This is a genomic window from Streptomyces sp. NPDC053673, assembly GCF_055585225.1.
Genome location: NZ_JBVJKN010000014.1, coordinates 154,038 through 211,708, shown reverse-complemented (window position 1 = coordinate 211,708; position 57,671 = coordinate 154,038). Strand labels below are relative to the sequence as shown.

The 57,671-nt window shown below is 71.5% G+C and carries 45 protein-coding genes and 1 other RNA gene (1 of these 46 only partly in view); 34 read left to right on the top strand and 12 right to left on the bottom strand.

What is annotated here, in order from left to right; all coding sequences use genetic code 11:
* A protein-coding gene (locus ACZ6ZQ_RS21485; RefSeq protein ID WP_469770095.1) for an NAD-glutamate dehydrogenase crosses the window boundary here: on the top strand, positions 1-559 show its end. Its footprint begins 4,418 nt before the window's first position; the window shows 559 of its 4,977 coding nt (coding positions 4,419-4,977); its start codon lies off the left edge, out of view; it ends in the stop codon at positions 557-559.
* 142 nt (positions 560-701) lie between these two features.
* Here the strand turns inward: ACZ6ZQ_RS21485 and ACZ6ZQ_RS21480 are convergent, their stop codons facing one another.
* From ACZ6ZQ_RS21480 to ACZ6ZQ_RS21470, 3 genes are all read right to left on the bottom strand, one after another.
* On the bottom strand, positions 702-1,955 hold the full coding sequence (locus ACZ6ZQ_RS21480; protein WP_469770094.1) for a glycosyltransferase 87 family protein: 1,254 nt from the start codon (positions 1,953-1,955) through the stop codon (positions 702-704).
* A gap of 67 nt (positions 1,956-2,022) precedes the next feature.
* Positions 2,023-2,802: an ABC transporter ATP-binding protein gene (locus ACZ6ZQ_RS21475; protein ID WP_469770109.1), complete on the bottom strand. Its 780-nt coding sequence runs from the start codon at positions 2,800-2,802 to the stop codon at positions 2,023-2,025.
* Positions 2,803-2,812: 10 nt separating this feature from the next.
* A complete protein-coding gene (locus tag ACZ6ZQ_RS21470; protein ID WP_469770108.1) occupies positions 2,813-3,718 on the bottom strand; it encodes an ABC transporter permease in 906 nt (301 codons plus the stop codon).
* Positions 3,719-3,867: 149 nt separating this feature from the next.
* On the opposite strand from ACZ6ZQ_RS21470, the gene ACZ6ZQ_RS21465 reads away from it, so the two are divergent.
* On the top strand, positions 3,868-4,476 hold the full coding sequence (locus ACZ6ZQ_RS21465) for a TetR/AcrR family transcriptional regulator (protein WP_469770093.1): 609 nt from the start codon (positions 3,868-3,870) through the stop codon (positions 4,474-4,476).
* A 147-nt stretch (positions 4,477-4,623) separates the two neighbouring features.
* Positions 4,624-6,090, top strand: a complete 1,467-nt coding sequence (locus ACZ6ZQ_RS21460) for a glycosyltransferase family 2 protein (protein WP_469770092.1) — start codon at positions 4,624-4,626, stop codon at positions 6,088-6,090.
* A 140-nt stretch (positions 6,091-6,230) separates the two neighbouring features.
* On the opposite strand, the gene ACZ6ZQ_RS21455 is transcribed toward ACZ6ZQ_RS21460, so the two are convergent.
* The 5 genes from ACZ6ZQ_RS21455 to ACZ6ZQ_RS21435 form a co-directional block, all read right to left on the bottom strand.
* Positions 6,231-7,181, bottom strand: a complete 951-nt coding sequence (locus tag ACZ6ZQ_RS21455; RefSeq protein WP_469770091.1) for a class I SAM-dependent methyltransferase — start codon at positions 7,179-7,181, stop codon at positions 6,231-6,233.
* 302 nt (positions 7,182-7,483) lie between these two features.
* Positions 7,484-8,362, bottom strand: coding sequence for a carbohydrate ABC transporter permease (locus tag ACZ6ZQ_RS21450; protein WP_469770090.1), 879 nt, complete (start codon positions 8,360-8,362; stop codon positions 7,484-7,486).
* Positions 8,359-9,717 (bottom strand): carbohydrate ABC transporter permease, encoded by a 1,359-nt coding sequence (locus ACZ6ZQ_RS21445; RefSeq protein WP_469770089.1) that lies wholly within the window; start codon positions 9,715-9,717, stop codon positions 8,359-8,361. The genes ACZ6ZQ_RS21450 and ACZ6ZQ_RS21445 overlap by 4 nt, the downstream gene beginning before the upstream one ends.
* A 7-nt stretch (positions 9,718-9,724) precedes the next feature.
* Positions 9,725-11,137, bottom strand: a complete 1,413-nt coding sequence (locus ACZ6ZQ_RS21440) for an ABC transporter substrate-binding protein (protein ID WP_469770088.1) — start codon at positions 11,135-11,137, stop codon at positions 9,725-9,727.
* A 231-nt stretch (positions 11,138-11,368) separates the two neighbouring features.
* A complete protein-coding gene (locus ACZ6ZQ_RS21435) occupies positions 11,369-15,289 on the bottom strand; it encodes an FHA domain-containing protein (protein ID WP_469770087.1) in 3,921 nt (1,306 codons plus the stop codon).
* Positions 15,290-15,707: 418 nt separating this feature from the next.
* Here ACZ6ZQ_RS21435 and ACZ6ZQ_RS21430 point away from each other — a divergent pair, with 418 nt between their 5' ends.
* From ACZ6ZQ_RS21430 to ACZ6ZQ_RS21415, 4 genes are all read left to right on the top strand, one after another.
* Entirely contained in the window at positions 15,708-17,396 is a 1,689-nt protein-coding gene (locus ACZ6ZQ_RS21430) for a serine/threonine-protein kinase (protein WP_469770086.1), read from the top strand.
* 157 nt (positions 17,397-17,553) lie between these two features.
* The gene (locus ACZ6ZQ_RS21425) at positions 17,554-18,798 is read left to right on the top strand and encodes a serine/threonine-protein kinase (RefSeq protein WP_469770085.1); all 1,245 of its coding nucleotides are present in this window, start codon (positions 17,554-17,556) and stop codon (positions 18,796-18,798) included.
* Positions 18,799-19,035: 237 nt separating this feature from the next.
* A complete protein-coding gene (gene prfB, locus ACZ6ZQ_RS21420) occupies positions 19,036-20,142 on the top strand; it encodes a peptide chain release factor 2 (RefSeq protein ID WP_469770084.1) in 1,107 nt (368 codons plus the stop codon).
* Positions 20,143-20,524: 382 nt separating this feature from the next.
* Positions 20,525-21,391, top strand: a complete 867-nt coding sequence (locus ACZ6ZQ_RS21415) for a hypothetical protein (protein ID WP_469770083.1) — start codon at positions 20,525-20,527, stop codon at positions 21,389-21,391.
* 106 nt (positions 21,392-21,497) lie between these two features.
* Here ACZ6ZQ_RS21415 and ACZ6ZQ_RS21410 read toward each other — a convergent pair whose 3' ends face one another.
* Entirely contained in the window at positions 21,498-21,689 is a 192-nt protein-coding gene (locus ACZ6ZQ_RS21410; RefSeq protein ID WP_469770082.1) for a hypothetical protein, read from the bottom strand.
* Between the two features lie 293 nt (positions 21,690-21,982).
* Between ACZ6ZQ_RS21410 and ftsE the strand changes: the two genes are divergently transcribed.
* The 5 genes from ftsE (at position 21,983) to ssrA (ending at position 25,839) form a co-directional block, all read left to right on the top strand.
* The gene (gene ftsE, locus ACZ6ZQ_RS21405; RefSeq protein WP_242337182.1) at positions 21,983-22,672 is read left to right on the top strand and encodes a cell division ATP-binding protein FtsE; all 690 of its coding nucleotides are present in this window, start codon (positions 21,983-21,985) and stop codon (positions 22,670-22,672) included.
* A gap of 18 nt (positions 22,673-22,690) precedes the next feature.
* Positions 22,691-23,617 (top strand): permease-like cell division protein FtsX, encoded by a 927-nt coding sequence (gene ftsX / locus ACZ6ZQ_RS21400; protein ID WP_469770081.1) that lies wholly within the window; start codon positions 22,691-22,693, stop codon positions 23,615-23,617.
* A gap of 67 nt (positions 23,618-23,684) precedes the next feature.
* Positions 23,685-24,863 carry a S41 family peptidase gene (locus ACZ6ZQ_RS21395; RefSeq protein WP_469770080.1) on the top strand — a complete coding sequence of 393 codons (1,179 nt, stop codon included), beginning with the start codon at positions 23,685-23,687 and terminating at the stop codon, positions 24,861-24,863.
* 18 nt (positions 24,864-24,881) lie between these two features.
* Complete coding sequence (gene smpB / locus ACZ6ZQ_RS21390; RefSeq protein WP_469770079.1) at positions 24,882-25,361, top strand: SsrA-binding protein SmpB; 480 nt, start codon at positions 24,882-24,884, stop codon at positions 25,359-25,361.
* 108 nt (positions 25,362-25,469) lie between these two features.
* Positions 25,470-25,839: a transfer-messenger RNA gene (ssrA, locus tag ACZ6ZQ_RS21385) on the top strand.
* A 104-nt stretch (positions 25,840-25,943) separates the two neighbouring features.
* Here ssrA and ACZ6ZQ_RS21380 read toward each other — a convergent pair.
* Entirely contained in the window at positions 25,944-27,164 is a 1,221-nt protein-coding gene (locus ACZ6ZQ_RS21380; protein ID WP_469770107.1) for an MFS transporter, read from the bottom strand.
* Between the two features lie 114 nt (positions 27,165-27,278).
* Here ACZ6ZQ_RS21380 and ACZ6ZQ_RS21375 point away from each other — a divergent pair, with 114 nt between their 5' ends.
* The 13 genes from ACZ6ZQ_RS21375 (at position 27,279) to ACZ6ZQ_RS21315 (ending at position 43,027) form a co-directional block, all read left to right on the top strand.
* Complete coding sequence (locus ACZ6ZQ_RS21375; RefSeq protein ID WP_469770106.1) at positions 27,279-28,262, top strand: LysR family transcriptional regulator; 984 nt, start codon at positions 27,279-27,281, stop codon at positions 28,260-28,262.
* Between the two features lie 297 nt (positions 28,263-28,559).
* The gene (locus ACZ6ZQ_RS21370; protein ID WP_469770078.1) at positions 28,560-29,117 is read left to right on the top strand and encodes a hypothetical protein; all 558 of its coding nucleotides are present in this window, start codon (positions 28,560-28,562) and stop codon (positions 29,115-29,117) included.
* A gap of 72 nt (positions 29,118-29,189) precedes the next feature.
* Positions 29,190-31,313, top strand: a complete 2,124-nt coding sequence (locus ACZ6ZQ_RS21365; RefSeq protein ID WP_469770105.1) for a bifunctional polysaccharide deacetylase/glycosyltransferase family 2 protein — start codon at positions 29,190-29,192, stop codon at positions 31,311-31,313.
* Positions 31,310-32,515 carry an acyltransferase family protein gene (locus tag ACZ6ZQ_RS21360; RefSeq protein WP_469770077.1) on the top strand — a complete coding sequence of 402 codons (1,206 nt, stop codon included), beginning with the start codon at positions 31,310-31,312 and terminating at the stop codon, positions 32,513-32,515. Before ACZ6ZQ_RS21365 ends, ACZ6ZQ_RS21360 begins: the two co-directional genes overlap by 4 nt.
* Before the next feature lie 107 nt (positions 32,516-32,622).
* Positions 32,623-33,975 carry a nitrate/nitrite transporter gene (locus ACZ6ZQ_RS21355; protein WP_469770076.1) on the top strand — a complete coding sequence of 451 codons (1,353 nt, stop codon included), beginning with the start codon at positions 32,623-32,625 and terminating at the stop codon, positions 33,973-33,975.
* Positions 33,976-34,050: 75 nt separating this feature from the next.
* Entirely contained in the window at positions 34,051-35,205 is a 1,155-nt protein-coding gene (locus ACZ6ZQ_RS21350) for a uroporphyrinogen-III synthase (RefSeq protein ID WP_469770075.1), read from the top strand.
* 144 nt (positions 35,206-35,349) lie between these two features.
* Positions 35,350-35,877, top strand: coding sequence for a GNAT family N-acetyltransferase (locus tag ACZ6ZQ_RS21345; protein ID WP_469770074.1), 528 nt, complete (start codon positions 35,350-35,352; stop codon positions 35,875-35,877).
* A gap of 39 nt (positions 35,878-35,916) precedes the next feature.
* Positions 35,917-36,513, top strand: coding sequence for a CGNR zinc finger domain-containing protein (locus tag ACZ6ZQ_RS21340; RefSeq protein WP_469770073.1), 597 nt, complete (start codon positions 35,917-35,919; stop codon positions 36,511-36,513).
* A 117-nt stretch (positions 36,514-36,630) separates the two neighbouring features.
* On the top strand, positions 36,631-37,272 hold the full coding sequence (locus tag ACZ6ZQ_RS21335; protein WP_453664053.1) for a sigma-70 family RNA polymerase sigma factor: 642 nt from the start codon (positions 36,631-36,633) through the stop codon (positions 37,270-37,272).
* Positions 37,269-38,123 (top strand): anti-sigma factor family protein, encoded by an 855-nt coding sequence (locus ACZ6ZQ_RS21330; protein WP_469770072.1) that lies wholly within the window; start codon positions 37,269-37,271, stop codon positions 38,121-38,123. Before ACZ6ZQ_RS21335 ends, ACZ6ZQ_RS21330 begins: the two co-directional genes overlap by 4 nt.
* An 87-nt stretch (positions 38,124-38,210) precedes the next feature.
* Positions 38,211-40,586, top strand: a complete 2,376-nt coding sequence (locus tag ACZ6ZQ_RS21325; RefSeq protein WP_469770071.1) for a HelD family protein — start codon at positions 38,211-38,213, stop codon at positions 40,584-40,586.
* A gap of 384 nt (positions 40,587-40,970) precedes the next feature.
* Entirely contained in the window at positions 40,971-42,404 is a 1,434-nt protein-coding gene (locus ACZ6ZQ_RS21320) for an NAD-dependent malic enzyme (RefSeq protein ID WP_469770070.1), read from the top strand.
* Between the two features lie 341 nt (positions 42,405-42,745).
* Positions 42,746-43,027 carry an HU family DNA-binding protein gene (locus tag ACZ6ZQ_RS21315; RefSeq protein WP_003954777.1) on the top strand — a complete coding sequence of 94 codons (282 nt, stop codon included), beginning with the start codon at positions 42,746-42,748 and terminating at the stop codon, positions 43,025-43,027.
* A gap of 414 nt (positions 43,028-43,441) precedes the next feature.
* Here the strand turns inward: ACZ6ZQ_RS21315 and murA are convergent, their stop codons facing one another.
* Positions 43,442-44,782 carry a UDP-N-acetylglucosamine 1-carboxyvinyltransferase gene (murA, locus tag ACZ6ZQ_RS21310; protein WP_453668886.1) on the bottom strand — a complete coding sequence of 447 codons (1,341 nt, stop codon included), beginning with the start codon at positions 44,780-44,782 and terminating at the stop codon, positions 43,442-43,444.
* 291 nt (positions 44,783-45,073) lie between these two features.
* Here murA and ACZ6ZQ_RS21305 point away from each other — a divergent pair, with 291 nt between their 5' ends.
* The 9 genes from ACZ6ZQ_RS21305 to ACZ6ZQ_RS21265 all read left to right on the top strand — a co-directional run bounded on the left by ACZ6ZQ_RS21305 (position 45,074) and on the right by ACZ6ZQ_RS21265 (position 56,474).
* Positions 45,074-45,634 (top strand): YqgE/AlgH family protein, encoded by a 561-nt coding sequence (locus ACZ6ZQ_RS21305; RefSeq protein ID WP_469770069.1) that lies wholly within the window; start codon positions 45,074-45,076, stop codon positions 45,632-45,634.
* Positions 45,635-45,691: 57 nt separating this feature from the next.
* Entirely contained in the window at positions 45,692-45,976 is a 285-nt protein-coding gene (locus ACZ6ZQ_RS21300) for a DUF3039 domain-containing protein (protein WP_030010729.1), read from the top strand.
* Positions 45,977-46,191: 215 nt separating this feature from the next.
* Positions 46,192-47,496: an extracellular solute-binding protein gene (locus ACZ6ZQ_RS21295; protein WP_469770068.1), complete on the top strand. Its 1,305-nt coding sequence runs from the start codon at positions 46,192-46,194 to the stop codon at positions 47,494-47,496.
* Between the two features lie 360 nt (positions 47,497-47,856).
* A complete protein-coding gene (locus ACZ6ZQ_RS21290) occupies positions 47,857-48,708 on the top strand; it encodes a carbohydrate ABC transporter permease (RefSeq protein ID WP_469770067.1) in 852 nt (283 codons plus the stop codon).
* Positions 48,705-49,556, top strand: coding sequence for a carbohydrate ABC transporter permease (locus tag ACZ6ZQ_RS21285; protein WP_469770066.1), 852 nt, complete (start codon positions 48,705-48,707; stop codon positions 49,554-49,556). Before ACZ6ZQ_RS21290 ends, ACZ6ZQ_RS21285 begins: the two co-directional genes overlap by 4 nt.
* Before the next feature lie 4 nt (positions 49,557-49,560).
* Entirely contained in the window at positions 49,561-51,438 is a 1,878-nt protein-coding gene (locus tag ACZ6ZQ_RS21280) for a beta-N-acetylhexosaminidase (protein ID WP_469770065.1), read from the top strand.
* Positions 51,439-51,724: 286 nt separating this feature from the next.
* Positions 51,725-52,603, top strand: a complete 879-nt coding sequence (locus ACZ6ZQ_RS21275) for an FAD binding domain-containing protein (protein ID WP_453665372.1) — start codon at positions 51,725-51,727, stop codon at positions 52,601-52,603.
* The gene (locus ACZ6ZQ_RS21270; protein WP_469770064.1) at positions 52,600-54,141 is read left to right on the top strand and encodes a 2Fe-2S iron-sulfur cluster-binding protein; all 1,542 of its coding nucleotides are present in this window, start codon (positions 52,600-52,602) and stop codon (positions 54,139-54,141) included. Before ACZ6ZQ_RS21275 ends, ACZ6ZQ_RS21270 begins: the two co-directional genes overlap by 4 nt.
* Positions 54,138-56,474, top strand: a complete 2,337-nt coding sequence (locus ACZ6ZQ_RS21265; protein ID WP_469770063.1) for a xanthine dehydrogenase family protein molybdopterin-binding subunit — start codon at positions 54,138-54,140, stop codon at positions 56,472-56,474. The genes ACZ6ZQ_RS21270 and ACZ6ZQ_RS21265 overlap by 4 nt, the downstream gene beginning before the upstream one ends.
* A 50-nt stretch (positions 56,475-56,524) precedes the next feature.
* Here ACZ6ZQ_RS21265 and ACZ6ZQ_RS21260 read toward each other — a convergent pair.
* Positions 56,525-57,671 (bottom strand): PQQ-binding-like beta-propeller repeat protein (locus ACZ6ZQ_RS21260; protein ID WP_469770062.1); only part of this gene is annotated, 1,147 nt, incomplete at its 5' end.

Below are 57,671 nucleotides of genomic sequence, written 5' to 3'. Positions count from 1 at the left end.
CGACTTCTTCGCCTCGGGCGTCGAGCAGGTGTGGGCCGAGCTGCCGAAGATGCTCCGCGGCGCCGACCTGGAGTGGTACCAGGGGCTGCTGGAGGAGTTCACGGCCGCGGGGGTCCCGGAGGACCTGGCCATGCGGGTCGCCGGATTCTCGTCCGCCTTCCCGACGCTCGACATCGTGGCCATCGCGGACCGTACGGGCAAGGACTCGCTGGCCGTCGCCGAGATCTACTACGACCTGGCCGACCGGCTGCGGATCACCGAGCTGATGGACCGGATCATCGAGCTGCCGCGGGCCGACCGCTGGCAGTCCATGGCCCGTGCCTCCATCCGCGAGGACCTGTACGCCGCGCACGCCGCGCTCACCGCGGATGTGCTCTCCGTGGGCAACGGTTCCTCGACGCCGGAGCACCGCTTCAAGGCGTGGGAGGACAAGAACGCGGCGATCCTGGGCCGGGCGCGGACGACGCTGGAGGAGATCCAGGGCTCGGACACGTTCGACCTGGCGAACCTGTCGGTCGCTATGCGGACGATGCGCCAACTGCTGCGTACGCACAGCTGACGCTGACGCTCTGATGTGAGTCAGGGGCGCGCACCATCACGGTGCGCGCCCCTTTCGCGTGCCTTCTCTTGTGTGCGCCTTCTCCTTCGGGCCTTCCTTCTCATGCTTTCCTTCTCATGCCTTCTTTCTCGTGCCCTTCCTCTCATGGCTCCTCTCCCGGGCTTCGTGCCGTCGCGGCCCACAGCCGACGGGCCGAGAGCACGGCCGCGGCGAGGAGCAGGCCGTTCCGTACGAGCACGAGCGCGCAGCCGAGGGGGGTGGCCCCGATGACGTCCTCGTACAGCACCGGATACCCGAGTGAGCTGAGCGCGGTCGCCGGCAGGAGCAGCAGGGCGACCGGGCGCTGGGTGGTGTGCCGGGAGGTGAGGCAGACCGCGGCCAGGCCGAGCAGCCAGATCAGATACTGCGGGCTGATGACCCGGCTGGTGACGGTGAAGAGGAGGACGGCGCAGAGCGCGGCGTCGAACGGCGTGGCCTCCGACCGGTGGCCGCGCCCTGCCCGTACCCGCCACAGCAGCAGCCAGCAGAAGGCGGCGGCGGTCAGCAGGAGGGAGAGACGGGCCACGCTCGTCACATACGGGCCGGTGAACTCGAAGGCCCCGTAGCGGTACACGACCCGTCCGCCGCTGCCGAACAGCCGGGCCAGTGCCAGCGCGGTGCCGCCCAGCGACTCGATCTGGACGCCACGGCCGCCCTGTTGCCGCAGAAAGCCAAGGGGGTGGGAGAAGCCGACGGCGAGGACGGCGAGGAGTGCGACGGCGGCGGTGGCCGCCGAGGCCCAGGCCGCGCGGGTGGTACGGCCCCGGGGGGTGCCCAGCAGTGTCAGCGCCGGCCACACCTTGACCAGAGCGCCGAGTCCGGCGAGCGCCCCGCCGAGCCGCGGGCGGCGGTGCATGGCGAGGAGTGCGAGTACGGCCAGGGCGGTGACCTGGACGTCGTAGCGGGCGAGCGGGATGTGCAGCAGGAGGGGCAGCCCGCACGTCCACATCCAGGCTCCGGTACCACGGGCTCCGCCGGCCTTGGCGAGAGCCAGGGTGACGGCCGCGTCGGCGAGCAGTGTCAGCGCCACGAAGGCCTGGAAGTAGCTCAGCCAGGGGAGGAGGGCGGGGGCGAGGATCACCGCCCCGGCGCCCGGCGGGTACTGCCATGTCGGATCGCCCAGGGGGAACGTGCCCCGGCCGAGTTCCTCGTACCAGCGGGTGTAGAGGACGTGCACCTCGCGGGAGACGCCTCCGAAGCCGAGGTCGTCCCGCAGCAGCAGGGCGAGCATCCCGAGCCGGCTCGCGGTCCAGACGGCGCCGAGGGCGAGACGAGCGGGCAGCGATGAGGAAGGGGAGGAGAAGGCGGGAGCGGGGGACGGAGAGGGCTCGGGCGCGGCGGCCCGCTGGGTCGTCATCGACCCGCACCCTAGTCCGTTCTGTTCAGCTCCATGTGGATCCATGCAGATCCATGTGGAGTTGTGGCTATTTCTTCTTGGTGAAGGCCTCGTACGCCGCGACGACCTCCTTCGCCGGACCGTCCATCCGCAGCGTGCCGGACTCCAGCCAGAGCGCGCGGTCGCAGGTCGTCGTGATCGCCGAATTGCTGTGGCTGACCAGGAAGACCGTGCCGGCCTCCTCACGCAGCTCGGCGATCCGCTCCTGGCTGCGCCGCTGGAACTTGGCGTCGCCCGTCGCCAGCGCCTCGTCGATGAGCAGCACGTCATGGCTCTTGGCCGCGGCGATGGAGAACCGGAGCCGGGCGCCCATGCCGGACGAGTACGTCCGCATCGGCAGGGTGATGAAGTCGCCCTTGTCGTTGATCCCGGAGAAGTCGACGATCTCCTGGTAGCGCTGGCGGATCTCGTCACGGGACATACCCATCGCGAGCCCGCCGAGGACGACGTTGCGCTCACCGGTCAGATCGCCCATGAGCGCCGCGTTCACGCCCAGCAGCGAGGGCTGGCCGTGGGTGTAGATCCGGCCCTTGGCCGTCGGGAGCAGCCCCGCGATCGCCTTCAGCAGGGTGGACTTGCCCGAACCGTTGGAGCCGATCAGGCCGATCGCCTCGCCCTTGTACGCGGCGAAGCTGACGCCCTTGACGGCGTGCACCTCGCGGCCGCCGCTCCTGCCGGGCTTGCGGGAGATGATCCGGCTGAGCGCGGCGGTGGCGCTGCCGCGGCCGGTCCTTCCGCCGTTGACCTTGTAGGTGATGTGGACGCCGTCGACGACGACGGTCGGGGTCCTGCTCGCTGCGTCGTTCATGGTTGCTGTCTCAGCCACGGCCGTACTGCTCCTCCGCCTTCCAGAAGTACAGGAATCCGCCCACTCCGAAGAGCACGGCCCAGCCGAGGGCGACCGCCCACACATGCGGCGGCAGCTGGGCGGAGGTGTAGCTGTCGATGAGCGCGAAGCGCATCAGGTCGATGTAGACGGCGATCGGATTGCACTGCAGGGCCAGGATCACCGCGTGCGGCGGGTGCCGGTGCGCGAGCACCGCCGGGATGCTCCACATCACGCCCGACGCGTACATCCAGGTGCGCAGCAGGAAGGGCATCAGCTGGGCGATGTCGGGGGTGCGCGCGGCGAGCCGGGCGACGACCATCGAGATGCCGGTGCTGAAGACGGCCTGGAGCAGCAGTGCCGGGACGGCGAGCAGCCAGGAGGCCTGCGGGAACTTCCCGAAGCACATGAGGATCACGACCAGCGCACCCATGGAGAACATCAGCTGCTGGAGCTGCTGGAGGGCGAGACCGATCGGGAGTGCGGCGCGGGGGAAGTGCAGGGCCCGTACGAGCCCGATGTTGCCCGAGATGGCGCGGGTGCCGGCGGTGATCGAGTTGGCCGTGAAGGTCCAGACGAAGACGCCGGTGACGAGGAACGGTACGAAGTCCTGCACATTGCGGGCGGTGTCGAGCAGCTCGCCGAAGATGAAGTAGTAGACCGCGGCGTTGAGCAGCGGGGTCATCAGCTGCCAGACCTGCCCGAGCTTCGCCTGGCTGTACTGGGCCGTGAGGCGGGCCGTGGCGAACGCGGTGATGAAGTGCCTGCGCGCCCACAGCTGCCTGATGTACGCGCCGAGCGTCGGGCGGGCCCCGCTCACGGTCAGTCCGTGCCGGGCGGCGAGCTCGCCGAGGCTTTCCGCGGGGGGTGCGAGCCGGGTCGACGGCACGCTGCTCATGCTGCTGCTCACGCTGGTCACTCGCTCGCTCTCGCCGGGTGCAGGGGAAGCGCTGGCGATGGGACGGACCCGTATCGTCGCTACGGCAAGGGTAGGGCGGATCTACGTCGAAACGCAATCGTCTCGTCGTGATGGGTATGCTCCTGGGCATGACCACGGACCCGGGAACCCCACGACGCGCCCCCGCGGGAGCCGCAGTGCTCCGGGAGGACGTGACCGAAGCGATCCGCGCAGCCGTCTTCGAGGAACTGGCGGCGGTCGGCTTCGCCCGGATGTCGATCGAGGGCATCGCGCGCCGGGCGGGCGTCGGCAAGACCGCGGTCTACCGGCGATGGAAGTCCAAGCTGTCACTCGTCCTCGACCTGGTCTCGGCCTTCGCCGCGCAGGGGCTGCCCGCACCGTCGACCGGTTCGCTGTACGGGGACGTCCGCGCTCTCCTCGAAGTGGCCTCGCACGCCCTGCGCCACCCCGTGGCCTCCCAGGTGATCCCCGACCTCCTGGTCGAGGCCGCCCGCCATCCGGAGATCTCCGACGCCATCAAGGCCGCCCTGCTCGACCCCCATCAGGGTGTCGCGGCGCTGGTGGTACGCGACGCGGTCGCCCGCGGGGAGCTGCCGGGGACGGCCGACCCGGACCGCGCTCTCGACCTCATCGTCGGCCCGCTGTACTGGCGGCTGGTGGTCGTCCGCAGCGACCTGCCCAAGGGCTACCTGGACGACCTGGCCGCCTCGGCGGTGGCGGCGATGACACGGAGCTGACCCGCACGTGCTGACGGTCCCTCACGGGGCCGGCGCGCTGGGCCGAGCGGGTGAACGGGCGCCGCCGGTGCGTAGCCCGCGCCGACAGGGGGTCGTTGCTGTCTCGGGCGGGCGGACGGCGCGCCCGAGGCGAGCGGAGGGCACCTCATGAGCTCACCGGCCACGGCGTACGTCCCTGATGTCCCCGACGTCACCGTCGTCGTCACGGTCCGCGAGGAGGTGCCGTGCCTCGCCCGGTGCCTCGACTCGCTCGCCGGGCAGACCATCGGCGAGGACCGCATCGAAGTGATCGCCGTCGCCGTCGGCGAAGCGTCCCCCGACAGAGGCCGGGTGGCGGAGCTGGAACGGTTCTCCGCGCGCCACCCCGGCCTGTGCACCCTGCTCCGTCCCGGCACCGCCAACCAGGCCGTCGAACAAGCCCGCGGCCGGTATCTGTTCTTCCTCGAAGCCGGCGACTTCCTCGGCCGCGAGGCGCTGGAGCGGCTCGTCGACGCGGCCGACATCCACGGCTCCGACGTCGTCCACGCCAAGATCGCGGCCGCGTCCCGGTCCCTGCTCACCCGCACCGAGCCGGACCTGCCGCTGGACCATCCCGGGCTGCCCTGGGAACTGTCCCCCACCAAGCTGTTCCGCCGGGACCCGCTCCAGCGGCACGGGCTGCGATTCTGCGAGGACGTCCCCGAAGCCCTCGCCGGGCAGGCCTTCACCCTCGAAGCACTCTTCCGGGCCGGCCGCGTCTCCGTACGGGCCGACTACGACTACTGCTTCGCCGCGACCGACCCGAACCCGGCGGCCCCCGGGATCGAGGACCTGCTGCGCGGGACGGCCGCGGCGATGGCCGTGACCGCCCGCTTCACCGGGCCCGGTCCGGTCCGCGACGGCTTCCACCACCGCCACTTCGCCGAGGAGGCGGCCGCCATGACCGGCCCCGGCCTCCTGGCCGCGCCGGAACCGGTGCGGCGGCAGGTGTTCGCCGGGCTGCGCCGCCTGGTCACCGACCACCTCAGCGAGGCCGTGCTCGCCCGGCTGCGGCCAGGACTGCGGCTGCGCCTGTCCTACGTACGCGCAGGCGACCTGCCAGGGCTCCTCTCCGTCATCCGGTACGAGGCCGCCCACGGCGTACCGCCCCTGCGCACCGACCTGGTCTCCGCCGCCTGGCGGCGGACCGGCCCCGGTCGCCACACCCTCGTCGTCAGCGCCCGCAGCCCGCTGCCCGGCCTTGCCGCTCTCGACGCGACGCCGGTCAGACTCACCGGCCCGGTCGGACATACCGGCCCGGAGAGCTGCCGCATCGAGCTGCGGCCCGCCGCGGACGGGGCCGGTACGGAGATCGAGGTACGGATCCCCGCCGAGGCCTTCCCGCCCGGCCGTACCAGGGTCGGTCTGCGCACCGCCCTCCTCGGCACCGAGCACCCCGCCACCGTGGTGGCCGGCGCCCCGCCCCACCGGGCCCACGGGCTGCGCGGACTGCGCCCGTACCGGCTGAACGTGGCCGCCGACGGGACCCGCGAACTCGTCGTCGCCGTCGCCCCGGTCGGCCTGCGCCGCCCGCCCCCGGCCAGGAGCCAGGGCGAGGGCCCAGGCCCAGGGCCGGGGCCAAGCCTTGGGCCCTAGGGAGTGTCTTCAAAGTAGCGTCGTCCGCCCGAAGGGCGGGCCCGGCGGCGTCTGGTGCTGGGGGCACCTCCCGTGCCCGAAGGGCTACGGGGGAGGGCGTGCCGGGCGTCGCGCGCCAGGCGGGATTTGTCAGACACGGCCTAGCGGAGCGCACGCACCAGAGCCCGGGTCAGCAGCGGTGGCAGCAGGTCACGTACGAGCCGGCGGGTGCGCGGGGCGCGCCGCCGCCGTGTCGCGGGGGTGGCGCGCTGCTCCCGGGCCCCGGCCGCGGGCGTCCCGGCCCGATGGCGGGAATCCGGATGCGCCGGTGCCTTCGCCTTCCTGCCGTCGATCCGGATCAGCGGCGCCCCCGCCACCTCCTCCACCCCGTGCCACAGGTCCGTCCGCTTCTCCAGCCAGCCGAGCAGCGCCTCCCGCACCTCCTCCGGGTCGCCCCACGTCCCGTACAGCTTGGTGCCGGTGATGCAGACCGGCCGCAGCCGCACGGTGGCGACCGCTCCCCAGACGGCGGCCGCGACACCCGGGCAGTGCTCGGCCCGGAAGTCGTCGAAGACCACGATGCCCCTCGGGGTGAGTAGCTCCTGGGCGGCCTCGATGTCGCCGTGGACGTGCTCGTACAGATGCGAGGCGTCGATGTGGACGAAGCGGCAGCTGCCCGCCCCGACCCGGGAGGAGATCACCGACGTCGGGGCCTGGACGAGAGTCGGCAGCTCGTCGTGGAAGGAGAGGTAGTTGGTCTCGAAGGCCCGACGGGTGAGCGTCGCGTACGACCGGTTCATCTCGGCGCTGTTGGACACGTCGGGGGCGGGCGAGTCCCAGAGGTCGCAGACCGTGAACTCCTCGCCGTGCCGCAGGTACTGGCCGAGGAAGATCGCGCTCTTTCCCATGTACGCGCCGAGTTCGAGCAGATCACCCTCGTGGCCGTGGTCGCGCTGGTAGGTCAGGAACCAGTCGAAGAGCAGCTGGTCTACCGGACGGAACCAGCCCTTGACGTCGTCGAGCCGGGCGGGCCTGGGAAGTTCGTCCCCGAGAGGCGCGGCGGCGCCTGCGGCATCTGCGGGGGACTGCACCTGTGCACTCGTCCTTGACATGGGTGTCTTCTCTCTCGGGACTCAGCGATGGACGTGGTCCTGACGGACGGCCGGCGCGGCTCCGGCGCGGGGCGGGAGTCGACCAGGGCCTAAGGCCATGCACCCGGTCGTAGTGGTCGCACATGTCGGGACGATTGCGGGCGGGTGAGGAGCGGATGTTGCCCGTGAGGCGCTCCCGGGAGTGCCGCACGCACGATCGAGCACGACGACCGTGTGTGCGGACATCGGCGGCGGACAGGCCGGAACGCAGACGCGCGGCGGCGTCCCGTTGACGCCGCCGCGCGCTGTGTTGTGCGGGCTCGTTACTTGACCGCGCCCGCCATCACCCCGGACACGAACTGCCGCTGGAACGCGAAGAACACGGCGAGCGGGATCACCATGGACACGAAGGCGCCCGGTGCCAGGACGTCGATGTTGTTGCCGAACTGCCGTACCTGCTGCTGCAGCGCGACCGTGATCGGCGGGGACTCCGAGTCCGCGAAGATCAGCGCGACCAGCATGTCGTTCCAGACCCAGAGGAACTGGAAGATGCCGAGGGAGGCGATCGCGGGACCGCCGAGCGGCATCACGACACGCGTGAACAGCCGTACCTCGCCCGCCCCGTCGAGCCGGGCGGCCTCCAGCAGCTCTCTCGGGATCTCCGCGAAGAAGTTCCTCAGGAGGAAGATCGCGAAGGGCAGGCCGAAGGCGACATGGAAGATCACGACGCCGACGGTCGTCTCGAAGATCCCGATCGCGCCGAACAGCTTGGACACCGGAACGAGCGCGACCTGTACGGGGACGACGAGCAGCCCGACGACGACCAGGAACCACCAGTCGCGGCCGGGGAACTCCATCCACGCGAAGGCGTATCCGGCGAGTGAGCCGATCACGACGACCAGGACCGTCGAGGGGACGGTGATCAGGACCGTGGAGAGGAGCGAGTGCGTGATGGTTTCGTTCTGCAGCAGCCGGGAGTAGTTCTCGGCGGTGAGCTGCGCGGGTGCGGTGAGGGCATCCCACCATCCGCTCGCGTTGATGTCGGCGGGCGAGCGCAGCGAGGAGAGCAGCAGTCCGATCGTGGGCATCAGCCAGAACAGGCCGACCAGCACGAGGAAGACCCGCATCACACCGCCACCGGTGCGGGCGGCGATGCGGGCGGCGAGCGACGGCTTCGCCTTGACGGTGCTGTCGGTGCTCATCGGCGCGTCTCCCTTCGCATCCGGCGGATGTTGAACAGCATCACCGGGATCACCAGCAGCAGGAGCAGTACGGCGATGGCGCTGCCCACGCCCAGGTCCGCGTCCGTGCCGAACGAGGAGCGGTAGAGCTGGAGCGCCAGTACGTTCGCGTCGTCCTGCGCCGAACCGGGCGCGATGATGAACACCAGGTCGAAGATCTTCAGGACGTTGATCATCAGCGTGACGAGCACGACCGCGAGCACCGGCGCGAGCAGCGGAACAGTGACCTTCCGGAAGACCTGCCACTCGTTGGCCCCGTCCACCCGTGCCGCTTCGAGGAGTTCGCGCGGCACAGCCGCCAGGCCCGCCGCGATCAGCACCATCGCGAAGCCCGCCCACATCCACACGTACGAGCCGATGATGGCCGGGGTCACCAGCGACGGGCCCAGCCAGTCGACTCCGTTGTACGGCTCGCGGAAGTTGCTCCCGGGGAGCCGCAGGAAGGCGCCGTCGGCTTTCTCGGGCAGGGAGAACGTACCGTCGGCGGCCGCGGTGGTCGTGGCGACGACCTTGCCGTCCCTGACCGCCTCGATCTTGATGCCCTTGAGGCCCAGCTCCTCGACGTCGATGGCGTTGGGCTTTCCGCCGCCGCCCCGGGTGAAGTCGAGCCAGGCGGTGCCGGTGACCTTGCCGGGATCCGTCACCGGGGCCTTCGCCGGCTTCGCGTCGTCCGGCATCTTCGCGGGCGCGACCCCGACGAGCGGGAGCTGGACGACGGTGCCCGACGTGACCGGCTCCTTGGTGATGAATGCCCCGCCGCCCGCCGCCTCCAGCGGATGGACGGGAAGAGGACGCGCCCGGGTGAAGCCCGCCGATTCGGAGAACGTGTCGTGCACGCCCACCCAGACCGCGTTGGCGACCCCGCGCTCCGGGTCCTGCTCGTACACCAGCCGGAAGATGATGCCCGCCGCGAGCATCGAGATCGCCATCGGCATGAAGACGATCAGCTTGAACGCCGTGCCCCAGCGAACCCGCTCGGTGAGCACGGCGAAGATCAGCCCGAGCGCCGTCGCGACGGTCGGCGCGACGACCACCCAGATCGCGTTGTTCTTGACCGCGGTCAGGATGGTGTCGTCGGAGAAGATCTCCACGTAATTGCCGAAACCGGCGAAACCGCTGCCGGACTGGTCGAAGAAGGACCGGTGGAGCGAGTACCCGATCGGGTAGACCACGAGCGCGCCGAGCAGCACCAGCGCGGGCAACAGGAAGCCGGCCGCGACGAGGCGGCGGGTGCCGGTCACACTCTTGCGTACGCCCCTGGCGGCGGCGGGCCCGGTGCCCTCCGCCGCTCCTGGAGAGGCCTTGGGGGGCGTCATCGCGGCGTCAGCTCTTGTACGCCTTGGCCGCGTCGGCCTCCAGCCGCTGCTGGGTGCCGGCGACGTCCTTCGGGTTCTTCAGGAAGTCCTGGAGGGCCTTCCACTCGCCCTTGCCGGGCGTGCCGCCGAACGACTGCGGCATCTGGTCCGACATGTCGAAGCGGAAGTCGTCGCCCGCGGCGATGAGCGCCTTGGCGATTTCGCGCTGGACGTCGTTCGGATACGCGGCGACATCCAGGGACTTGTTCGGGGAGATGAAGCCGCCGGACTCCGCCCAGATCTTCGCCGCGTCCGGAGAGGCGAGGAAGGTCAGCAGCGCCTGCGCGCCCTTGGAGTCCTTCAGCGCGACCGCCGCGTCGCCGCCGGTCACCACCGGGGGCTCGGCGCCGACCGCGGGGAACGGGAACACCTTCGCGTCGGTACCGATCTTCGCCCCGGTCTCCGCGATGTTGACGGTGACGAAGTCGCCCTCGAAGACCATCGCGCCCTTGGGCTGGTCACCACCGGTGAAGGTCTGCGTGACGGACTTGGGGAACTCCGTCTGCAGCGCCCCGTCCGCGCCGCCCGCGATCAGCTCCGGCTTGCCGAACAGCTCGGCGAGTGTGGTGAGGGCCTGCTTGACGGACGGGTCCGTCCACTTGATCTCGTGCTTGGCGAGCTGGTCGTACTTCTCCGGGCCGGCCTGCGAGAGATAGACGTTCTCGAACCAGTCGGTGAGCGTCCAGCCGTCCGCGCCGCCGACCGACACCGGCGTGACTCCGGACGCGGAGATCGTCTCCGCCGTCGTCAGGAATTCCTTCCAGGTCTTGGGGACCGTGGCGCCGGCGTTCTCGAAGACCGCGTTGTTGTACCAGATGAGGGACTTGTTGGCGGCCTTGAAGTACACGCCGTACGCGGTGCCGTCGACGGAGCCGAGGTCCTGCCAGCCCTTGGCGTAGTTCTTGGCGAGCTGCGCCTTGGCCTCCGGGCCGACGGGTTTGGCCCACTTCTTCGCCACGGCCTGCTGGACGGCGCCGACCTGCGGCAGCATGGCGACGTCGGGCGGGCTCCCGCCGGCGATCTTCGTGCCGAGGAAGTTGACGATCGGGTCCTGCGCGGGCACGAAGGTGACGGTCGCCCCGGTGCGCTTCTCGAACTCCTTGAGAACCTTCGTGAAGTTCTCCTGCTCGGGACCCGTCCAGACCGCGGCGACCTCGATCTTCTGCCCGTCCAGCTTGGGCAGCTGCACGGTGGGCGCGGACTGTGTGCCCTTCGTCGCGTCCGGCGCGCCTCCGTCGCCGCCGTCCTTGTCGCTCCCACAGCCGGCGAGGCCGAGCGCGCCCAGTGCGACGAGCGCCACGACGGCTCTGCTGCGAGTCCTACGACCTGCACCGGTCGTACGAGCTGTACGAGTCGTGCGAGCTGTGCGAGTTGTGCGCATCACTGCCCCGTCTCTCCCGCGCGTGTGGAGGGACGCAGCCGTGACGTAGGCAGCGCCGCTCCCGTCCCGTGCGGTCAGGTCTACGCCCGGGGGAGGGGTGAGGCAATAGCGCCTTCGCTGTCAACTGGGTGATCGTGATGGCCTCGTGACGTGCTGTCAGGGCCCCGGCACTTGCCGTGGCCTGGTCAGGAGCGGGCCGGGGTCAGGGCCCCGGCACTTGCCATGGCCTGGTCAGGAGCGGGCCGGGGTCAGAGGCGGCAGCGGGGCCGCTTCGACCGAGCGGGCCGCCCGGTCCAGCGCACTGGCCAGCAGCGCCAGGTCCGTAGGCCCGTTGCCGAGCTCACGGACCGGGCGGCTGGCCGGGGGGTCGCCCATCCGTTCCCACTCCAGCTCCACCACCGTGGGCCGCTGGGTCGCCGTACGGGGGATGCGGCCCGTCACCCGGCCGCCCTGGAACGGGGTCACCCGGCCGTCGGGATGTCCCAGCCTGCCGCGGCCGGGGGCCGGGTCCTCCGGTCCCGGAGCCACCGGCGGCGCGTCCAGCACGACGCGCAGCCGCGCCCCGTGCGCCAGCTCCGTGTCCGCCGTCCGGTCGGGACGGGCGGATGTCGCGACCAGATGCACGCCGAGCCGCTCGCCGTCCCTGGCCACGGCATCCAGCGCCCGGACGACGGAACCGGCCGCCGGACGCCCCGGGCTGCCGAGCGCCGGCGCGACCAGGGCGTCGTAGTCATCGGCGAGCACGACGAGCCGGGGCAGCGGCGGCGGTGCCTCCGCCTTCGTACGGGCACCGGCCGGGCGGAGCCTGAGCGTGCCGCCGGCGGACGGGTCCGGATCGCCACGCGACTCCGCGGGGCTGGGCGGCCGCTGCCCGACGAGCCGCTCGGACACCTCGCGCCGTGTGTGCCATTCGGTGAAACTCTCCCTGCCGAGCAGCTCGGACCGCCGCTTCAGCTCCGCCCCCAGCGCCTGCGCGAACTCCCGCATCCGGACCGGGTCCGAGGCGACCAGATGCTCGGTGACATGGGGGAGCTCGGTGAGCGCCGCGAGGCCCTCGCCGCGTTCACCGCCCGCGCCGTCGACCAGCAGCAGCCCGAGCCGGTCCGGCCGGCCGGCCGCGGCCAGCGACGCGGCGATCGAGCGGAGCAGTTCCGTACGGCCGCTGCCCGCCGGGCCCTCGATCAGCAGGTGAGGGCCCTCCGTGGTGAGATCGACGGCGACCGGGCCGCGCGGGCCCGCGCCCAGCACCGCCGTACCGTCCGCGGCGGACGCCCAGCGGGCCATCAACGAGGCGGGGGTGGCCCGGGCCAGACCCAGCTCGTCGAGCAGCCGGGCCGACCGGGGCAGCGGCGCGGTTATGGCCCGGCCGGCCGCCGACGCGCCGTCCGCGTCGGCCCGCAGCGGGGCCAGCGCCCGCCCGAACCGCTCGGCCCATGCCGCTGACACCGCGTCCACGGCGGCGACCGTGCCATGGCCGGCCGGCTGTCCCGCGGCTGTACGCAGCAGTCGCAGCGCCGTCGCCACATCGCCGCTGAGCAGCGCGACGGCTCCGCACTCCCGGAACGCGAGCGACGCCGCGCAGGCCTCTTCGTACGTCGCCGCCACCGGGGAGAGCGGTGAGGCGGCCGGGGTCTCGGCCAGGCAGAGGACATGGATGCCCCCGGCGGCGCCCGCTCCGGCGAGCCGCGCGGTGGTCTCGCGCAGCGCGGCGGAACCCGGATCGCCGTCCAGGATCACCAGCGTCCGCGGCCCCGAGTACCTGGCGGCGGTCTCCTCGACCGCGCGGCGCTCCGCGCTGGGCCAGCCGGGGCCGAGTGGCCCGTCGTCCAGCCGCCGGGTCAGCTCGGCGGCCCGGGCGGTGGCCTGGTCCTTGTCGTACGCGACGAGGAGCCGGCAGTCCTGGCCGTGCGCGGGCCGCAGATGCGGCAGCCAGCCCAGCCAGCCCCATTCGTGCTTGCGCTCCTCCAGCGGCCTGGCCCGGTCCGTGCTGATCAGCACGATCTCCAGGTCGGCAGGAGAGTGCAGGGCGGCGAGCTGCGCCACCACGGACCGGGCGAGACCGGCGAGCCGCGCGCGAGGGCCGGCGAGCCCGAGCGACCCTGCCTCGCGCAGCCCCACGGTGACGGGGACGGCGGGCGTGTCCGCGCGGTCCGCGGTGCCGAGCCGGACGACCAGCGCCTCGGGGTGCCCGGTCCCGCGCTCCCACAGCCGCGGCCCCGGCCCGAGGGCGGTGAGCAGCACGGCGGCGGGATCGGGCCAGGTCTCGACGACGGGTGTCGTGGCGGCGGCAACGGGCTCCGCGCCTGCGGCGCCCTCGTCGTGGGCCTCTTCCCTGGCCCCGGCGAGCCGTCGCGCCCAGGCGCCTATGCCACGCCTGCGCGCGCCGCCGTCCCCCCGGGTACGCCGCCCGGCGCCTGCGCCGGAGGTGCCACTGCCGTCGCGAGCCGCGCGCGCCTCGCCGTGTCCCGTGCTGTCTGCGCCTGTGCCGCCCCGGTCGGTGCCGTGCGTGCCTGTGTCGCCCTGGCCGGTGTCGTGTGCGCCGGTGCCGCCCGTGCCGGTGTCGTACGGGCGGCCCGTAGTGCCCCGGTTGGTGTCGTATGCGCCTGTCCCGCCCCGGCCTGTGCCGCTTCGGTCGGTGCCGGTTCGGGCGTCGGCTCCGCCGCCGTGTGTGGCGTCCCCGCCGGCCGGCCCGGTGCCGTCGGCTCGCGGCCCGCCGTGGCCGCCGCCGACCGCGCCGCCCTGCGCATTGTCGTGCCGGCCCGCGTCCGTACGGTGGCCCGCGCCGTGTGTGACGTCGCCATCGGCTGCGTCAGCGCTGCCCGCGCGCGTGCGGCCGGTGCCGCGTTCGACAGCAGGAGTGCCGTCGTGCCTGCCGGGGGCGGTCCACTGGTCCGCGCCGTGTGCCGTGTCGCCCGTGGCCGTGCCGGTGCCCGGGCGGGTGCCCGTGCCGGTGCTCGTGCCGCCATGAGGAGTCGCGCCGCCGGCCGGTGCCGGCCCGTAGCCGGCGGAGCTCCCGCGGCTGCCCGGGGCGGCCCACCGGCCCGCGCCGCCACTGCCCGTGCCTGTGCCGGACCCGGGCGCGTGTCCGCCGCGGACCTCGGGCCCGTGTGTCCCCGTCCCGCCGCCGGGAGCGGCCGGCCGCGGATCACGGGTGCCGTGCCCGTATGTCCCGGCCCGCCCGTGGCTCGGGGTGCCGTCGTCGCCGGACTCCGAGGGCGGGTCCTGGGACGCGCCGCCCGGGCGCTCGGTCGTGGTCCAGGAGGGACCACCGCCGGTGGGCCGGCCGCCGGACTCCGAGGGCGCACGCTGCGCCGACACGCGGTCGCCCCCGCCCGGCCCGGACGCCTCCGAAGCGTCCGCGTCGCGCCGGCGGGCCCAGGACGGGATCCTGTCCGCCGGGCGCGCCCGGCCGTGGTCGGGGCTGCCCGGCTCCGCGAGGGCGGAGTCGCCATGAGCCGCCGTGCCGGACCCGCCGCGCCGCACCCGCAGATGGCCCTCGCCGTCCGGGGTCGTCGACAGCCGCGATGCGCCGCCCGCGGGCGCCGTCAGCCGGAGGGTGGACTCGCCGAGCCGCAGCAGCGCGCCAGGGGCCAGCCGGACCGGGCGGGGGCCGACCTCCACTCCGTCCAGCGCCGTGCCGTTCGTCGAGCCGAGGTCCGCCACCGTGACCCGGCCGTCGTCCGCGACCGTCACCTCGCAGTGCAGCCGCGACACATCCGGGTCATCGAGCGGAACATCCGCCTCCACCGAGCGGCCGACCCGGATCCGGCCGCCGTGCAGCAGATGCACCCCGCCCGCGTCGGGACCCGCGACCACATGGAGCTGGGCGTGCACGCCTCCGCCGTCGTCGTCGGCCGTCTCGTCCTCACCGGGGACCTGGAGCGACAGCACCGCGCCGTCCACGAGCGGCGGTTCGCCCAGCGCGCACCGCTGGGCGTCGAGCCGCTCCCGGCCCGCGTACAGCACGACCGTCCCGGACGGCGCGTCCGGTCCCGACACGGCCGCGGCGAGCCCGGAGGCCACCGCGGCGAGCGCCGTCCCGGCAGGGGCGGTGACGAGCACATCGCACACGCGCCCGGCGGCCTGCGCGGCCGAGGCCGCGGTGACGGACTGGCCGCTGCGCGGCGCGAGGACGGTCAGCCGGATCTGCATCGCCGTCAGCGGTCCCTTCTGCGCGGGGTGCCCGGCAGGGGAGCCGCCCTGTGATTCCCCCCACCCGGCAGGTCGGCACGGCCGCAGGGCTCTCCCGACCCCACAACTCCGTGCTGGAGGCATCCTCGCATCCGTCACTGACAACACGCCCGGGGGCCGGCATCAAGTGATCTTGATTGGTCGGCTCTGGACGTAAAAGTGCCTGGTTGGGATCGCCTCTGCCGTGCTCCGCACGGCCGTTCGGCAACCATCGGTGCGCCGCTGACGTCTTACCGGCCAATCCGGTGACCACACCGGTGACCCGATCGGCGGCACTACAGTGGGTCGGACACCCAGGAGGGTCCAACTATGAACCCGGGGACGTCGAAACCATGACGCCCGGGACCATCAGAACCACGATCAGCAGGGAGCGCATGACGTGCGGCCGGTAGGCAGCAAGTACCTGCTCGAGGAGCCGCTCGGCCGCGGCGCCACGGGCACCGTCTGGCGAGCCCGCCAGCGGGAGACCGCGGGCGCCGAGGCGGCCGTGGCCGGCCAGCCCGGCGAGACCGTCGCGATCAAGGTCCTCAAAGAGGAGCTCGCGAACGACGCGGACATCGTGATGCGCTTCCTGCGCGAGCGCTCCGTCCTGCTGCGTCTCACGCACCCGAACATCGTGCGCACCCGCGACCTGGTCGTCGAGGGCGATGTCCTCGCCCTGGTGATGGACCTCGTCGAGGGCCCGGACCTGCACCGCTACATCCGCGAGAACGGCCCGTTCTCCCCGGTCGCGGCCTCCCTCCTCACCGCCCAGATCGCCGACGCGCTCGCCGCCAGCCATGCCGACGGCGTCGTCCACCGCGATCTCAAGCCCGCCAACGTCCTGCTCGCCGAGCGGGGCGGCGAGATGCACCCGATGCTCACCGACTTCGGCATCGCGCGCCTCGCGGACTCCCCCGGCCTGACCCGTACGCACGAGTTCGTCGGCACCCCCGCGTATGTCGCGCCGGAGTCGGCGGAGGGCCGTCCGCAGACCTCCGCGGTCGACGTCTACGGCGCCGGGATCATGCTGTACGAGCTGGTCACCGGCCGTCCGCCGTTCGCGGGCGCTACCGCCCTGGAGGTCCTTCACCAGCACCTCAGCGAGGAGCCCCGCCGCCCGTCGTCCGTGCCCGGCCCGCTCTGGACGGTCATAGAGCGCTGTCTGCGCAAGGAGCCGGGCGAGCGGCCCAGCGCGGAGAGTCTCGCCCGTGGGCTGCGTACCGTCGCCGCGGGCATCGGCGTGCACGCCACGCCCGACCGGATCGAGGCGGCGGAGGGCGTGGGCGCCCTGCTCGCGCCCGACCCGGCGCCCGCCGGCGTTCCTGGTGTCCCCGGCGCGGCCGACCCCACTCAGGTGCTGCAGAGCAATGCGTCGCAGTACGACCCGGGCGCCGCGACCAGCGTGATGCCGCAGACCGGCGGCCCCGCCGGCGCCGCGGACCCCACCAGCGTGCTGCCGCGCGGAGCCGCCGCCGACCCGACCGCGGTCATGCCGCCGGTGCCGCCGCGTCCCGACGGCCCGCCGCGACCGGAGGACCCGCACCCCTGGCAGTCCCAGCTGCAGGCGGCCCGGGACCGCAACGAGCAGACCCAGGTCCAGTACCTCGACCCGAGCGAGGACCCGCTGCGGCGCCGCCCGCAGCGCCAGCCGGCGCCCCAGCCGTACCAGCAGCGCCCTCAGCGGCAGCAGCGGCCCCAGCCGCAGCCTCGGCAGCAGCAGCCGTACGCACCCCCGCCGGCCCAGCAGCAGTACGCCCCGCAGCCTCCGCAGCGACAGCAGTACGCGCCTCCGCAGCCGCCGCCCCAGCAGCCCGCGCCGCGCCAGCCCCGGCAGCGGAGCGCGAACCCCATGCGGATCCCGGGCCTGGGCTGCCTCAAGGGCTGCCTGTTCACACTGGTCCTGATGTTCGTGGCGGGCTGGCTGATCTGGGAGCTCACCCCGCTGCAGGACTGGATCGGCCAGGGGCAGAGCTACTGGAGGGCCATCAGCGACGCCGTCGGCTCGGTGAGCGACTGGGTCTCGGAGATCACCGGAGGCACGGACCCGGGCACGGGTACCAGTACGGGTACCGGCACCGGCCAGTAGCCGGCGATCGCTCCGCGGAGAGCGATCACTCTGTCGTTATGTCGACTTCTGCGGGGGAAATAGCCCCGCAGAAGTGACGGTTGGCGCCATCCGGGGCACTCAACACCCCGACGCCCGCGTACTTTGATGGGCAACGCCAGCCGCTGAGGGAGCAGTCTTGGCACGGAATATCGGCAGCCGGTACACGGCCCACCAGATCCTGGGGCGGGGCAGCGCGGGCACGGTGTGGCTCGGCGAGGGGCCCGAAGGCCCCGTCGCGATCAAGCTGCTGCGCGAGGACCTCGCCTCCGACCAGGAGCTGGTCGGACGCTTCGTGCAGGAGCGTACGGCCCTGCTCGGACTCGACCACCCCCGCGTCGTCGGCGTCCGCGACCTCGTCGTGGACGGCAACGACCTGGCCCTCGTGATGGACCTGGTCCGCGGCACCGATCTGCGCACCCGTCTCGACCGGGAGCGCCGGCTCGCCCCCGAGGCCGCCGTCGCGATCATCGCGGATGTCGCCGAGGGCCTGGCCGCGGCGCACGCCGCCGGCGTCGTCCACCGCGACGTCAAGCCGGAGAACATCCTGCTGGACATGGAGGGCCCGCTCGGCCCCGGCGGCGCCCACCCGGCCCTGCTGACCGACTTCGGCGTCGCCAAGCTGATCGACACCCCGCGCCGCACCAAGGCCACGAAGATCATCGGGACGCCGGACTATCTCGCCCCGGAGATCGTCGAGGGTCTGCCGCCGCGCGCCGCCGTCGACATCTACGCCCTCGCGACCGTCCTGTACGAGCTGCTAGCCGGCTTCACACCCTTCGGCGGCGGCCACCCGGGCGCGGTCCTGCGCCGCCATGTCACGGAGACCGTCGTCCCGCTCCCCGGCATCCCGGACGAGCTGTGGCAGCTGATCGTCCAGTGCCTGGCCAAGGCGCCCGCGTCCCGGCTCCGCGCCTCCGAGCTGGCCTCCCGGCTGCACGACCTGCTGCCCCTGCTGGCGGGCATGCCGCCGCTCGACGTGGACGAGCCGTACGCAGCGGACGCAGCGCCCTCGTCCGAGCCGTACGACGAACCGGACTACGCGACCCTCCCCACCGCGCCCCGCAGAGCCGCCGTCCCGCTGGTCCCCGGCTCGGCCACCGACTCGAACCGGGACACCCACACCTCCATGCGCGTCCCCGGCCCCGACGAGCTCGCGGGCGGCGCCCGTGGCACGGCCCGCGCCCCCCGCACCCCCGGCCAGCGCCGCCCCGGCTCCGCCCGTCACAAGGCGGAAGCGGTCCGCAGGCGCCGCATCACGCTCGGTGTCGCGGGACTGGTGCTGGCCGCCGCGGTCGGGGTCGGAGGCTGGCTCGCGGTGGGCGGCGACGACGGCGACGCGGCTCCGCAGGACTCCAAGCAGTCGGCCCCGTCACAGCCCTAGCACCCAGCCCCAGGACCCAGCCCCAAGGATCCAGCCCCAAGGATCCAGCCCCAGGACCCAGCCCCAGGACCTGTCCGGCGCCCCGGCGGCCCTGACTTCCGGCCCCTCAAAGCCCCGATCGAGGGCCGCTCGCAGCCCTGGCTTCCGGGGCCGTCGCGGCCCTTTTCGGGGGCCGCTCGCAGCCAGGGCTGTGGACAGACGCGACGGCGTGTCGCGGACAGCCGTTACGCTGGACCCGTGGCAGTCGTCGATGTATCCGAAGAGCTGAAGTCCCTCTCCTCGACCATGGGGTCGATCGAGGCCGTCCTGGACCTCGACAAGCTGAGGGCAGATATCGCCGTGCTCGAGGAGCAGGCGGCGGCGCCGTCCCTGTGGGACGACCCCGAGGCGGCGCAGAAGATCACCAGCAAGCTCTCGCACCTGCAGGCCGAGGTCCGCAAGGCGGAGGCGCTGCGCGGGCGGATCGACGACCTGGGCGTGCTCTTCGAGCTCGCCGAGGCCGAGGACGACCCGGACACCCGCGTCGAGGCCGAGGCCGAGCTGGAAGCCGTCCGGAAGGCGCTGGACGAGATGGAGGTCCGCACGCTCCTCTCCGGCGAGTACGACGAGCGCGAGGCGCTCGTCAACATCCGGGCCGAGGCCGGTGGCGTCGACGCCGCCGACTTCGCCGAGCAGCTCCAGCGCATGTACCTGCGCTGGGCCGAGCGCCATGGCTACGGCACGGAGGTCTACGAGACCTCGTACGCGGAAGAGGCCGGCATCAAGTCGACCACCTTCGTCGTGAAGGCGCCGTACGCCTACGGCACGCTCTCGGTGGAGCAGGGCACGCACCGCCTGGTCCGCATTTCCCCGTTCGACAACCAGGGCCGCCGCCAGACGTCCTTCGCGGGCGTCGAGGTCCTCCCGGTCGTCGAGCAGTCCGACCACGTCGAGATCGACGAGTCCGAGCTGCGCGTGGACGTCTACCGCGCGTCCGGCCCGGGCGGCCAGGGTGTCAACACGACGGACTCCGCGGTCCGTATCACGCACATCCCGACCGGCATCGTCGTCTCCTGTCAGAACGAGCGCTCCCAGATCCAGAACAAGGCGAGCGCCATGAACGTCCTCCAGGCGAAGCTCCTCGAGCGGCGCCGCCAGGAGGAGCAGGCCAAGATGGACGCCCTCAAGGGCGACGGCGGCAACTCCTGGGGCAACCAGATGCGTTCGTACGTCCTCCACCCGTACCAGATGGTCAAGGACCTCCGTACGGAGTTCGAGGTCGGTAACCCGCAGTCGGTGCTGGACGGCGAGATCGACGGCTTCCTGGAGGCCGGCATCCGCTGGCGCAAGCAGCAGGAGAAGTAACCTCGCGTTCCTGACGGAAAGGTGCCGGGCCCTTCACGGGTCCGGCACCTTTTGCGTACGACAACAGCGAGGGCGCCGGATTCGCTGACGCAAGCGGAATACGATGCGTCAGCTCGCTTTGTCGACAAGGGAACTGGCATCTACGAGGCGCCAGTTCCGGGTTTACGTCACAATTGCAGGCCCGTACCTTGGTCAACTCCCCTTATTTCGGGCATCGCACGCGCAACGACCTTGACGTGTTCGCGAAAAATGGGAAGGCTGACGCGCGGCATGCGTATCTACTGGGGCGCGTGTGAGCGGGGGAAACGGAAGAACGACCCTCGGCGGCTACAGCCCCGGACGCTGCACTACAGACGAATCAGCTACTGGGGGTAGCAGGCAGATGACCAAGAAGACGCGGGTCCGCGTTGCGCGGATAGCCGCTGGTGCGGTGATCGCCGCCGGTGCGTCCCTGACCGCCGCGGGCGCCGCTTCGGCCGTCGGCATCGACGTGAACGTCGCGGGCATCGGCGCCAAGGCCGAGGTCAACGAGCAGGGTGCCGAGATCGGTCTCGGCATCAACGAGACCGAGGGTGGCGACAACGGCGGCAGCACCATCGTCGGCTCGACCGACGGTGGCACGACCACCGACGGTGGGACGACCACGGACGGTGGGACGACCACGGACGGTGGCACGACCACGGACGGCGGCACGACCACCGACGGTGGCACGACCACGGACGGCGGCACGACCATCGGTGGTGTCATTGGCGGCACTGTCGACGGTGGGACGACCACGGACGGTGGCACGACCACCGACGGTGGGACGACCACGGACGGCGGCACGACCACGGACGGTGGCACGACCGACGGCGGCAACGGCAACTCCGGTGGTAACGGCAACTCCGGTGGCAACTCCGGCGGCAACGGCAACTCCGGTGGCAACTCCGGCGGCAACGGCAACTCCGGCGGCGGCGACCAGGGCGGCTCCACCGCCACTGGTGGCGCCACGGGCGGCTCCGTCGCCACCGGCGGTGGCGACGCCGGCACCTGCACCGTCGACCTCGACGGTGCCGAGTGCGCCGACAACACCGACACGGACAACGCCGGCTCGAAGCCGGTCGAGCAGGGCAAGGCCAAGGAGGAGCTGGCGGAGACCGGCGCCGCCGAGACCACGTTCCTGCTGGTCGGTGCCGCGACGATGATCGCCGGTGGCATCGGGTTCCGGATGCTGCCGCGTCTCGTGGGCGGCGGCCGCACCGCCGTGTGACCAGGCGGTAGCAGTACGTGACAAGGGCCCGGGGTGCCATCGGCACCCCGGGCCCTTGTGTGTCCCTGTAGGCCGCAAAGGCCCTGTACCGCCCCTGTGAGGGGAGCTACGCGGTCTGGTGGGCCAGCAGAGCCACCGCGGCCACCAGGACCACCAGCAGCGTCAGCAGCGCCGCAGGGCTCAGGCCCGCCAGGGGGCCTTCCTGCTGCAGGCGCTCCCGGTTGGCCCGGCAGACGGGGCACCGGCCCTCCGTGACGGGCGCCGCGCAGTTGGCGCACACCAGTCGGTCATAGGTCATGCGCTCTCCTCCTCCCGCGCGGCGGAGCCGCCGCAGAGTCCGCTCTCCCGGCGTTCCTTGGTGTTGCTCTGCGTTCCTCTCCGCGCAACGCTCCGGGAAACGCATCCGTTCCCGTACCACTGTGCCAGCTCCCGCGCGTTTCGGCGCGCCCCGCCGGATTACACCCGTTCCGTAAGGCTTGCGGGAGGATCCTCGGAACGGACAAAACGCGCAACTCCGTACGGTGACTACGCGCGCCATCGCCAGTCGCGTAATGTCACGCACACCTACTCCCGGCCGACCGTGGTGCACCCGTGATCCGATTCGACAACGTCTCCAAGAGCTACCCCAAGCAGAACCGCCCCGCCCTGCGTGACGTCTCCCTGGAGATCGAAAAGGGGGAGTTCGTCTTCCTCGTGGGCTCGTCCGGTTCCGGAAAGTCGACCTTCCTGCGGCTGATCCTGCGCGAGGAGCGCGCCAGCCACGGCATGGTGCATGTCCTGGGCAAGGACCTCGCGCGACTGTCCAACTGGAAGGTCCCGCACATGCGCCGCCAGCTCGGCACGGTCTTCCAGGACTTCCGTCTGCTGCCGAACAAGACCGTCGCGGAGAACGTGGCGTTCGCGCAGGAGGTCATCGGCAAGCCGCGCGGCGAGATCCGCAAGGCCGTGCCGCAGGTCCTCGACCTCGTCGGTCTCGGCGGCAAGGAGGACCGTATGCCCGGCGAGCTGTCCGGTGGCGAGCAGCAGCGTGTCGCCATCGCGCGGGCGTTCGTCAACCGGCCGATGCTGCTGATCGCGGACGAGCCGACCGGCAACCTCGACCCGCAGACCTCCGTAGGCATCATGAAGCTGCTCGACCGGATCAACAGGACCGGTACGACCGTGGTCATGGCGACCCACGACCAGAACATCGTGGACCAGATGCGCAAGCGCGTGATCGAACTCGAGCAAGGCCGTCTCGTACGCGACCAGGCGCGCGGCGTCTACGGCTACCAGCACTGAAAGGCTGAACGACTCCCCATGCGCGCCCAGTTCGTACTGTCGGAGATCGGCGTCGGTCTCCGCCGTAATCTGACGATGACCTTCGCCGTCATCGTCTCCGTGGCCCTGTCGCTCGCTCTCTTCGGCGGTGCGCTGCTCATGCGTGAGCAGGTCAGCACGATGAAGGACTTCTGGTACGACAAGGTCAACGTCTCGATCTTCCTCTGCAACAAGAACGACGCGGAGTCCGGTGTCGGCACCACCAAGTGCCAGAAGGGTGCGGTCACTGCTCAGCAGAAGGAGCAGATCAAGGCCGACCTGGACAAGATGGACATCGTCGAGACCATCCATCACGAGACGGCCGACGAGGCGTACAAGCACTACCGGGAGCAGTACGGCGACACCCCGATCGCCGCCACCATCACCCCGGACCAGATGCAGGAATCGTTCCGGGTCAAGCTCAAGGACCCGGAGAAGTACAAGGTGGTTGCCACCGCCTTCGCCGGCCGGGACGGTGTGCAGTCCGTCCAGGACCAGCGCAACATCCTGCAGAACCTGTTCGACCTGATGAACGGCATGAACATCGCGGCCCTGTTCGTGATGGGGCTGATGCTGGTCATTGCGCTGATGCTGATCGTCAACACGGTGCGTGTCTCGGCGTTCAGCCGTCGGCGTGAGACCGGAATCATGCGGCTCGTCGGCGCGTCCAGCTTCTACATCCAGATGCCGTTCATCATGGAGGCCGCCTTCGCGGGGCTGCTCGGCGGTGCGGTGGCCTGTGTGATGCTGCTCGTCGGCCGGTACTTCCTGATCGACAGCGGTCTGGCGCTCTCCGAGAAGATGGAACTGGTCAACTTCATCGGCTGGGACGCCGTGATCACCAAGCTTCCGCTGGTGCTCGCGATCGGTCTGCTGATGCCCGCCATGGCCGCATTCATCGCTCTGCGCAAGTACCTGAAGGTGTGACAAGCGCCCTGGGCGCTGTACGGTCAACCGCCGTACGGCGCCCTTCGCTTGTCCTAGAGTGGTCGCCATGCCGGGCCCCGAATCACCCATGATGCCCCGTGGATTCCGCCGCGGGGCGGCCCTGACATTGGTCTTCGCGAGCGTCCTCGCCACTGCCGCGGCCACCGATCTGCTGCCCCGCGTGGGCGACGAACTGCCCCCGTCCCGCGTCAGTGCGGCCGCTGCGACCGTCGACCGGGACGAGGTCGCCCGGGCCGCCGCCGAGGCCATGGCCGACGGCAAGTCCGGCGCCAAGGCCGCCGAGGACGTCGTCAGCCGCAGCGGCGACCGCTGGGGCGCGGTGTACGAGAAGGGTGAGTACGAAGAGTTCGCGCGGGCGCTCGAGGGTGCGTACACGGGCGTCGGGCTGTGGGCCAGGCGCGGCACCGACGGGCGGGTCGAGGTGGCCCGCGTGCAGCGCGGCGGGCCCGCCGACAGGGCCGGGATCAGGACCGGCGACCAGCTGCGGACGATCGACGGCGCCGCCATAGACGGACGCCCGGTCAGCGAGGTCGTCGCCCTGCTGCGCGGGGACGGCAAGGCCGCCGGGGCCGGCTCGTCCGTGGTGCTGGGCCTCCAGCGCGGCGAGCGCGCCTGGACCGAGACCCTGCGCAGGGCCAGGCTCGCCACCGAGGCCGTCACCGTCCGGCGACTCGGCAACGGCCCGGCCGGCGCCGTGATGATCAGGGTGGCGGCCTTCACCAAGGGCACCGGCGAGCGGGTGCGCGAAGCCGTCAGGGATGCCCCCGCCGGCGCCGGCGTCCTGCTCGACCTGCGCGGCAACAGCGGCGGCCTGGTCTCCGAGGCCGTGACCGCCGCGTCCGCCTTCCTGGACGGCGGCCTGGTCGCCACGTACGAGGTGCGCGGCGAGCAGAAAGCCCTGTACGCCGTGCCGGGTGGGGACACCGAGCGGCCTGTCGTCGCCCTCGTCGACGGCGGCACGATGAGCGCCGCCGAGCTGGTCACGGGAGCCCTCAAGGACCGTGGCCGCGCGGTCACCGTGGGTTCGCGGACCTTCGGCAAGGGCTCGGTCCAGATGCCGGAGCGGCTGCCCGACGGGTCCGTGGCCGAGCTCACCGTCGGTCACTACCGCACGCCCGCGGGTCATGACGTCGACGGCCGGGGCATCACGCCGGACCTCTCGGTCGGCGAGCGGGCCGAGGAACGGGCCCAGACAGTATTGAGTGGCCTCGGCACCGGCTCGTAGTGCGAAAATGACCGCACTATGGCTAAGGAAAAAGGGCGCAAGCTGATCGCGCAGAACAAGAAGGCGCGGCACGACTACCACATCCTCGACACCTACGAGTGCGGTCTCGTGCTGATGGGGACCGAGGTGAAGTCGCTGCGCCAGGGGCGGGCCTCGCTCGTGGACGGGTTCGTCCAGATCGACGGACACGAGGCGTGGCTGCACAACGTGCACGTGCCGGAGTACAGCCAGGGCACGTGGACCAACCACAGCGCCCGGCGCAAGCGGAAGCTGCTCATGCACCGGGTGGAGATCGACAAGCTGGAGGCCAAGTCCCAGGAGACGGGCCACACCATCGTGCCGCTCGCCCTGTACTTCAAGGACGGCCGCGCGAAGGTCGAGATCGCGCTCGCCAAGGGCAAGAAGGAGTACGACAAGCGGCAGACCCTGCGGGAGAAGCAGGACCGGCGCGAGGCGGACCGGGCGATGTCGGCGGCACGGCGCCGTCAGCGCGCCTGACCGTGGCCTGACCTCCCCTGTCGCGGGGAATAGGCTGGCACCCTCGTGCGTTGGTCACGTACGATGGCAAGTGCCCTCCCAGAGGGGGTACGTTTGTTAACTCAACATGGGGATGATCGGTTTCGACAGCGGATGTCGAAGCAGGGGAAGCGTGTCGAGGAAGCGGCAATGATCTCGTAAACCATATGTCGCAACCAATAATCGCCAACACCAAGCGCGATTCCTTCGCCCTCGCTGCCTGAGTAGCGACTTGCGAAGTGTCAGCCCGGGGCTGTTCCCGACCCGGATCCTGGCATCAGCTAGGGAACTAAACCTCTAAGCCCGGTCACGGGGCCTGGAGGGAAATCAAACAGTGGCTGAGCCCGTCGGAGACTTGTTCGCGTGATCTCCGGGGCCGAGAAAATCGCAGCGAACTGCACACGGAGAAGCCCTGATTCTGCACCGTTGGACGCGGGTTCGATTCCCGCCATCTCCACAAACGGAGGAATTCCGTGGGCGTGCCCACGGAGACCCCCGCACCCCATGTGGGCGAAGGCCCGGCAGCCGTCACGGCAGCCGGGCCTTCGTCATGCTCGCCAGCCGTCACGGCAGCCGGGCCTTCGTCATGCACGCCAGCGCCAGCGCGGTGGCCGCCGCGGCGATCGGGATCCCGTAGCCGTACGCCGCGCCCGCGTGCTCCACCGTCCAGCCACCGCTCGCCGAGCCCAGCGCGATACCGCCGAGGAGCGCGGTGACGGCGAGGGTCATTCCCTCGTTCAGCCGGGCCTCGGGGGTGAGCCGCTGGATCACGCCCATCCCGGTCACCATCGTCGGGGCGGTCGCCATCCCCGCGATCAGCAGCGCACCCGCGACGGCGAAGAGCGAGCCGGTCGCGGTCGCCGCGAGCAGGGGCAGCCCCATCAGCGCCGTCATCGCGGCGAGGCACGTCCGCAGTCCGGCGCCGCGGCGGGCCCTGCCGTACGCCAGCCCCGCCACACACGAGCCGGCGGCCTGCAGGGCCAGCACCGGGCCCGCCGCCGGGCCGTCCGCGAACGCGATTGTGACGACCTCCATCGAGCCGAAGACCGCGCCGGTCGCGAGGAAGACGGCCAGCATCGGGGCCATTCCGGGCGTACGGACGGGCGAGCCGACGAGGACGCGCGGGGCGACCGGTGGCTCGGTGCCGCGCTGGGCCGCGAACACCAGGACGCCCGTGAGCAGGAGTACGGCACCGACGAGCGTGCCGGCCTCGGGGAACAGCGCCGAGCAGAGGAGGGCCGCGAGCACCGGGCCGAGCATGAAGCACAGCTCGTCGGCGGCCTGCTCGAAGGAGTTCGCGGTGTGCAGGGCACCGGGGTCGCCCTTGAGCAGGTGGGCCCAGCGGGCCCGGGACATCCCGCCCGTGTTGGGTGTGGTGGCGGTGGCGGCGTACGCGGCGAACAGGGTCCAGTCGGGTGCGTCGTACCGCACGCACAGCAGCAGGGCGAGCGACCCGAGCACCGCGAGCACGGTGGCGGGGACCGCGATACGGGCCTGGCCGTACCGGTCGACGAGCCGCGCCGTCCATGGAGCGACGACGGCCGTGGCAGCCAGGCCGGTCGCGGTGACGGCCCCGGCGAGCGCGTACGAGCCACGCGCCCCCGCGATCATGATCACGGCGCTGACGCTGAACATCCCCATGGGGAGGCGGGCGATGAGGTTCCCCGCGGTGAAGGCCCGCGCCCCGGGAGTGCGGAAGAGGCGGGTGTACGGGCCCGGCGGGCGCGGGTGGTCCGGCTCCTGGAATCCGGGCGCCAGGACCAGGGTCCCGCCGGTGGTGGCCATCGTGGGTGAGGTGTTCTGCGGCATGGATCAAGGCTCGCCGCGGGTGCCCGTGCGGGTCCAACACCTGTTCGGAGCCCATTGACGCGCCCCTGTTGTAAATTCGTCGCCGTGTCCCTGTCCCGAGACCTCGAACCCCGGCTGCTGCGCGCCTTCCTCGCCGTCGCCGACGAGCTGCACTTCACCCGCGCGGCGGCTCGGCTGTACGTCGCCCAGCAGGCCCTCAGCCGTGACATCCGGCGGCTGGAGCGCGAGTTGGGCGCCGAGTTGTTCGTACGGACCACCCGGCAGGTGACGCTCACTGCGGACGGCGAGCGGCTGCTGCCGTACGCCCGTCGGGTCCTCGACGCCCACGACGAGCTGGCCGCCGCCTTCGCGGATCCGGACAGGCCGCTGCTGGTCGACGTCGGCGCCCCTGTGGGGACCGGCTACCGGGTGCTGGCGGAGGCCCGACGGGCGGCCCCCGGCCTGGAGTTCGTCGCCCGCTACCTCAGCGGCCTCACCGGCGCCGCCGCCGAGATCCTCGCCGGACGGCTCGATGCCTCCTACGGGCGCATCGCGGGGCTCGACCCGGCGATGCGCGCCGATCTGGCGCACGAGCCGGTGCGGTACGAACGCATGGCCGTACTGCTGCGGGAGGACCATCCGCTCGCCTCACGTGCTGAAGTGCCCCTGGGCGCACTGGCGGGGGAGACCCTCTACGCGGGCGCGGGCAACGCGGCGACCGCGGAGTGGACCGATCTGGCCGCCCGGTTGTTCGAGGGCCGGGGCATCGTCATGGCCGACCCCTTCCCGGAGATCAACGGGCAGGAGGAGTTCGTGCGGGTCGTGCGCAAGCGAGGGTGGTCGGTGCTGGCGAGCAGGGAGTTCCTCCCGGTGCCGGGCATGGTCGTACGGCCCCTGGTCGAGCCCGTACCGCTGTCACCGGTGTCGCTGGTGTGGCGGCGGGGGTTGAAGCACCCGGGCCTCGACGCCCTGCGGGCCGCCGCGGGCGAACTTGCCGCGGCAGAGGGTTGGCTGGAAATGCCCCCCGGCAGCTGGCTCCCCGATCCGGACCGGTCTCTTGTCACGGTCCGGTGTCTCGTGCCGGACGACAACTGACATCGGGGCACGGCAGTCATCGGGGTGCGCTACATTCATGGCCCGGGTGCATCGTGGTTGGGGGCGCTTGGGTCGGGTGGGGGCCCGGTCCGACGGCAAGTGTCCGGTTCAGTCGTGCGCGCACCCGCTCTCCGTTCCGTGGGGGAAGTGCGTACTGCAGTGGAAAACTGGCGAGAAAACGCCCATACAGGGCACAGCCATGAGCCCAACGAGGTCACCGTTCAGCTCGATGGTCTCGGGCGTCTGCTCTCGGAGCTCCCGGCCCAGCCGGCCCCTCAAGAAGGCTCCGACGGACCGGTGTTCGTCGACGAAAGCGGTCGGCGCAGCAAGAAGTTCCGCCGCATCGGCTGGGTTCTGGCGATCGCCTGCGCCGGCTACGCCGTGACGCTCCTCGTCGCCCTCATGGGCGGCAACTCGGACGCGCCGTGGCTGCTGATCCCCGGCCCCGCGGACGAGCAGAACAGCGGCGTCGTCAGGGAGTCGCCCGGCCCCACCGGCACGTCCTCCGATCCGGCCGTGCCCGGAGGCACGCCCGGCGCCCCCGGGCCCACCGACACCGCGGGCGCCCTGATCCCGTCGCGGCCCAGCGGTTCCCCCGGCGACCCGCTCACCGGCGGGCAGCCCAGCACCACGGCCGATCCGGGCAGCAGCGCGGCGAGCACCACCGGCGGCGCCGGTGGCGCCACACCCGACCCGAAGCCCACCGTGTCCGCCCCTCCGTCGGGCCCCGGGGGGCAGGAGCCCACGCCGTCGGCCCCCCAGCCCACGGACAGCGCGACAGCACCGACGGAAGGACCCACCGGCCCACCGGTGGAGCAAGGCGGCCAGCAGCTGGCCGGGGAAGGCGCACAGTAGATGACCCCCACCGGCAGGCGGGCCCGTCAGCGGCCCGGCGGCAGACCGGTCACCGTGCGGCGCAGGCTCCCCATGCGTTACCTGCTGCCCTCGGTGTTCCTGGTCGCGTTGCTCGCCATGCTGATGCTGCGCGGGTACGTGCACAGTGAGATCCTCGCCGACCACCGCGTACGGCCCCCGGACACCAGCGAACAGGTACCGCGGCAGATCCTCAAGGGCGGCCCGGTCATCGACGCCCGTACCCCGGGCGCGCCCAAGGCGCTCAGCGTCCCCGACAAGAACCTGGTGCTGACCTTCGACGACGGCCCCGACCCGGTGTGGACGCCGAAGGTCCTCGACAAACTGAAGGAATACAACGCGCACGCCGTCTTCTTCGTGACCGGCACCATGGCGTCCCGCTACCCCGATCTGGTGGAGCGGATGGTCGCGGAGGGCCACGAGGTGGGGCTGCACACCTTCAACCATCCCGATCTGGCGTACCAGACGCAGGGCCGCATCGACTGGGAGCTGTCGCAGAACCAGCTGGCGATCGCCGGTGCCGCCGGCATCCGGACATCGCTGTTCCGGCCGCCCTACTCGTCGTTCTCGGCCGCCTTCGACAACAAGTCCTGGCCGGTCACCCAGTACATCGGCAGCCGCGGCTACATCACGGCGCTCAACAACACGGACAGCGAGGACTGGAAGCGCCCCGGCGTCGACGCGATCATCAAGCGCGCCACGCCCCAGGGGACCAAGGGCTCCATCGTGCTCATGCACGACTCCGGCGGTGACCGCTCCCAGACCGTGGCCGCACTCGGCCGCTTCCTGCCCGACATGCAGAAGCGCGGCTACACGTTCGCCAATCTGACCGAGGCCCTCGGCGCCCCCAGCGCCCACACCCCCGTCACCGGCCCCGAGCTGTGGAAGGGCAAGGCGTGGGTCGCCGCCGTCGCCTTCTCGGAGCAGACCACCGCCGCTCTGACCGTCGGCCTCGCCGTGATCGGTGTGCTGGTCTTCGCCCGCTTCGGACTGATGCTGCTGCTCTCCTTCGGGCACGCTCGCAAGGTGCGCCGGCGCCGCTTCCGCTGGGGGCCGGCCGTCACCGAACCGGTGACGGTGCTCGTCCCGGCGTACAACGAGAAGGAGTGCATCGAGAACACGGTGCGCTCACTGATGGAGAGCGACCATCCGATCGAGGTCATCGTCATCGACGACGGCTCGACGGACGGCACCGCGGACCTCGTCGACGACATGTGGCTGCCCAATGTCCGCGTCGTCCGCCAGGTCAACTCCGGCAAGCCCGAAGCCCTCAACAACGGCATCCGCAACGCACGCCACGACATCATCGTGATGATGGACGGCGACACGGTCTTCGAGCCGTCCACCGTCCGCGAACTGGTGCAGCCCTTCGGCGACCCGAGCGTCGGCGCGGTCGCGGGCAACGCCAAGGTCGGCAACCGCGACTCCCTCATCGGCGCCTGGCAGCACATCGAGTACGTGATGGGCTTCAACCTGGACCGCCGCATGTACGACGTGCTGGGCTGCATGCCCACCATTCCGGGCGCGGTCGGTGCCTTCCGCCGCTCGGCCCTCGAACGGGTCGGCGGCATGAGCGACGACACCCTCGCCGAGGACACCGACATCACCATGGCGATGCACCGCGACGGCTGGCGCGTCGTCTACGCGGAGCGGGCCCGCGCCTGGACCGAGGCCCCCGAGTCCGTCCAGCAGCTCTGGTCCCAGCGCTACCGCTGGTCGTACGGCACGATGCAGGCGATCTGGAAGCACCGCCGCGCCGTGATCGAGAGCGGCCCGTCCGGCCGCTTCGGTCGCGTCGGTCTGCCGCTGGTCTCCCTCTTCATGGTGCTGTTCCCGCTGCTGGCCCCGCTCATCGATGTCTTCCTGCTGTACGGACTGGTCTTCGGCCCCACCCAGAAGACCATCGCCGCCTGGCTCGGCGTCCTCGCCGTCCAGGCCGTCTGCGCCGCGTACGCGTTCCGGCTCGACAAGGAACGCATGACGCATCTGGTCTCGCTGCCCCTCCAGCAGATCCTCTACCGGCAGCTCATGTACGTGGTGCTGCTGCAGTCCTGGATCACCGCACTCACCGGCGGCCGGCTTCGCTGGCAGAAGCTCCGCCGGACGGGAGCGGTGGAGGCGCCGGGCTCGATACCGAGCCCCCGGCGGAGCAGTGAAGACCGGAGGCCTGTCGCGTGACGACCGGAACGACCGAATTCCATCCCGCCCGCCACAGGAGGAAGCCCCCGGAGGCCGCAGCCCCTGCCGCCGCGCCGGGACGCGACCGCTACTTCGACCTGCTGCGCGCCCTCGCCCTCTTCCGGGTGGTCCTCTACCACCTGGTCGGCTGGGCCTGGCTGCCGCTGGTCTTCCCGTCCATGGGCGTGATGTTCGCGCTCGCGGGCAGCCTGATGGCCCGCTCCCTCAAGCGCCCCGCGGTCCAGGTGATCCGGGGGCGGATGCGCCGTCTGCTGCCCCCGCTGTGGGTGCTGGGGGCGTTCGGTGTGACGGGCATGGTGCTGCAGGGCTGGGGGCCCGGTTCCGAAGGGCATCCCGGCTGGTGGTGGACCCATCTGCTGTTCTGGATCGTCCCCGTCAGCGACCCGCCGTTCGCCGGTGAGCTCGCGGGCGTCCCGGGCTTCCTGGGTGAGTCGTGGGCCGAGGACCTCGCAGGCCCGCTCTGGTACATCCGCGCATACCTCTGGTACGTCATGCTGTCGCCGCTGCTCCTGTGGGCGCTGCGGAAGCTGCCCTGGGCAACCCTGCTCGCGCCGCTCGCGCTCTCCGCCGCCCTCGCCTTCGAGTACATCTCCGTACCGGGCCGGATCGACTCCGCGCTCACCGACTTCAGCACCTTCGGCGCCTGCTGGATCCTCGGCATGGCCCACCAGGAAGGCATCCTGCGCCGGCTGCCCCGCTACATCGTCCCGTCCGTCGCGCCCGCGATCATGGCCGTCGGCCTGTGGTGGGCCCTGCACGAGGGCTTCCGCACGGACTTCGACCTCGACAGCATTCCGCTCGCGCAGGCGCTGTGGTCCTTCGGTTCGGTGCTCCTGCTGCTGCACATCAGCCCGTCCTGGTCCGAATGGCCTGCGAAGCTGCGCGGCTGGGACAGCACGATCACGCTGCTCAATTCACGGGCGGTCACGGTCTACCTCTGGCACAACGTCTGCATCCTGATCGTCGCGACCATGTGGGACCAGCTCTGGAGCATCGGCGTCCTGGAGCAGCGCGTCCCCTGGCTGCTGGAGAGCTGGGTGCCGGTGCTGATCCTCGCCTGGGGGCTGATCGCGGTGTGCATCGTCCTCTTCGGCTGGGCGGAGGACCTCGCGGCCAAGCGAAAGCCCCGGCTCTGGCCCAACGGCGCACCCCGCGGGGAAAAGGGCTCACAGCCTGCCTGAGCTCCGGGTGAGAGCAAGGTTCCACACCGGTCACCTCACGGCACGGGGCTGAAACCCGCCCTCCCTAGCGTCGGATCCACTACCCGGAGCAGCAGTGGAGGCGCGCCATGGCGAGCAGGTGGATCGAGCAGTGGGACCCCGAGGACGAGACCTTCTGGAAGGAGGAAGGGGAGCGGATCGCCCGGCGGAATCTGGTCTTCTCCGTGCTCTCAGAGCACATCGGCTTCTCCATCTGGACCCTGTGGTCGGTCATGGTCCTGTTCATGGGGCCCCAGTACGGAGTGGACCCGGCCGGGAAGTTCTTCCTGATCGCGACCGCGACCCTGGTCGGGGCGGTGATCCGGGTGCCGTACACCTTCGCTGTCGCCCGCTTCGGCGGCCGGAACTGGACCATCTTCAGCGCGCTGCTGCTGCTGCTGCCTACCGGGGCCGCATACCTGGTGATGGAGCCCGGGACGTCGTACGGGACCTTCCTGGCGGTCGCCGCGCTCACCGGTGTCGGCGGCGGTAACTTCGCCTCGTCCATGACCAACATCAACGCCTTCTACCCGTTGCGGAAGAAGGGCTGGGCCCTCGGGCTCAACGCGGGCGGCGGCAACATCGGCGTCCCGGTCGTGCAGCTCGTCGGGCTGCTGGTCATCGGCACCGCGGGCGCCATGCACCCGCGGATCGTGCTCGGCGTCTACATCCCGCTGATCGCGATCGCCGCGCTGTGTGCCGCGCTGTTCATGGACAACCTGGCGCCCGTGAAGAACGACACCGGGGCGGCCAAGGAAGCGGTGAAGGACCCGCACACCTGGATCATGTCGTTCCTCTACATCGGGACGTTCGGGTCCTTCATCGGCTACAGCTTCGCCTTCGGCCTGGTGCTGCAGACCCAGTTCGGGCGGACCCCGCTGCAGGCCGCGTCGCTGACCTTCATCGGGCCGCTGCTCGGCTCGCTCATCCGGCCGGTCGGCGGGTCGCTCGCGGACCGCTTCGGCGGGGCCAGGATCACGCTGTGGACGTTCGCCGCGATGGCCGCGGCCACCGGTGTCGTCGTCTACGCCTCCGTGATCGAGTCGCTGCCGGTCTTCCTCGTCGGCTTCATCGGGCTGTTCGTCCTCACCGGACTCGGCAACGGCTCCACATACAAGATGATTCCCGGCATCTTCAAGGCCAAGGCGCTCGCCCTCGGGATGACGGGCGAGGCGGCGGAGGCGTACGGACGCAGGCTGTCCGGGGCGTCGATGGGGCTGATCGGTGCGGTGGGCGCGCTCGGCGGGCTCGCCATCAACCTGGCCTTCCGCCAGTCGTTCCTGACCGCGGGTACGGGCACGGGTGCGTTCGTCGCCTTCCTCGCCTGCTACGCGGTGTGCTTCACGGTCACCTGGGCGGTATACCTTCGCCGGCCCGCGCCCGCGACGCAGCCCACCGCGGCCGCGGAGACCAAGCCGCAGCTCAGCTACGCCGAGGTGTGACCTGGAGTGCCTCGTAACCACGAGGAAATGCAGCCGAACCGAGCCTGTCACGCTTCCTTGCCAGGCTCGGTCGGCATGTACGACGAACAGCACGGCATCGCAGCGGTCGCCCCGCTCTCGGGCTTCACGGTCGGCGTGACGGCGGCCAGGCGCGCCGATGAACTGGGCGCGCTGCTCCAGCGCCGCGGTGCGGCCGTGCTGCACGCCCCCGCCCTGCGGATCGTGCCGCTCGCGGACGACGGCGAGCTTCTCGCCGCGACCAAGGAGCTCATCGCGCACGCCCCGGACGTCGTCGTCGCCACCACCGCGATCGGGTTCCGCGGGTGGGTGGAGGCGGCGGACGGCTGGGGCTGCGGTGAGGACCTGCTCGACTGTCTGCGCGGCGTCGAACTGCTCGCCCGCGGGCCGAAGGTGAAGGGCGCGATCCGGGCCGCGGGGCTGACGGAGGAGTGGTCGCCGAGCTCCGAGTCGATGGCCGAGGTGCTCGACCGTCTTCTCGCGGAGGGTGTCGCGGGCCGGCGGGTGGCCCTGCAGCTGCACGGCGAACCGCTCCCCGGGTTCGTGGAGGCGCTGCGGGCCGGAGGCGCCGAGGTCGTCGTCGTACCCGTCTACCGGTGGATGCCGCCGGAGGAGCTGGGTCCGCTGGACCGGCTGCTCGACGCCACGGTGTCGCGGGCGCTGGACGCGGTGACGTTCACGAGCGCCCCGGCGGCGGCCTCGCTGTTCTCGCGTGCCGAGGACCGCGGCCTGCTTCCGGAACTGCTGGACGCCCTGCGCCACGATGTCCTGCCGGCCTGCGTGGGCCCAGTCACCGCCCTGCCGCTCCAGGCGCACGGCCTGGACACGGTCCAGCCGGACCGTTTCCGTCTCGGCCCGCTCGTCCAGCTGCTGTGCGTCGAACTGCCCTCGCGGGCCAGGGCCTTGCCGGTGGCGGGCCGCCGCGTCGAGATCCGTGGCCATGCCGTCGTCATCGACGGCGAGGTGCGTCCCGTCCCGCCGGCCGGGATGTCCCTGTTGAACACCCTCGCACACCGCCCCGGCTGGGTCGTCTCCCGTGCGGACCTCCTGCGCGCCCTCCCGGGCGCGGGCCGCGACGAACACGCCGTCGAGACGGCCATGGCCCGCCTCCGCACCGCCCTCGGCACGCCGAACCTCATCCAGACGGTGGTGAAGCGCGGCTACCGCCTGGCCCTGGACCCGGTGGCCGACACCAAGTACGCGGACGCCTGACCAGCGCCGCGGCCACGTGCGCCCCGCCGCCGTGCCGCGGCCGTGCCGTCGTCGTACCGCCGTCGTGCCGCGGCCCCGGGCGGCACGCGCACGCGGCGGTCCACCGGGCACGCCGTCGGGCGCCTTCGGGGCTACCGTACGAGCATGATCGAGATCCGCGCCGTCGGGGCGGCCGATGCGGGCTCCGGCGACCGTGCGCCCGCGCTCGCCGAGGCCTTCGCGCGTAATCGGGAGTACATGAGGCCGTGGGAGCCGCGCAGGGCCGAGTCGTTCTATACGGCAACGGCGCAGGCGGCGCGGCTCGCCGACCCGAGGGCGTACCGGTGGCATCTGTTCGACGGGGACAGGATCGTCGGGGAGGCGACGCTCTCGGGGGTCGCGCTCGGACCGTTCCGCAGTGCGCATCTCGGGTACTGGGTCGACGGCGAGTACACCGGACGAGGTCTCGCCACGCGGCTGGTCGAGGAGGTGTGCCGGACCGCCCGGGAGGAGCTCGGGCTGCATCGGGTCGAGGCCGCGACCCTGCTCGGGAACGCCGCCTCTCAACGCGTCCTCGCGAAGGCGCGGTTCGAGGTCATCGGGATCGCCGCCCGGTATCTCCACATCGACGGCGAGTGGCGCGACCACCGGCTGTTCCAGCGGATCCTGCACGACGATCCACCTCCGGTCTGAGGGGTTCCGACGGCGCCTCGTCGGGGGCACTCTGAACTCATGGGCATCGGCTCGTACGAGTGGCGGTTCGATTCCGGGCGCGTATGTCTGGACCTGGTGGCGACGGCAGAGCCCGCCGCGGGCCCGGGACCGCTCGACCGGCCCGAGCGGCTCGGCCAGTGGCTGACGGCGGCCGGACTGCTGCCCGCAGGCACACCGCTCGACCCGGTCGGCCAGGACTGGGTCGACCGCTTCGCCGAACTGCGTGACTGCGTAAGCCTCCTGGTGCACGAACAGATCGACACCGGGCCGACCAGCATCCCCGGTGCCGCGCTCGACCGGCTCAACGCGCTCGCCGCCGACTCCGCCCCGCCTGCCCTCAGGGCCGTGCGCGACGACGACGGCGTCCTCGTCCGCGCCCCGCTCGCCCGGCCCGAGTGCGCCGCGATGCTCGCCGCAGTCGCCCGCGACGCTGTGGAGTTGCTCACAGACCCCGTCGCGCGCGCCCGGCTGCGCCGTTGCGAGGGCGACAACTGCCGGCGCGTCTATCTCGACACCTCCCGCGGACGGCGCCGCCGCTGGTGCTCCAGCGAGGTGTGCGGCAACCGCGAGCGGGTCGCAAGACACCGCCGCCGCACGGCAGTTGCCCGTATGTGAGGACGCGCCTGGAGAGCCCTCCGCAGTCCCGTCCCCCGGTCCGTCCGCGGACCGCTCTGAAAGATCTTGAAGAATTTCCCGGCCGCATTGAGCGGATCTCCGGTTGCCTCCGTAGAGATGGAAGACAGGAAGCAGTCAGACATCAGACAAGGTCTCGACCGGGAGGTTCAGGTGCGCAAGGATGCCGCCGTGGCCGATGACCGTTCAGGCAGGGCCCGGCATCGAGCTGTTACGCCGCGCACCAGCACCTCCGTTCCCGACGAGGAGTTGATGCGCGCGTTGTATCAGGAGCACGCCGGCCCCCTCCTCGCTTACGTGCTGCGCCTCGTCGCCGGCGACCGCCAGCGCGCCGAGGACGTGGTGCAGGAGACGCTCATCCGTGCCTGGAAGAACGCCGGTCAGCTCAATCGGGCCACCGGCTCTGTCCGACCCTGGCTGGTGACGGTCGCACGGCGCATCGTCATCGACGGTCACCGCAGCCGGCAGGCCCGGCCGCAGGAGGTCGATCCGTCGCCGCTGGAGGTCATGCCCGCGGAGGACGAGATCGACAAGGCGTTGTGGCTGATGACGCTATCGGATGCGCTTGATGATTTGACCCCTGCGCACAGGGAAGTACTCGTCGAGACGTATTTCAAAGGGCGTACCGTCAATGAGGCGGCCGAGACGCTCGGCATACCCAGTGGGACCGTCCGGTCCCGTGTGTTCTACGCATTGCGTTCCATGAAGCTCGCTCTTGAGGAGAGGGGGGTCACGGCATGAACAGGCAGGACCAGTTCGGACAGTTCGGACAGTCCGAAGAGGGCTCGGTCCATGAAACCGCGGGGGCGTACGTCCTCGGCATTCTCGACGACGCGGAAGCCACCGCCTTCGAAGCTCATCTGGCGGGCTGCGACATCTGCGCCGCCCACCTCGAAGAGTTCGCGGGCATGGAGCCGATGCTGGCGATGCTCGCCGAACCGCCCGGACAGCGGTCGGCGCCGCCGGAGCCGAATGTTCTGCCGTTCACCAGCACCCTCATGGAGCCGCCGTCCCGTCGGCCTGCCCCGGTGATTCCGGCCGCACCGAGCCCCCAGCTGCTGGGCAGGCTCGTCGACGAGGTGGCCGTCAAGCGCGCTCAGAAGCGCCGACGCGGCATGTACATGATCGCAGCCTCGGTGGCCCTGATCATCGGCGGCCCGGCCGTCGCCGTGGTGGCCACCCAGGGGGACGACCACGGCAGCAATGTCGCCGATCCCCACCCGACCAGCCCCGCCGAGGACGCCTTCTTCAACCACATGGAGGAGAAGGTCCAGGCCACGGACGCGGTCACCAAGGTCAGCGCGACGGTCGGCATGGAGAAGAAGGGCTGGGGCACCCACACCGTTCTGGAGCTCAAGAACGTCAAGGGTCCGCTCAAGTGCAATCTGATCGCCGTCTCCAAGACCGGCGAGGAGGAGGTCGTCACCTCCTGGGCCGTCCCGAAGTGGGGTTACGGCATTCCGGACAGTACAAACAAACAGGGCAAGAGTCCCCTGTACATCCATGGCGGAGCGGCGATGGACCGGAACGAGATCGATCACTTCGAGGTCCGTACCTTCGACGGAAAGCGCCTGGTGGAGGTCGGCGCCTGAGACAAGGCCCCGGTCCTGCCGCCTGACATAACGGCCCCCTTCGCGTACGGTTGACGGCTGCCCAGTGCACGTCAGAAGGGGGCCTCGGTGGCCGCGCAGGAAGCCGCTGGTACCACAGCCGACACGGTCCGTGACCGCGAGATCGGTGTCGAGCAGGAACATCTGGACCAGGTGTACCGCCGCCTCGAGGAGAAGATCCACGAGGCGGAGTTCCTGATGAACGACGCCGCCAAGCGCGGCCAGGTCGGTACGCCCGGCGCGCTGGCCGAGCGGGACGCCCAGGTGTTCCGGGCCGGTGTCCACCTCAACCGGCTCAACAGCGAGTTCGAGGACTTCCTCTTCGGCCGGATCGACCTGCTGCGCGGCAAGCACGGCAAGAAGGGCCCCGACGGCGCGTACACCTCGGTGGAGCCGGCCGAGGACGCCGTACGGGACGACAACACGGCCGAGATCGCGGAGACCCTCCACATCGGCCGCATCGGTGTGCTCGACTCCGACTACGCGCCGCTGGTCATCGACTGGCGCGCCCCGGCCGCCGCACCCTTCTACCGTTCCACCCCGGTCGACCCCGGCCGGGTGGTGCGCCGCCGGGTCATCCGCTCCAAGGGCCGCCGGGTCCTCGGTGTCGAGGACGATCTGATGCGCCCCGAGCTCAAGGCCTCCCTGGGCGGACTGGAGCTGCCCGTCATCGGCGACGGCGCGCTGATGGCCGCGCTCGGCCAGGCCCGCAGCCACACCATGCGGGACATCGTGGCCTCCATCCAGGCCGAGCAGGACCTGGTGATCAGGGCCCCCGCCGCATCCGTCACCGAGGTGTCCGGCGGGCCCGGCACCGGCAAGACGGCGGTTGCCCTGCACCGTGCCGCGTATCTGCTCTACCAGGACCGGCGGCGGTACGCGGGCGGCATTCTGGTCGTCTCCCCGACGCCGCTGCTGGTCGCCTACACCGAGGGCGTGCTGCCCTCGCTCGGGGAGGAGGGCCAGGTCGCCATCCGCGCGGTGGGGTCCCTGGTCGACGGGGTCGAGGCCTCGACGTACGACGAACCCGCGGTCGCCCGCGTCAAGGGCTCCTCGCGGATGCTGAAGGTGCTGCGCAAGGCGGCGCGCGGGGCGCTGGAGTCCGGGGACGCGCGGCGCGGCGCCGGTCGCACCGACGGGCAGCTCGCCTTCGGTGAGGAGCCGAGGGGAGCGGGCACCGGCGGTGCGTCGCCCGCGGGGCCGACCGGCCGGCTGCGGGTCGTCGCCTTCGGGCGGCGGCTGGAGCTGGAGGCCGACGAACTGCGGCGCATCCGGCAGAACGCGCTGAGCGGCACCGCGCCGGTCAACCTGCTGCGCCCGCGCGCCCGCAGGCTTCTGCTCGACGCCCTGTACGCCAAGTCCGGCGCCGCCACCCGCCACACCGATCCCGAGCTCGCGGCCGAGCTGCGCTCGTCCTTCGACGAGGACGTCACCTCCGAGGACTCGTTCATCGCGTTCCTGGACGCCTGGTGGCCCGAGCTCACCCCGCGGGGGGTGCTCGACGCGATGGCGGACGAGAGGCGGCTCGGCCGGTGGGCGCGGCGCATTCTCAACCCCGGCGAGGTGCGCAGGGTCGCCCGCAGCCTGAGACGCGACGGTCTGTCCGTGCACGACGTGGCGATCCTGGACGAGCTGCAGACACTGCTCGGCACCCCCGCCCGCCCGAAGAAGAAGCGCGAACTCGATCCGCTGGACTATCTCACCGGTCTTGAGGAGCTGATGCCGCAGCGCGAGGAGACCCAGCGCGAGCGGGCCGAGCGGCTGGCCGCGGAGCGCACCGAGTACGCCCACGTCATCGTCGACGAGGCGCAGGACCTCACGCCCATGCAGTGGCGCATGGTCGGCCGCCGCGGCCGGCACGCCACGTGGACGGTCGTGGGAGACCCGGCGCAGTCGTCCTGGTCGGATCCGGACGAGGCGGCCGAGGCGCGCGACGAGGCGCTCGGCACCCGCCCCCGCCGCCGTTTCGACCTCACCGTCAACTACCGCAACCCCTCCGAGATCGCGGAGCTCGCCGCCCGCGTGCTGATGCTCGCGATGCCCGGCATGGACGCGCCACGTGCGGTCCGCTCGACGGGGCTGCGGCCGCGCTTCACCGTGGTACGCGACGATCTGGAGCGGACCGTGCGGCAGGAGACCCAGCGCCTGCTGGACGAGGTCGACGGCACCGTGGGCGTCGTCGTCGCGATGAACCGGCGCGCGGAGGCCGCCCGCTGGCTCGCGGACCTCGGTGACCGCGCGGTGGCGCTCGGCTCGCTGGAGGCGAAGGGCCTGGAGTACGACGCGACGGTCGTCGTCTCACCCGCGGAGATCGCCGACGAGTCCCCGGCCGGGCTGCGGGTGCTGTACGTGGCGCTGACCCGCGCCACCCAGCAGCTGACGGTGGTGTCGGGGAGGCGCGACGAGCCGGACGCGGACGGGATCCCGGACCTGCTTCGGGACTGACCGGGCCCGCCGCCGGGACCGGTCCGCTGTCAACTCGCCGTACAGGAATCACCTTCTGGGAGTCTTTGTTAGCCTGTGTGTGGCACCGGCTCGATCCAAGCCCCCGGGCCCAACCTTCGTCCCTTAGAGGGACCACTTGCCGCGAGGCGAGCATGGCGGGTCGGTGCCACCCAGTACGTGTGAAGAAGAGGTCCGTGTCGCCCATCGGCGACGCGGACCTCTTCTGTTTCCCTACAACTTCTCGTATGGTGGAAAACAGTTTCCAGAAACAAAAGGACCACTATTACCTGCTACTCGCAGGTAGGTGCGAACATCGGAGGGCCCTGCCCGGCCACCGCCGGGGCGGCGCAGCAACGAAGCTAGGGAAAGCAGAGGAACTCGGCCATGGCAACGGCGCCCAGCGTCTCGTACTCGATGACGGTCCGGCTGGAGGTGCCCGCGAGCGGAACCGCCGTTTCGCAGCTCACCACGGCCGTGGAGTCCTCCGGCGGTTCGGTCTCCGGACTCGACGTCACTGCTTCCGGCCACGAGAAGCTCCGTATCGACGTCACCATCGCGGCAACCTCCACCACGCACGCCGACGAGATCGTCGAGAAGCTGAGCGGCATCGAGGGCGTCGTCCTCGGCAAGGTCTCCGACCGGACCTTCCTGATGCACCTCGGCGGCAAGATCGAGATGCAGTCCAAGCACCCCATCCGCAACCGTGACGACCTCTCCATGGTCTACACGCCGGGTGTGGCGCGCGTCTGCATGGCCATCGCCGAGAATCCCGAGGACGCCCGGCGCCTCACCATCAAGCGCAACTCCGTCGCGGTCGTGACGGACGGCTCCGCCGTCCTCGGCCTCGGCAACATCGGCCCGAAGGCCGCCCTGCCCGTCATGGAGGGCAAGGCGGCCCTCTTCAAGCGCTTCGCCGGCATCGACGCCTGGCCGCTCTGCCTGGACACCCAGGACACCGACGCCATCGTCGAGATCGTCAAGGCGATCGCCCCCGGCTTCGCGGGCATCAACCTCGAGGACATCTCCGCGCCCCGCTGCTTCGAGATCGAGGCGCGGCTCCGTGAGGCCCTCGACATCCCCGTGTTCCACGACGACCAGCACGGCACCGCGATCGTCGTGCTCGCCGCCCTGACCAACGCGCTGCGCGTGGTGGGCAAGGCGGTCGGCGACGTACGGGTCGTCATGTCCGGCGCCGGCGCCGCGGGCACGGCCATCCTGAAGCTGCTGATCGCGGCGGGCGTCAAGCACGCCGTCGTCGCCGACATCCACGGTGTCGTGCACGCCGGCCGCGCGGACCTCGTCGACGCCGCGGCCGAGTCTCCGCTGCGCTGGATCGCCGACAACACCAACCCCGAGGGCGTCACCGGCACCCTGCGGGAGGCGGTGCGCGGCGCGGACGTCTTCATCGGCGTCTCCGCTCCGAACGTGCTGGGTGCCGACGATGTCGCGGCGATGGCGGACGGCGCCATCGTGTTCGCTCTTGCGAACCCTGACCCCGAGGTGGAGCCGGCAATCGCCCGCCAGACGGCGGCAGTTGTCGCGACCGGCCGCTCCGACTTCCCCAACCAGATCAACAACGTGCTGGTCTTCCCGGGCGTCTTCCGCGGGCTTCTGGACGCCCAGTCCCGTACGGTCAACACGGAGATGATGCTGGCCGCGGCCGCGGCGCTCGCGGACGTCGTCACCGAGGACGAGCTCAACCCGAACTACATCATCCCGTCCGTCTTCAACGAGAAGGTCGCGGGCGCGGTCGCCGGAGCCGTACGGGACGCCGCGAGGGCGGCGGGCGCGGCTGTGACGGGCCCCACGTCCGCCTGACGACGGCGCGTCGCGAGTCGCGGGGTCAGGAACGCCCCTCTAGGGTGGCGGACCATGACCCCGCGACCGCCCGGCCGCGCACCACGGACGGCGGCAGGCGGCCTCTATGGCTCCGAGGAGTTTCCATGGAGTCGACGGAACGTCACCACGACGAGGCAGTGGCGCTTTTCGTGTGACTCCGGAGGGTGCCGGATTGGCTTTCCCGCCGCTGGTGGGGGCAGGATGCTCAATTGGGCGCGAGGGTCTGACAGCAGACCCGGGTCCGGGGACTGTCCGAGGGCCCTGGCAGCATCGGCTTCGATCTCACGCCTCACAGGCAAGAAGAACACGGGAGTAACAACATGAACCGCAGTGAGCTGGTGGCCGCGCTGGCCGACCGCGCCGAGGTGACCCGCAAGGACGCCGACGCCGTGCTGGCCGCTCTCGCCGAGACCGTCGGCGAGATCGTCGCCAAGGGCGACGAGAAGGTCACCATCCCCGGCTTCCTGACCTTCGAGCGCACCCACCGTGCCGCTCGCACCGCTCGTAACCCGCAGACCGGCGACCCGATCCAGATCCCGGCCGGCTACAGCGTGAAGGTCTCCGCGGGCTCGAAGCTCAAGGAAGCCGCCAAGGGCAAGTAAGTCCATGAGCGACAGGGCGGCCACCCGGACCGGGGTGGCCGCCCCTTCGTTTTCCGGGGGCTCTGCCCCCCCAACCCCCTTCCCTACGCCCTGGCGGCCGTGGGCCCACCTCAATCTCCGGAGGGGCTCAGATGAGCCCGTACGGCGATGTGCGGGCTCCAGCCGCCTCCGGCGGGCACGTAGGTGCTTCGGCCGTGTCCTCAAGCCCCGAATCCAGCCCCGCTGGGGGTCCCGTCATGCCCGTAGGGCGTAGGGGGAGTTTTGAGGCACCGGGTTCGGGGCGGAGCCCTGGCGGGGGCACGGGGCGGAGCCCCCGAATACCCGGCAAGCGCCGGACCGCCCGGTTGTCCGGGCCGTCCGGCGCTTGCCGGGTGAAGAAGGCCGGGGGCTCGCCCCGGGGAGACGGAGCCTGGTTCAGACGACGGAGCCGCGCGGGAGCTCCACCTTCGCGCCCAGTTCGACGAGCTTCTCCATGAAGTTCTCGTAGCCCCGGTTGATCAGGTCGATGCCGTGGACCCGCGAGGTCCCCTGCGCCGCCAGCGCGGCGATCAGGTAGGAGAAGCCGCCGCGCAGGTCCGGGATCACCAGATCCGCGCCCTGGAGCTTCGTCGGGCCGGAGACGACCGCCGAGTGCAGGAAGTTGCGCTGGCCGAAGCGGCAGTCCGAGCCGCCCAGGCATTCGCGGTACAGCTGGATGTGCGCACCCATCTGGTTGAGCGCGGAGGTGAAGCCCAGCCGGGACTCGTACACCGTCTCGTGCACGATGGAGAGGCCCGCGGCCTGGGTCAGGGCCACCACCAGCGGCTGCTGCCAGTCGGTCTGGAAGCCGGGGTGCACGTCCGTCTCCAGGTGGATCGCGTTGAGCGAGCCGCCCGGGTGCCAGAAGCGGATGCCCTCGTCGTCGATCTCGAAGGCGCCGCCGACCTTCCGGTACGTGTTGAGGAACGTCATCATCGAGCGCTGCTGCGCGCCGCGCACATAGATGTTGCCCTCGGTCGCGAGCGCCGCCGAGGCCCAGGACGCGGCCTCGAGACGGTCCGGGAGCGCCCGGTGGGTGTAGCCGCCGAGCCGGTCGACACCGGTGATCCGGATCGTCCGGTCGGTGTCCATCGAAATGATCGCGCCCATTTTCTGCAGTACGCAGATGAGGTCCTCGATCTCCGGCTCCACCGCCGCGTTCGACAGCTCGGTGACGCCCTCCGCCAGCACCGCCGTCAGCAGCACCTGCTCCGTCGAGCCGACCGACGGATACGGCAGCCGGATCTTGCAACCGCGAAGCCTCTGCGGAGCCTCCAGGTACTGTCCGTCCGCCCGCTTCTCGATCTTCGCGCCGAACTGTCGCAGCACGTCGAAGTGGAAGTCGATCGGCCGGCCGCCGATGTCACAGCCGCCGAGACCGGGGATGAAGGCGTGGCCGAGCCGGTGCAGCAGCGGCCCGCAGAACAGGATCGGGATCCGCGAGGAACCCGCATGGGCATCGATGTCGGCGACATTGGCGCTCTCGACGTGCGTCGGGTCGAGCACCAGCTCACCGGGCTCGTCACCGGGGCGTACCGTCACCCCGTGCAGCTGCAGCAGCCCGCGCACCACCCGCACGTCGCGGATGTCGGGAACGTTGCGCAGCCGACTCGGCTCGCTGCCGAGCAGCGCGGCGACCATAGCCTTGGGCACCAGGTTCTTGGCGCCTCGGACGCGGATCTCGCCCTCGAGCGGGGTTCCGCCGTGGACAAGCAGTACATCGTCTGTGCCGGTCATGTATCTCGCGTTCCGGAGGGGGTCCCCCCAGCGGAGCGAGGGGGAGGTCGGGCAGGGGCCAGGGGCTAAGCGTAAGGGGCGACTACCCCACTCCCGTAAGGCCAAGGGGGGACCCTCGTGCGAAATGAATCAGACACAATACGCTCCGTTCGGGCGCACATGCGGACGGTCACCATCCGCCCGTCCGGACCCGCCGCGCGCTCCCGCTGCCGCGGTGCGCCCTGAGCTGCGTCGGCTCACACTCCGCCGCCCGCTCCCCGCGGAGGGCGAAGATGCGGGATCATGTGTCGCATGACCGAGGTGTCCTCCCTCACAGGGCGGCTGCTCGTCGCCACTCCGGCCCTCGCGGACCCGAACTTCGACCGCGCGGTGGTGCTCCTGCTCGATCACGACGAGGAGGGCTCACTCGGCGTGGTCCTGAACCGGCCGACGCCGGTCGGTGTCGGCGACATCCTGGAGCCCTGGGCCGGCCTCGCCGGCGAGCCCGGCGTGGTCTTCCAGGGCGGCCCCGTATCGCTCGACTCGGCGCTCGGCCTCGCCGTCATCCCCGGCGACGAGGGGCCACTGGGCTGGCGTCGGGTGTACGGGGCGATCGGGCTCGTCGACCTGGAGACCCCGCCGGAGCTGCTCGCGGCGGCGCTCGGCTCGCTGCGGATCTTCGCCGGGTACGCGGGCTGGGGCCCCGGCCAGCTGGAGGACGAGCTGACCGAGGGCGCCTGGTACGTCGTCGAGTCCGAGCCCGGCGACGTCTCCTCGCCGCGGCCCGAATCGCTGTGGCGGTCGGTCCTGCGGCGGCAGCGCAGTGACCTCGCGATGGTCGCGACGTATCCGGACGACCCTTCGCTGAACTGAGAGGGCCCCACCCACCGCCGGGCCCTCTCCCGCCGCCCTTCAGTACCCTTGGCACCTATGAGCACTCTCGAGCCCGAGCGCGGGACAGGTACGGGCACTCTCGTAGAGCCGACACCGCAGGTGTCGCACGGCGACGGCGACCACGAGCGCTTCGCCCATTACGTCCAGAAGGACAAGATCATGGCGAGCGCCCTCGACGGCACTCCCGTGGTGGCACTGTGCGGCAAGGTCTGGGTTCCGGGGCGCGACCCCAAGAAGTACCCGGTCTGCCCCATGTGCAAGGAGATCTACGAGTCCATGGGCCCTGGTGGCGACAAGGACAAGGGCGGCAAGGACAAGTAACCGGTCCTTCCCGTCGGGGACGGCCCCCGGGGCGCGCTGCGGCGCGCCCCGGGGGCCGTTTGCGTTCTGCCTGCCGTTGCACGGGGTGCGCCCGCTGGTCACAGAGTGGTTGAGACCTCTTGTCGGCGTGTTTGCGCCGCCCTAACCTCTCGCGTGTTGTGCAATACGAAACGCTCGTTGCGTATGTTGCAACGTTAGAGGGAGGGGTCCCGTCGATGAAGCTCGCTGCCCGAATGACCGCCCCGGTCACCGCACTCGTCCTGGCCGGGGTCACCGCCACGGCGTGTGCCCCGCAGACCTCCGACAGCAGCGCGAAGACCGACGAGAAGAGCGGCACGCTCCGCGTCTGGCTCTTCCAGGAGGTCGACAACAAACCCAAGGAGCAGGTCGTCGACGCGGCGATCGCGGCCTTCCGCGGCCGGCACAAGGACGCGAAGGTCGAGGTCGAGTACATACCCGTCGACACCCGCGCCCAGCGCATCAAGGCGGCCTTCAACGACCCCGGGAGCGCGCCCGACCTGATCGAGTACGGCAACACGGACACCGCCGGTTACGTCAAGGGCGGCGGACTCGCCGATGTGAGCGCGGAGTTCGGGGCCTGGGCCGAGGCGAAGGACACCGACCCGACCGCGAAGCGGTCGGTGACGGTGGACGGAAAGGTGTACGGCGCCCCGTTCTTCGTCGGCGTACGCGCGCTGTACTACCGGACCGACGTCTTCAAGGAACTCGGCGTCCAGGCCCCCAAGACGCAGGCCGAGCTCGTGTCCACCGCCAAGAAGATCCACAAGGCGAAGCCGGAGCTGTACGGGATCGCCGTCGGCGGCGCGTACACGTACGGCGCGATGCCGTTCATCTGGGCGAACGGCGGTGAGCTGGCGTCGGAGACCGGGGGCTCGTACAAGGCGGCCATCAACAGCCCGGCCGCGCGCAAGGGCATCGAGTCCTACACCTCGCTGTTCGGCGACGACAACTGTCCGGCGGCCAAGTGCGCGTCGATGGGCGGGAACGCGACGGTGACGGCGTTCGCCTCCGGCAAGGCGGCGATGGCGATCGGCGGCGACTTCAGCCACGCGGCGGTCGAGGCGGGCGCGGTGAAGGGGAAGTACGCGGTCGTACCGCTGCCGGGAGCCACCGCCGGTTCGATCGCACCGGCCTTCGCGGGCGGCAACAACATCGGTGTGCTGAAGAGCAGTTCGCACCGCACGCTCGCCGTGGACCTCATGAAGTCCCTGGCGGGCAAGGAGACGCAGGGCAAGCTCTTCGAGGCGATGGGCTTCCTGCCGACCTACACGGATGTGCGGGCGCAGGCGGCGACGAAGGAGCCCTTCGTCAAGCCGTTCATCGACACGCTCGCCGCCGGCACCAAGTTCGTCCCCGCCTCCCCGGGCTGGGGTCAGATCGACGCCTCGCTCGTCCTGCCGACGATGTTCCAGGAGATCGTCAGCGGCAAGAAGAACGTGGCGACTGCCTCCGACGACGCGGCGAAGAAGATGGACGCGGCGTTCGCGTCCGCGGGCTGACCAATGACGACACCTGTCCCGGGGGCTGACGCCCCCGAACCCCCGGCCGCGTCGCCCGGCACCACGGAGCCTTCGGCCCCGGGTGACGCCGGGGCGATGCAGGAGGCTGTTCCAGCCCGTCCGGCGTTCGAGGGCGGGCATGCGGGCCGCGGGCTCGGTGCCTGCCGGGTTTCGCGGTCTCCGGCCGAGTTCCGCGGCTCTGCGGATGCCGCGGGTCCGCCGGTTGCTGCGGCAGCCTCGGCGGACCCCGCCACAGGCGTCGGCAAAGCCGGGACCCCGGGCGCCCGTGGCGCATCGTCGGAGGCCGTCCGCAGGACGCGCACGGTGCGGGGGCGGGGCCGCGGGGCCTGGACCCCGTGGATGTACCTCGCGCCCGCGCTCGTCGTGCTGGGCGGGCTGCTCGTCTACCCGATCTGTCAGCTCGGGCTGATCTCGTTCCTGGAGTACACCCAGGCCCAGGTCAGCGGCGGCGAACCGACCTCGTTCCAGGGGTTCGCCAACTACTCCGCCCTGTTCGGCGACAGCCAGTTCTGGCAGGTCCTCCTCGCCACCCTCGTCTTCGCCGCGGCCTGCGTCGTCGCCACGCTCGCGGTCGGGTGCGCCCTCGCCGTACTGCTCACGCGGATCCGCGCCGTGCCCAGGCTGGCGCTGATGCTCGCCGCGCTCGGGGCGTGGGCGACGCCCGCGATCACCGGCTCGACGGTCTGGGTCTTCCTCTTCGACCCGGACTTCGGCCCGGTCGACAAGGTCCTCGGACTGGGCGACTACTCGTGGACGTACGGCCGCTACAGCGCCTTCGCGCTCGTCCTCTTCGAGGTCGTGTGGTGCTCGTTCCCGTTCGTGATGGTGACGGTCTACGCCGGTATCAAGGCCATCCCGGGTGAGGTCCTCGAAGCGGCCTCGCTCGACGGTGCCTCGCAGTGGCGGATCTGGCGTTCCGTCATGGCACCGATGCTCCGGCCCATCCTGGGCGTCGTCACCATCCAGTCCGTCATCTGGGACTTCAAGGTCTTCACCCAGATCTATGTGATGACGAACGGCGGCGGAATCGCCGGCCAGAATCTCGTCCTCAACGTCTACGCCTATCAAAAGGCTTTCGCGTCCTCGCAGTACAGCCTCGGCTCGGCGATCGGCGTCGTGATGCTGCTGATTCTGCTCGCGGTCACGCTGGTCCATCTGCGGCTGCTGCGCCGCCAGGGGGAGGAACTGTGAGTGCGTTCTCCGCTCGTATCCGCGTCCGCCGGCCGTGGCGCCTCGCCGCGGAGGCGACCGCCCTGCTCATCGCCGCCGTCGTCGCCTTCCCGCTCTACTGGATGGTGCTCTCCGCCTTCAAACCGGCGGGCGAGATCCAGTCCACCGAGGCCCGGCCCTGGACGCTTTCGCCGTCCCTCGACTCGTTCCGCCGCGTCTTCGAGCAGCAGGAATTCGGCCGCTACTTCCTCAACAGCCTCTTCGTGGCCGGAGCGGTGGTCATCGCCTCCGCCCTGATCGCGTTTCTCGCGGCGACGGCCGTGACCCGCTTCCGTTTCCGGTTCCGCACCACGCTGCTGATCATGTTCCTGGTCGCGCAGATGGTGCCGATCGAGGCGCTGACCATCCCGCTGTTCTTCCTGATGCGGGACTTCGGACAGCTCAACACCCTCGGTGCGCTGATCCTTCCGCACATCGCCTTCTCGCTGCCGTTCGCGATCTGGATGCTGCGCGGCTTCGTCAAGGCGGTCCCTGATGCGCTGGAGGAGGCCGCGTACATCGACGGCGCGAGCCGTACGCGCTTCCTCTGGCAGATTCTGTTCCCGCTGGTCTTCCCGGGGCTGGTGGCGACGAGCGTCTTCTCGTTCATCTCCACGTGGAACGACTTCCTGTTCGCGAAGTCCTTCATCATCAGCGACACCTCGCAGTCCACGCTTCCGATGGCGCTGCTGGTCTTCTTCAAGCCGGACGAGAACGACTGGGGTGGAATCATGGCGGCGTCGACCGTGATGACTGTTCCGGTGCTCGTCTTCTTCGTACTCGTACAGCGACGTCTGGTCTCGGGACTGGGCGGCGCGGTGAAGGACTGACGGTATGAGCAACCATCCCTCTTTCCCCACGCCGGCGGTGGAACTGATTCCGGCTCCGGCGCGGCTGTCCGCCTCGCTGCCCGGCGGCGGCACGGGATACGTCATCGATGCGGAGACCGAGATCGAGGCGGGTCCCGGCACCGAGCGGGTCGCGCGGTGGCTGCGCGCCACCGTCGGCGCGGCCACCGGGTTCCCGCTTCCGCCGCACACGGACAACTGGAACCGCATCCTGCTGCGGATCGTCCCCTCGCTCGCCGAGGAGCTCGGCAGCCCGGAGGCGTACCGCTTCACCGCCGACGGCTACGTCGTCGCCATCGACGGGGCGAGTGAGGCGGGTGTGTTCTGGGGCGCCCAGACCTTCCGTCAGCTGCTGGGTCCGGACGCCTTCCGCCGGGCCCCCGTGGTCAGGAAGGAGGAGTGGGAAGTCCCCGCCGTCACCATCCATGACGCCCCCCGCTTCCGCTGGCGCGGCCTCATGCTCGACGTGGCCCGCCACTTCCTGCCCAAGGACGACGTCCTCCGCTACCTCGATCTCCTCGCCGCCCACAAGCTCAACGTCTTCCACTTCCACCTCACCGACGACCAGGGCTGGCGCATCGAGATCAAGCGCCATCCGCGCCTCACCGAGGTCGGCGCGTGGCGTTCCCGTACGAAATGGGGCCACCGGGCCTCCGAGTTGTGGGACGAGAAACCGCACGGCGGTTACTACACACAGGACGACATCCGCGAGATCGCCGCGTACGCCGCCGAGCGGCACATCTCCGTCGTTCCGGAAATCGACATCCCGGGCCACTCGCAGGCCGCCATCGCCGCGTATCCGGAACTGGGCAACACCGACGTCATCGACACGGCCGGGCTGTCCGTCCGGGACACCTGGGGCATCACTCCGAACGTCCTCGCCCCCACCGACAACACGCTCCGCTTCTACGAGGGCGTGCTGGAGGAGGTGCTCGACCTCTTCCCTGCCGCCGGCTCCCCGTTCATCCATATCGGCGGCGACGAGTGCCTGAAGGACCAGTGGAAGGCCTCCCCGGCCGCCCAGACCCGCATCAAGGAGCTCGGCCTCGCCGACGAGGACGAGCTGCAGTCCTGGTTCATCCGGCACTTCGACAACTGGCTCGGCGCCCGCGGCCGCCGCCTCATCGGCTGGGACGAGATCCTGGAGGGCGGGAGACGAGCCAAAGGGCGCGCCCCTGTCGAGAGTGACGAGGAGGAGGGAGCGAGGGCTCCGATCGATGTGCGGCTACCGCCGCGTGAGCGACCGCGCGACGAGGTGGGGGCACCGCCCAGCGGTAGCTGGGGGAGTCGACAGGGGGTACGAGCGCCCGGAGGCGAGACGACGGAATTGGGCCTCGCGGAAGGCGCCGCGGTCTCCTCGTGGCGCGGATACGGCGGCGGGATCGCCGCCGCCCGGGCGGGTCACGACGTCGTCATGTGCCCCGAGCAGCAGGTCTACCTCGACCACCGCCAAGCCCCCGGCGCCGACGAACCCATGCCGATCGGTTACGTACGCACGCTGGAGGACGTCTACCGCTTCGAGCCCGTCCCGCCGGAGCTGACCCCGGCCGAGGCCGCCCGTGTCCTCGGCACCCAGGCCAACGTCTGGACCGAGGTCATGCAGGACCGCTCCCGCGTCGACTACCAGGTCTTCCCGCGTCTCGCCGCCTTCGCCGAGGTCGCCTGGTCCGCGCTGCCCGCCCCGGCGGACCGTGATTTCGCCGATTTCGAGCGGCGAATGTCGGCCCATTATCAGCGGCTTGACGCGCTCGGCGTCGACTACCGGCCGCCGGGGGGCCCGTTGCCGTGGCAGATGCGTCCGGCCCCCAAAGGAATGACGGGCTGTCTCGGACGCCCGATCGAGGGGGCGCCCCCAAACGTGTGAGCCCGGCCGCAAGGGGATGTCCCGCGGGCGGGTCCCTGGGACTGTGGTGGGCCACAGGGGAAAGTCACACAAGGGATGTATAAAAGCGGCAATCCGCATGTGACTGCCATGCCGTAGCAAAACGGACGATTCCCCTTCGCAGGGATGTCCGGGACGGATGCGTCCTTCGTGGACCCTCGCATCGGTCCGCCCGGAAGATGTGCCAGAGTTGCCAAGTCCGGGCTGTGAGCACGTACGGTACGGCATCACAGGGGGACAGCCGGGACACCGGGAAGGGGCAGCTGGGTTGACCACGCACGCACCGCAGGCGGCGCAGTCCGTGACGCTGCCGGCCTCGCTCGACGAGGCCGTGGCGGCGCTCACCGCCATGCCCGCCGCCGTGCCGGTCGCGGGCGGTACGGACCTGATGGCGGCCGTCAACAAGGGCCGGCTGCGGCCCGCCGGCCTCGTCGGTCTCGGCCGCATCAACGACCTCCGCGGCTGGCAGTACCAGGACGGCCACGCGCTCCTCGGCGCCGGCCTCACCCACTCCCGGATGGGCCGGCCCGACTTCGCCGCGCTCATCCCCGCGCTCGCCGCGTCGGCCCGGGCTGCCGGTCCGCCGCAGATCCGCAACGCCGGCACGCTCGGCGGCAACATCGTCACCGCCGCCCCCACCGGCGACACCCTGCCCGTGCTCGCCGCCCTGGAGGCGGACCTGGTGATCGCCGGACCGGGCGGCGCCCGCCGTGAGATCCCGGTCTCCCACCTGCTGGCCGGCCGGGAGATGCTCGGCCCGGCCGAGCTGATCGGCTTCGTACGCGTACCGCTGCTGCACGCCCCGCAGGTGTTCCTCAAGGCCACCGGGCGCACCGGCCCCGGCCGGGCCTCGGCGTCCGTCGCCGTCGTCCTCGACCCGGCGCGCCGCGGGGTGCGCTGCGCGGTCGGCGCCATCGCACCGATGCCGCTGCGCCCGCTGGAGGCCGAGCGCTGGATCGCCTCGCTGATCGACTGGGACGGCGAGCGCGGGCTGGCGCCGGAGGCGCTGGCGGCGTTCGGGGAGTACGTGGCGGCCGCCTGCATCCCCGACCCACAGGGCGAGGAGCAGCTGCCGCCCGCCGTCCTGCATCTGCGGCGCGTGGTCGCCGCACTGGCCCGACGAGCACTGGGGAGGGCGCTGTCATGAGCTCCGAAGAGAACGCGTCGCGGAATCCCGCTCCGCACGGCGGCGGCTGGCAGCCGATCCCGGGCGGGGAGTACGACGCCGACGCCACCGCTTTCGTCCAGCTGCCGCCGGAGGACGCGCTGGACGCCCCGCTCGCGGCGCCCGGGCACGGCTATGTGCCGCCCCAGATCCCGCCCCTGACCCCGGGCGCGGATGCCGACCCCACGGCGACGGGCACCTGGACCGTGCCGCCGCAGGCGTCGCAGGGCGGCGAGGTGCACCACTGGCCCGAGCCCGCGCAGGAGCCGCAGCCCGCGCCGGAGTCCCGGGCCGACGCGCAGACCACCCACGACCCCCGTGCGACAGGGCAGTGGACGTTCCCGGAGGCCGTCGACCCGGCCGCGGGCGCCACCTTCGTCCCCGGCGCGGCCCCGGCCGCCGGTACACCGGGCGAACTCACCGGGCAGTGGACGATCCCGGTCGCCCAGGGCGACATCCCCGACGAGTCGGGCGAGTTCACGACGTCCGCGCTGGCGTCCCAGTGGGGCGGTGGCACTCCGCCGGCCACACTGCCGGGTGGGGCGACGGCCCCGTGGGCGACGACGCCGCAGCCAGCCGTTCCGGAAAGCGCCACGCCCGCCGCCGGTACGCCCGTCCCGGACGTGGCGTACCCCGCGACCCTGCCGGGCGGCGCGCCCGCGCCCTGGGCCACGGGAACGACGGGGACGTACGCCGCGGCCGAGGCGCCGGCCGAGCCGGTCGCGGAGCCGGTGACGGAGCCCGCCGCCGAGCCGGAGGCTGCCGAGCCGGACGCCGTACCCGCCCCGGAGCAGCACGAAGAGGCTCCCGCACCGGCCCCCGAACCGGCTTCCGAGGCCGGGATGCCGGCCCCCGGGAACCCCGACGCGGCGGCGGACACCGCGGAGGCCCCCGCCGGGTTCCCGAACGACGAGCACCCCCACACCTCGTACGTCCTGCGCGTGAACGGGGCGGACCGCCCCGTCACGGACGCCTGGATCGGCGAGTCGCTGCTGTACGTGCTGCGCGAGCGCCTCGGTCTCGCCGGTGCCAAGGACGGTTGCTCGCAGGGCGAGTGCGGTGCGTGCAACGTCCAGGTCGACGGCCGGCTCGTCGCCTCCTGCCTGGTGCCCGCGGCCGCCACGGCCGGTTCCGAGGTCCGTACGGTCGAGGGCCTGGCCACCGACGGCGAACCGTCCGACGTCCAGCGGGCCCTCGCCAGGTGCGGAGCCGTCCAGTGCGGCTTCTGCGTTCCCGGCATGGCCATGACCATCCACGATCTGCTGGAGGGCAACCACGCCCCCACGGATCTCGAGACCCGCCAGGCCCTCTGCGGCAACCTCTGCCGCTGCTCCGGCTACCGAGGCGCCATCGACGCCGTACGCGAAGTCGTCGCCGAGCGCGAGGCGAGCGCGGCAGCCGCCGCCGAGGGCGGCGACGAGGCCCGTGAAGCGACTCATGACGGGGCCCGCATCCCGCACCAGGCACCTCCGGGCGCCGGTAGTGTGCAGCCCCACCCGCATGACGGAGGCATGGCGTGAGCAACGACGCGGCCACCGCGACCCCGGCGGTCGACGGCCCCCAGCAGGAACCTTCCCCTGCGTTCGGCGGGGAGGCCCCGATCGCTCACGGCCTCGGCGCCTCCCTCCCCCCGGCGGACGCGCGCGCGAAGACCGAGGGCACGTTCCCCTACGCCTCCGATCTGTGGGCCGAGGGCCTGCTGTGGGCCGCGATCCTGCGCTCCCCGCACCCCCATGCCCGTATCACCGCCATCGACACCTCCGCCGCGGCCGACATGCCGGGCGTGCGGGCCGTCATCACGCACACCGACGTCCCGGGCGACGCGGCGTACGGCCGCCGGATCGCCGACCGCCCCGTCTTCGCGTCCGACACCGTCCGCCACCACGGAGAGGCGATCGCGGCGGTCGCCGCGGACCACCCAGACACGGCCCGTCTCGCCGCGGCCGCGATCTCGGTCGAGTACGAGATCCTCGAACCGGTCACCGACCCCGAGAAGGCCTTCGCCGCCGAGCCGCTCCACCCCGACGGCAATCTGATCCGCCACATCCCGCTGAGCTTCGGCGACCCGGACGCGGCCGGAGAGACCGTCGTCGAGGGCCTCTACCGGATCGGCCGCCAGGACCCCGCCCCGATCGGCGCCGAGGCCGGACTCGCCGTGCCCCGCCCCGACGGCGGCGTCGAGCTCTACACCGCCTCCACCGACCCCCACACGGACCGGGACCTGGCCGCGGCCTGCTTCGGACTCTCACCCGAACAGGTAAAGGTGGTGGTCACCGGCGTCCCGGGCGCGACAGGCGACCGCGAGGACCCGGGCTTCCAGATCCCGCTCGGGCTGCTCGCCCTGCGCACCGGCTGCCCGGTCAAGCTCACCGCCACCCGCGAGGAGTCCTTCCTCGGCCACGCCCACCGCCACCCCACCCTGCTCCGCTACCGCCACCACGCGAACGCGGAGGGCCGCCTGGTGAAGGTGGAGGCGCAGATCCTGCTCGACGCGGGCGCGTACGCCGACTCCTCCTCCGAGTCCCTCGCCGCCGCCGTCGCCTTCGCCTGCGGACCGTACGTCGTTCCGCACGCCTTCATCGAGGGCTGGGCCGTACGCACCAACAACCCGCCCTCCGGCCATGCGCGCGGCGAAGGCGCGATGCAGGTGTGCGCGGCGTACGAGGCCCAGATGGACAAACTGGCCGCGAAGCTGGGCCTGGACCCCACCGAGGTCCGCCTCCGCAACGTCCTCGCGACCGGCGACATCCTCCCCACCGGCCAGACCGTCACCTGCCCGGCGCCGGTCGCCGAACTCCTCCAGGCCGTCCGCGACTTCCCGCTCCCCGCCCTTCCCAAGGATGCCCCCGAGGAGGCCTGGCTCCTGCCCGGCGGCCCTGAGGGCGCGGGCGAGCCGGGAGCGGTGCGCCGCGGCGTCGGCTACGCGCTGGGCATGGTCCACATGCTCGGAGCGGAGGGCACGGACGAGGTCTCCACGGCCACCGTGAAGGTCCACGACGGCGTCGCCACGGTCATCTGCGCGGCCGTCGACACCGGCCAGGGCTTCGCCACCCTCGCCCGCCAGATCGTCCAGGAGACGCTGGGCATCGACGAGGTCCACGTCGCCTCGGTCGACACCGACCAGCCCCCGGCGGGACCGGCCACGCACGGCCGTCACACCTGGGTCTCGGGCGGCGCGGTCGAGCGGGCCGCGAAGATGGTCCGCACTCAGCTCCTCCAGCCCCTGGCCCACAAGTTCGGCATGTCCACCGAACTGCTGCAGATCACCGACGGCAAGATCACCTCGTACGACGGTGTCCTCTCCACGACGGTCACCGAGGCGATGGACGGCAAGGAACTCTGGGCCACCGCCCAGTGCCGCCCGCACCCCACCGAGCCCCTCGACGACCACGGCCAGGGCGACGCCTTCGTCGGCCTCGCCTTCTGCGCGATCCGCGCCGTCGTCGACGTCGACATCGAACTCGGCTCCGTACGCGTCGTCGAAATGGCCGTCGCCCAGGACGTCGGCCGCGTCCTCAACCCCGCCCAGCTCGCCACTCGTATCGAGGCGGGCATCACCCAGGGCGTCGGCGCGGCCCTCACCGAGAACCTCCGCACCGCGCGCGGCCTGGTCCGCCACCCGGACCTGACGGGCTACGCCCTCCCGACCTCCCTGGACGCACCGGACATCCGCATCGTCAAACTCGTCGAAGAACGCGACGTGGTGGCCCCCTTCGGCGCGAAGGCCGCGAGCGCGGTCCCGGTCGTCACCTCCCCGGCCGCCGTCGCCTCGGCGGTCCGCGCGGCGACGGGCCGGCCCGTCAACCGGCTGCCGATCCGGCCACAGGCGGCGGTGGCTGCGCCGAACGCGTAGCGGGACGCCTCGGCACGGGCCGGGGGCGGACACCCCACGACCCACAACGGTCACACGCCTCCCGACACCGCCGTCACGGTCTCGTTCTGCAGCAGGAACAGCCGCTTGCCGTCCGATGTCAGCTTCAGGGACTTGGTGCTGTGCTGGGGGTGGGTCCAGGCCTGCTTGCCGGTGTCCTTGTGGAGGGCCACGGCGTCGAACGACTTGGGGTCCTTGCCGGTGACGTCGCAGACGTAGTCTCCGAGGATCTCGGGGCGGGTGCTGGGCAGGGGTACGCCCCTGATGTCGGTCGCCCAGATCTTCGCGCCGTCGCTCAGACGGCGGCAGTGCAGCGTCCACGACGCGGCCACGTACAGGCGATCCCCGTCGACGGTGGGAGTGGACCAGTCGGAGCCGTCGGGCGCGGCGCGGACCGTCCACACGTCCTTGCCGTCCTTGAGCCGGACCACCCTCAGCGGTCCGCCGCCCAGGACGACGGTGTCGCCGTGGATCACCGGCATCGCGCCCCAGCCGCCCGCCTTGCGCCGCTCCCACACCTGCCGTCCCGAGCGGGCGTCGAGTGCGGTGATGTCCCCCTCGTGCGAGGAAAGGACCAGGTGCTTCCCGCTCGCGGTGGCATAGCCGAAGCCGAACACGGTGGGGACGGTCCACAGGACCTTGCGGGTCTTCGTGTCGAGGGCGCGGATCTTCTTGTCGCGCGTCAGGACGTACAGCGTCTCGTCGTTCGCCGCGAGGAGCGTGGCGGCCTCGATCTCCGCGGACCACTGCTCCTTGCCGGACGACGGGCTGAGGGCGTGCACCGCACCGCCGGCGTCTCCCGCCACGATCTGACCGCCGGGCAGTACCAAGAACTCCGAGGACGGGGTGATGTTCGGCGACTCCCACTTCTTCCGGCCGTCGCCCGCCCCGTAGCCGACGAGTCCTCCGTCCTTCGCTCCGAAGACGACGACGTCGTCGACGACGAGTGCGGGAGGGCTCCAGGGATCCGCGACCGCCAGCGGACCCCAGGCGCGTGTTCCCGCGGGAGCCGCCTTCGCGCTGTTCTTCGGTGACGGCCCGCTCGGTTCCTCCTCACCGCTCATCAGCCAGGCGGCCGTGCCGCCTCCGGCGGCCAGTACGGCGGCTCCGGCCGCGAGCCCGGTCAGGAACCTGCGGCGGCCGGGAGGCTGCGCCACGACCGTGCCGGGGAGCGTCGAC

Coding starts and splice junctions, on each gene's coding strand:
- ACZ6ZQ_RS21480 (WP_469770094.1), bottom strand. CDS start 1,955: ATGACGACCCAGCGGGCCGCCGCGCCCGAGCCCTCTCCGTCCCCCGCT.
- ACZ6ZQ_RS21475 (WP_469770109.1), bottom strand. CDS start 2,802: ATGAACGACGCAGCGAGCAGGACCCCGACCGTCGTCGTCGACGGCGTC.
- ACZ6ZQ_RS21470 (WP_469770108.1), bottom strand. CDS start 3,718: ATGAGCAGCGTGCCGTCGACCCGGCTCGCACCCCCCGCGGAAAGCCTC.
- ACZ6ZQ_RS21465 (WP_469770093.1), top strand. CDS start 3,868: ATGACCACGGACCCGGGAACCCCACGACGCGCCCCCGCGGGAGCCGCA.
- ACZ6ZQ_RS21460 (WP_469770092.1), top strand. CDS start 4,624: ATGAGCTCACCGGCCACGGCGTACGTCCCTGATGTCCCCGACGTCACC.
- ACZ6ZQ_RS21455 (WP_469770091.1), bottom strand. CDS start 7,181: ATGTCAAGGACGAGTGCACAGGTGCAGTCCCCCGCAGATGCCGCAGGC.
- ACZ6ZQ_RS21450 (WP_469770090.1), bottom strand. CDS start 8,362: ATGAGCACCGACAGCACCGTCAAGGCGAAGCCGTCGCTCGCCGCCCGC.
- ACZ6ZQ_RS21445 (WP_469770089.1), bottom strand. CDS start 9,717: ATGACGCCCCCCAAGGCCTCTCCAGGAGCGGCGGAGGGCACCGGGCCC.
- ACZ6ZQ_RS21440 (WP_469770088.1), bottom strand. CDS start 11,137: ATGCGCACAACTCGCACAGCTCGCACGACTCGTACAGCTCGTACGACC.
- ACZ6ZQ_RS21435 (WP_469770087.1), bottom strand. CDS start 15,289: ATGCAGATCCGGCTGACCGTCCTCGCGCCGCGCAGCGGCCAGTCCGTC.
- ACZ6ZQ_RS21415 (WP_469770083.1), top strand. CDS start 20,525: ATGACCAAGAAGACGCGGGTCCGCGTTGCGCGGATAGCCGCTGGTGCG.
- ACZ6ZQ_RS21410 (WP_469770082.1), bottom strand. CDS start 21,689: ATGACCTATGACCGACTGGTGTGCGCCAACTGCGCGGCGCCCGTCACG.
- ftsX (WP_469770081.1), top strand. CDS start 22,691: ATGCGCGCCCAGTTCGTACTGTCGGAGATCGGCGTCGGTCTCCGCCGT.
- ACZ6ZQ_RS21395 (WP_469770080.1), top strand. CDS start 23,685: ATGCCGGGCCCCGAATCACCCATGATGCCCCGTGGATTCCGCCGCGGG.
- smpB (WP_469770079.1), top strand. CDS start 24,882: ATGGCTAAGGAAAAAGGGCGCAAGCTGATCGCGCAGAACAAGAAGGCG.
- ACZ6ZQ_RS21380 (WP_469770107.1), bottom strand. CDS start 27,164: ATGGCCACCACCGGCGGGACCCTGGTCCTGGCGCCCGGATTCCAGGAG.
- ACZ6ZQ_RS21365 (WP_469770105.1), top strand. CDS start 29,190: ATGCGTTACCTGCTGCCCTCGGTGTTCCTGGTCGCGTTGCTCGCCATG.
- ACZ6ZQ_RS21355 (WP_469770076.1), top strand. CDS start 32,623: ATGGCGAGCAGGTGGATCGAGCAGTGGGACCCCGAGGACGAGACCTTC.
- ACZ6ZQ_RS21350 (WP_469770075.1), top strand. CDS start 34,051: ATGTACGACGAACAGCACGGCATCGCAGCGGTCGCCCCGCTCTCGGGC.
- ACZ6ZQ_RS21345 (WP_469770074.1), top strand. CDS start 35,350: ATGATCGAGATCCGCGCCGTCGGGGCGGCCGATGCGGGCTCCGGCGAC.
- ACZ6ZQ_RS21340 (WP_469770073.1), top strand. CDS start 35,917: ATGGGCATCGGCTCGTACGAGTGGCGGTTCGATTCCGGGCGCGTATGT.
- ACZ6ZQ_RS21335 (WP_453664053.1), top strand. CDS start 36,631: ATGGAAGACAGGAAGCAGTCAGACATCAGACAAGGTCTCGACCGGGAG.
- ACZ6ZQ_RS21330 (WP_469770072.1), top strand. CDS start 37,269: ATGAACAGGCAGGACCAGTTCGGACAGTTCGGACAGTCCGAAGAGGGC.
- ACZ6ZQ_RS21320 (WP_469770070.1), top strand. CDS start 40,971: ATGGCAACGGCGCCCAGCGTCTCGTACTCGATGACGGTCCGGCTGGAG.
- ACZ6ZQ_RS21315 (WP_003954777.1), top strand. CDS start 42,746: ATGAACCGCAGTGAGCTGGTGGCCGCGCTGGCCGACCGCGCCGAGGTG.
- murA (WP_453668886.1), bottom strand. CDS start 44,782: ATGACCGGCACAGACGATGTACTGCTTGTCCACGGCGGAACCCCGCTC.
- ACZ6ZQ_RS21305 (WP_469770069.1), top strand. CDS start 45,074: ATGACCGAGGTGTCCTCCCTCACAGGGCGGCTGCTCGTCGCCACTCCG.
- ACZ6ZQ_RS21300 (WP_030010729.1), top strand. CDS start 45,692: ATGAGCACTCTCGAGCCCGAGCGCGGGACAGGTACGGGCACTCTCGTA.
- ACZ6ZQ_RS21295 (WP_469770068.1), top strand. CDS start 46,192: ATGAAGCTCGCTGCCCGAATGACCGCCCCGGTCACCGCACTCGTCCTG.
- ACZ6ZQ_RS21290 (WP_469770067.1), top strand. CDS start 47,857: ATGTACCTCGCGCCCGCGCTCGTCGTGCTGGGCGGGCTGCTCGTCTAC.
- ACZ6ZQ_RS21280 (WP_469770065.1), top strand. CDS start 49,561: ATGAGCAACCATCCCTCTTTCCCCACGCCGGCGGTGGAACTGATTCCG.
- ACZ6ZQ_RS21270 (WP_469770064.1), top strand. CDS start 52,600: ATGAGCTCCGAAGAGAACGCGTCGCGGAATCCCGCTCCGCACGGCGGC.